We start from the raw sequence: 40,920 nt of genomic DNA, 5'->3' as shown, positions 1-40,920 counted from the left end.
AGGCGAGCATCGCAATACTTGTTCAGAAGGGAGGTCTGCAAGTCCTAACTTTCCAATGCTCAGGCCAGCATAAAGCTGACGGATACCCTCTCTAATGTCTTTGCGATATATCAAACCCGCGTAGCGGTTTCTGAGATCTGGTCCCGTTTTCGATGTTACTGCGAACGCGACTCAGGGACAGGGCGAGGGAGTGAGAGTCGCTCGTTGGCGGCTATGCTGAACGTTTAGGATATGAATTCTCATGAGAGCACGGTCGAAGCGACTAGACGTGCCCGACGAGCCCGCGCAACGTTCAATCGCTCATGCGAGCACACGTCGTTTCGGCATTCGCTGAGGGCCAGTGATTTTTGCGACGAAAACAGGAATTGCAGGTCTCACCGGAAGCAGCTGAGCTTGCCGCAGAGTTTCAAACCGGTTTTTCCAAGCAAAAGCCGATTTGGTTGCTCACAGGGTTCAACGGATGCCTCCCGTCAAAGGCCGGCGTGCCACGGAGGACAAGTTGCTTGCTGGATGAGAGCGAGAGGAGCGCAATAGTACAACGTGACGCGACGTGCGATTCAAGTCCGTCGGCGCAGCCGACGAAAACTCGCTTTGATCTCTAGTATCAAATGCATGAGCCTCAATTCCGCCACGCTGCTTGTCTCATTGCCACAAGCATCATCACGGATGTACTGATGATGTTGGGGCGAACCCGGCGCACTTTCAGCCCCCCGGCCGAGTGCGTCGGGGCGCCTTGGTTCGGCGGCGTCTCGTTCCTGTCTAATGCAGCTCACCAACTCACAACGGTTGTGGACGTTCTGCCGATAGCAAAGCAAATTCTGGCCAGATACATCAGACGTAACACTATTTGGATGGTCTATTCTGACTGACCAGCTGGGTTGTTTTCTTTAGAACATAGCCTTTGCAGCTATCGATCGCTGCTGCAGCTCTCAGTGTCACATAGGCCGCCTGGTCAGGCGTCGACCATCCAGTCACTATGTTCTCGATGCGGCGAGCTCGAGCCGGCTATGCAGGATTTGGGGTGGAGATCCTGCGGGTTTTCATTGCATGAATGCGTTCCCATCCTGGTATTCCAGTCCGGTCACAAGGGATCGAGGAAGTTTGTGGTTCGGTAGACCAACCGAGCCTGCAGATGGTCTTGCGCGAATGCGAGCTGAGCCTATCTAGGCGTCGAGGAGATTGCCGCAACCGCTTGATCAGGCGAAAGTGGGTGCCCCGCCCGACCTCTGTTGTACAGTGCGGTGGCATACCAATGAAAGTTATTAGCAACGGAAATGCAGTACCCCTCGCCAACGCGTAGAGCAGCGAGATGATCGCGAAGAGCGGAGAAGTCATGCGTCAACGATCTTGGCGAAGATCTTCCGCCGTTTTCCACCGAGCCCTTCATAAGTTGTGCATCAGGTGCGGCCTAGTTGTTTTCCGCAAGGGCGCTTAAGTGGGGATGGCGCGGCCGGAGCTGCAGTCAGGTTAAGGTCCTTAGCGAGTGTCGTGTGTATACCGTCCCATAAACTGCCGAACTTGGTACTTGACTGGGCTGGGATAGGGTTGCGCTTTTCGCCCTGAGAGGGCCGGACCGCCGAGGTAAGCTGCATTTCTTGCTGTAAGTCACCCTGTGCCCCGGCTTCGCAGATGGTGCTGTCGCCTTCCCTACCAATGTCATGATTGCCCTTTTTTGTGGGATCAACTCGCGAAAGAACCCCGACCGCGGGCCGGGGTTCCGATTCACGCAACCGCGTGGAGATCTCTATCTAGCAAAGGGCGAGCCAAACTTGTAATTGAGCCGCGCGGTGATGAGATCGACATCCTGGTGGGCGCGATCCGTACCAAGAGCCCCTGGGAAGCTGATATTGCTGCGCTGCATGAAGAAGTGGTTATACTCGACGCCAGCTGACCAGTTCGGCGTGAGGCTGACTTCGGCACCGGCGCCCAGCACGCCACCCCAACGCACATCACTGCTTTTGCCGATCTCGGTACCAGTGGTCACCGAGTTGACCTGATAGGTGTTGCTGGTAACCGCAGCACCACCCTTGCCGTACAGTAGCACGGCATTGAACGCGTAGCCGATATGGCCCGTAAGTAGACCGAATGCATCTGTTGTGGTGCCAACGGTGTTTGCCGGAAAGGCGGTGCTGATATTGGAGCCGTTGAAGTCGGCCCAGTTGCCCTGACCTTCGATGCCGTAGACCATGTTGAAGATGTGCCAACGATAGCCAATCTGGCCGCCAATGGTCCCGCCAGTCGAATTGTGGCAGCCCTCGGGAGTGGCGCCATTGAAATCCCAGCAATTGTGGCTCGTTCCCCAGCCGCCATTTGCACCGATATAGTAGCCGGACCAATCGGTAATCGGGGCCGCGGCCGGCAGCGGTGCCGCTTTGACCTTGACAGGCTGCCCGGCCAAGTCCGTGCCGAAGGAGGGAGTGGCCGCAACGAGTGCGCCGATGCTTGCAGTCAGAATTAGAATGTTTTTCATTCGAGTGTCGTTTCCTTTCGGTGCCCCCCGGCGCCGTGCGTTTATCAATATGAACGCGAATTGCTGTAACTGCCGCACAACATGTCTTGGAAAGAAATGTGTCCAATCGTACGCAGCGTCAGATTGCGGAGCGCGCAAAATGCCGCTGCTCCACAGCCATCGAGACGCTGCGGCCCGGCAGTGGCGCCTCGCGGGGCCCTCTTTGGACGCGCGCCGTTCATGATCGCGTGCGATGCGACTGCAAAGTCGGGAGGTGCTTGGCTCCTTCTGTTGCAAACGGCAAGACGAGGCCGCGCTTACACACTTCGTGCATGCTGACGGATCGGACAGATCGGTAATGAAGGCCTTGATTACGGGCGCGCCGGGCAGAGCATGAGTAGAGGAAAGTCTGCTCGACCACGCTCTGACCCGATTTGTCTATCGCATAGACCCGTTAGATGCGTTTACCAAGCCGGACGCTCCCAGCGGTACGGCTGCAAGCGCTCATTGCTCGGTCGACGGCGCGAGTTCAGCACGCAAGTTGCGTATCGCCTCGTTTGCCAGATTCAGAGTATTCCGTTCGCCTTTTCTTATCGAACACTCAAGGTAAGTGCGCAATCGTCTATGAAGGACGGCTTTGAGATTATGTGCCAGCAAGGGATCCTTCTCGACGAAGCCCCAAGCCTTGTCAAATGCGACGCTCACGACAGCATCTGGCACCTGCACTTGGTCAGAAGAAAACTGATCCATCTAGAACACTCCTCGACATCCTGACACAAGGGAGTACCCTCCCAAAAGCTAACCGAGATTTCGTGACGTGTAGCAAGCAAGACATCAGCGTGCAGCCCCCCGATCGAGCTGCTCTCGGTGCTTTAGGGAAGTTTACAGATCGTTGTTGAAAGTCGGATGACCGAATGTCGTATTGCCAGGCGCAGTCGATAATTCTGAAAGCAGTGAAACGAGCAGGGATTCTAGCCCTCTTCTTTACCGTAGTGGGCAGTTGATTGGCATCGACAATAAATTGTGGATGTTCTTCCTGCGATCGGAAGATCCGCGCCAGGCCAGTCACGACTAACCGGACGTGAGCGGCCCAACCGCAACATTGGGATCTCGGAAAGCTATGTGAGGTTCTCTGATACGGACAGGTGGTGCGCGCCGCGTCTCAGCGCCACCAGTGCGCGGCGGACAATATCGGGGTGCCCCGCGGAAAGATTGCTAACGTGCGGAGTGGCTGATCGCCCTGTTCCGAGCATTAGCTTTGAAGGGTGCCACACATCCAACATGTCGTAGCTGCCTTATTTGGTAGATCTTGATCGAAGCAAGAAGCACCACATGCCCTAGAGCTGCCTTGGGAATCGTATCTGATACATGTAGCGAGTTCGAAGGTCTGCGCAGGCAGCGGTCGGAAGCGGCGATAGCCGTCCGTTGTCTCGAACGTATGTGTGGGGTTGCGCTTCCGCGCTATCAGCTCTTTGGTGGCCACAGGCGACGAGGGACAGCAAGGTCTTGCCAGACCGAACGCAACTGTGTTGTCCGCGGCGCGAGATAAAGCGAGCCTGCTCTCGAACGTCATCGCGAGCAGTTGCGATACAGAAAGCCAGCGGACGCGACCCGCTTATGGACGGGGCGCCCATAAGCCGCATACCCTCGATCTGGTGCGGACGACATTGGCACGAGTGTCAGTCCAGCGATAAACGTTCGGTCGGCGCCGTCGACGTCCAGAAAAAAGCAAAATGAAAGTTCAGTCCGCCGCCGCACGTGAAAAAATCAGCTTGGCGATCGTCATTCGATTGACGGAAGTTCGTAGCGCTGCCGGTAATGCCGCCACAGTCTGATCGAAGAGGCGTCCCAAAAACTGAAGGTCCTCGGGCTGGTAAACGCCACGGTCTCGCAACAGTCGCATTCGTCCGTCACCGGTGCTCGTATCACCACGCTGGCCGAGCTCCAACTCCGCCGTAATCATTTGGCCTATGAGTGCATTGAGCAGTCGGATCGCCTCGAGCTCGTTGCCTTCTTCGCGCATGAGCGCGGCCACGATGTCGAGTTGCAGGTCGATGCGATCCTCGAGATCCTGTATGCGTGAATTGGAAGGGTCAAGTTTCACGGTATTTCTCCAAAGTGGTGAAATGCAAGACAGGCGGAATAAGCCTAGTCGTTTCCCGTTCGCCAGACGCCGGATGCGTCGGCGGACGAATCGCTGTTGCACAGGAGGTGCGCACGATCCCCAAACAGGGCGGCACACATGTCCCGCGACAGGATCGCAAAGGGGAAGTGAGCGCATATGGAAAAGCCGACAAGCGTTGTAGATGGCCCGCAAGTCTATTGGACCGTGATCGAGCCGTCCCGCGGGTCGGATAACTGCAGTGCCTCCAGTCGGGAGCACACGGGTGGTTGTACTGCCTTGCTTGGAGCCGCGGCGACACGGCTGGATTGTTGATGTTATCGGCTCTGGTCAGAGCGAAAAGTCCGGCCCGCACCGGTGCAAAGGACAGTTCACCTGCCCGAGTTCTATGCTGCGGACGCATTTACCTTCGCCGAACAGTGCGCGTGAAAGCTGTCTTCTTGGAGCCGCCAAGTATCATCGCAGAGGCGAGAGACGACAACGTGATAGGCTGCGCGCCCGCCTGCGGTTGCTCATCGCACTGCATTGGTGCCCCGCGTGTTTCGTTGTCAAACATTGCGTGATGCAGCCACGACAGACACGAATTGGGCTACGACCAACCTGCAAGGAATCGTTGTCACGAGACATTCGTGGACTGTTCTTTCCGTAATCCGGCGTCGACTTATGCGGTGTTTGGCTTGAATTAGTAAAATCGAAAGTGTTGATGGGATGCATCCAGTTCGTTGATAGTGCCCGCGAGCAGTCTCACCGCCTTCATCGGAGCCGGCTAATTGGTGCTTCCCGCGGTCTGGGCTCAGAGCCACGTCTAAGGGATGTCGGGCAGGGCTGCTGATCCGTTGATCACCGATCATGATTGACAAAGAAAAAGCCGCAGGGCTGCACGTTTGCGAATAGTTTGAAGTGGACCCCAAGAAGCTCTGGGGTAGTCCCAAGCCGAAGAGACAGACATGCAACGTCGGCGCCTGCGATCCACCAGCTGTGGTTACCCACAGTACCCGACTATAGCCTATGTGGTGGGTCCTGATTGCTTCATGCCGTCCCGCTCTCTCCCTGCGTGGATCCGAGCTTGCGCGATATGATAGGTACAGGCGAATGCGTCAATGGCGATCCGGCTGTCAGTTTGATCGAAGTAGCGAACGCGCCCCCATCTGAGCCATAGCGTGACTATAAACTCGTTAGCTTCTCGTTCCTCCCTCCAGAACCTTCAATCACTTGGCGGCAGAAAGGTCATGCCTTCAGACCCGCCAGAACTGTAGTCGACCGCTCAGCGGTCCTGTGCTGCCGGACGGATCGGGACAACGGGGCTGCTATTTGTCTATCATCGGACGTAGCACCTCTGTCAGCTCGACCCTAGCTAGCTCTGCGAGCGCCGCAGCGAGCGCGAAAAACGTTCCGAAAGCAGCAAGTATAAAAGAGCTAGCGAGTATCGCTGCGATAACGTTCTGAGGGCGTCTCGTCATTCGTGATACATTGCGTTTGGAGCCGGCGGTGCGTGCCAATCAGTACTTCTTGACACGTTCAACACGGCCGTCGCGCCAGCGGTAAACCAAAAATCCAGAAGCCGAGTTGTCTCCCTTTTTGTCGAACCGGACCGGGCCAATCACGGTGTCGACCGGCCGTGAACGAAGTGCGCTGGCGACCCGCGTAGCATGGAACGAGCCGCTCCGGTTCACCGCCTCTGCCCAGGCTTGCACAGCTGCATAGGCGTATAGCGTGTAGCCTTCACCGGACAGGCCGGAAGCTTTGAGTCCGGCGACCACGCCGGCCGCCTTGGCACTCCCGGCGGGATTGGGCATGAAGGTAAACAATGTGCCATTCCCAGCGCTGCCGGTAATCGCCCAGAATTCAGAGGTCATCAGCGGATCGTTTGCCATGACTATGAAGTCTGCTTTTGCATCTGATGCCTGGCGAACAAACAATCCGATTTCGGTATGATAGCCGCCGATATAGGCGACGCGCACTTGATCCTTTTTCATTCTTGAGACCAGCGCTCTGAAGTCCCGTTCACCTGCAACATAGCTTTGCCGACTGACTTGTCGTCCGAATCCATGAAGCTGGGCTTCGACCACGTCGGCAATGCCCTTTCCAGCAGTGCTCTTGTCGTCGATCACCGCGATGTTCTCGTTGGGATGGTTCACGTGAATGTACTCGGCGGCAACGGTTCCCTGTTGGTCGTCGCGGCCGCAGATCCGAAAGACAGTCTTAAGGCCGCGCTCTGTTAGCTGAGGAGTTGACGAGCCTGGTGACACCTGAACGATGCCTGCTTCAGCGTAGATGTCGGAGGCCGGGATCGACGAAGAGGAACAAAAATGGCCAACTACCAACAGGACGCGCTCTGTCGCGAGCTTATTCGCAACTGCGACAGCTTGCCTTGGGTCGCAGGCGTCGTCAGCGACCCTCAATATGACTTTGGCATTATCCGGAAGTAGGCCCGAAGCGTTCAATTCCTCAACCGCCGCAGCTGCACCATCGCGCATTTGCGCGCCGAACGCGGCGCTGCTTCCAGTCATTGGGCCAGCCACGGCGATCTTTACTTCAGAACCGCGCGCAAGCGGGGCGGCGAGAGCGCAGAAGAGAATCGCCGCACTTGCAACAGAAGCGCGCTGCGTATTTGCTATTGTATAGCCTTCAATGCTCACTGAAGTGATCCCAAGTGGTTGTGATCAGACACCCCTGCAGGTCAAGGCTGCTCCAAGCCAAACGTGCGTTGGCTCGACCAGCTTCCAATTTCCGTAGAGTCTACAATTTAACGTTACGTTCGGATCAAGCGCTTTTGAGGGGCGTGGGTGCGTCAGGGGCGCGCATCGGCGGGCTATGACCGTCTGTCCGCTTGAGCTCATAAAGCTTTCAGCCCGCATCAGAGCGCGGCCGATCAACCTAGCATTGTCAGGTGCCTTCAACCGACGTGTGGAAAGGGCCATGAACGGGTCAGTACGGCTAATCCTCCAACCCGCCAAGGGCGAGATCGAGATATTGCATCAGGCAGGGATCCCAACCAGCCAGAGCGCGGGGGGCGCTCAGGCGTGCAAGTACCTTCAGGATCATCGAAGCGCGTGAATCGGCGCCGGCGATTTCGCTGATCAGCAAGCGTGCTGCAACTGCGACAGCCTTTGCGCGCTCACCGCAAGGGGGCTCGCTCCGATCCATGCAATCGCGAAGGTCGTCACGGATTCGCCGCCACCGGTCCTCGCGCTCTGAAGCTGAATTGCAGATGCATGGGGTCGTTTGACTACGCGTCTCGACTCGCGACATGGCATTCAGAGTGGCAGGCAGCTCATCCACACTTACTTGCGCCTCGCCGTCGATTGTCATGTTGCGCAAACGGTCGCGCAACAGAGTTGCTCGAGCGACTTGAAGTTCTATGCGCTCTAAATGTTTGTGCAGCAGGTCCGTGAGCGAAGTCGTGCCCTCCATGGCTTTACGGATCTCGACAAGTGAGAAGCCAAGCTCACGCAGCGCGCGAATCTGCTGAACCCGCTGCAGGCTTTCGCGGTCATACATCCGGTGGCCGCCGTCAGTACGCTCTGTGGCTGCTAGGAGTCCTGTGTGCTCATAATGGTGCAGCGTGCGCACCGTTACTCCGGTCGCCTCTGCAAGTTCGCCAATGCGCCATCGACGCCTTCTTGGTGTAGGTTTGTTCATGTTGTTCAATTTTGAAGCCTACAACCTGACGTCACGTATGATTCAAGCTGCTTTCTAAGCGTCAGCCTGAATCGTCTTCCATTCTCCAGCGCGAGAGTGGTGACTATCCTTAGAATGGCGGCGGATCAACCCTGAGGGGAAAGGGTGATCAACAACTTCGCCAGGCATGCCAGTTGAGCCTCGCCAGCCGCTGTACGCTCCAGGATGAGCTTGGCGATTGCCGTGCGATTTTCTGGACTCCGCATCGATGGGGGTAGCGCGTCGACGGCGCTGTCATAAAGTCGTCCGAGGGCAGAAAGCTCTTCTGGATCGAACACGCTGCTGCATAGCTTCAACCTTCAGCTCCTTGTTTGAATTGCGTCCAGGGCAGCGCACGTCGTCAAGACGTTTGGCTGCGGTAGGGCCAAAAGAAGTCATACCTGCGGCGCAGAGCGACGGAGATGCGGTGTACTGTAGAGTGATGCCATAGGGCCACACGCGAGCGCGGATGCTTGCTTCGACAGCGCGGCAGAACCGGGCGATATGTATGATCGACGCCCTCTATGCTCACGATGCATTTTGTTGCGGCTCCAAAAAGGCCGATCGCCTCCATTCATGGGGAGCAACTACTAACTCGGAGAGTTGACGACAGGAGCCCCGTGCCGGCCTTCACCAAAGACGCGCTTGGCGGCCGCGGTGGCAACGTAAACGCCTGGCCTAAGCGCGAACGTGCTGCTCCGTCCCCGTCTCTAAAGCCAGACACACTGCGGTTGTGATATCGCGCCTAACGCCAACGCGCGAAAGAAATCAAGAACGTCTCACGAACCGCGCGCCCGGAGGGTCTTTATCCCGCGACAAGGAGAGCAAGCCAGGCAGGTGGAATTGTGTGTGTTGAGACAAGTGTTGGAATGTGAAGTTCGTAGACTTCACGAACGTCGTTACGGCAACGGCGAGACGGGTGCGAAGTTTCCGGCACTGCCCGTTCCTTCCGGAGTGCTGGTTACGGGGTGCTCTTATGCAGTTGCCATGCGCGTGGCCTCCTCGAACAATATTTCCCGCATCCACAGGCTTTCCGGGTCATTGTTGTGAATTGCGGGCCATTGGACCGCTTCGGTGAAGACGGGGAATGGATCCGGAAGCTCGACAATCTGAAGAGGCATGGTCTTCTGGAAATGCCTCACCAGCCCTAATGGCATCGTGCCTATGCGGTTCGTCCCAACAAGGAGGGGCGGGACCATGCTGAAGCTCTGCACGAGAATGTCGATGCGCCGAGTAGGACCGAGATCGATTAAGAATGATTGCTCAATTGGCGTGTGGGGCGCACCTCCGTGCTTAACTGCAACGTGACCCATCGACATATATCGATCGAATGTAAGCCCGCGTTGTAATTCCCTGTTCGTGCAGCAACCTACGCAGACGAGTCTCTCCTCGAATAGGGCCGCCCTGGGGTGCGCGCTGGACAGGAGAGAATCTGGCAGGATAACAAAATCGACTTCGCCGCGGCGGAGGAGCTCGTCGTGCTCAACGGTCGGCGCCGCCAGTTCGAAGCTGACGGTGGGGGCTTCTCGCGTGACGCGCTCCACGACATTTCTTAAGAATACAACTGTTATGAAATCAGAAAGGGCGATCCTGAATCGCCGGCTCGATCGAGCTGGATCGAACACGTCACGCGCCATAATTGAGAGTTCAATGTGCACCAGAGCCTGGCGTACCGGAGCTGCGAGCGCTTCCGCGCGCGAGGTCAAGACAAGTTCGCGCCCCCTCATCCCAAACAGTTCATCGCCAAAATATGAGCGCAACCGGGCAACGGCTGCGCTCATGGCCGGCTGACTGAGATTGATCCTGCGTGCCGCTGAGGTGAGATTGCGCTCAGTTATCAGAGCATCCAGCGCGACGAGAAGATTTAGATCCAGACCTTTGAAACGCATCTCTTCTTATCCGGCGCAAACGTCCTTGCTGCGAAAAAGGGTGCGGTGGCGGCTGCGTCTGGAGCAATCGTCCTGGCTCGCCCGAATGGACATCGGCTCAACCCTGCCATCAAGACAAGAAGCTAGCGAAACGACAACAAGAATGGACAGCAAGCGGTAAGCCGATCGGCGGCGGCGGGAAAGCGTCAGGACCCTCCAAGCTGATTCGTCTCGCCGGTTTCGGCCGACCACGTAGCTGGTCCGTTCAGCTCGCCGATCGCAGATCACCCCAGCGTCCGTGAGCGCCCTGAGCACACCAGAGCGCCCCCTCGACGGCTGCGTCGTGCAGCGCTAGTCGCGAGGGTCAACCTACAACCTGACGCAATGTGCGATTCAAGCGATTTTATCCGCCAAGCTAAACATTTGTAATGGAGGCGTGTTTTATCCGCGATAGTGCCAGGGTAGCCCTGAATGCAGCGCAAGCCCATCAAACCACACCTGGGAAGTCACCTCGCTTACAACAGGAAAAGTCTTCGCAACGGATCGCTGCATTGTGAGGTCGTGGCAGTGCCTCCCCAGGAGACGCGGAAGCGAGGAAGGGGACCGAGCACGTCTAAGGGCCTGTAGCGTGCTTGGGATATTCGGAGCGGCAGCTTGCGGTGAGCCTAACAGCGCCTGCGAGTTGGAGGCTTTTGCTCACCAGATGCCATGTTGGATGCCTCCTCAAGCAATATCCTCCGCATCCAGATGCTCGCGGGGTCGGTATTGTGAAACGAGGGCCACTGCACGGCCTCTGTGAATATGGGTAGGGGGAGAGGCGGTTCGATGATCCGCAGTGGCATCCGCTTTTCGAAGTGTCTGGCCAGCCGTAAGGGCATCGTGCCGATACGGCTCGTGTCTAACAATATGGGCGGAATCAGACTAAAGCCCTGCACGACGACCTCAATTCGTCTCCGCAGACCGTGCTCAAGCAAAAACCATTCTTCGAGGTTCGGTCTCAGTGCCCGTCCGAACTTGGCAGTAACGTGCCCCATCGAGATGTATTTCTCGAACGTAAGCGGTCGGGATAGCTGCTTGTTCGTGCGGCATCCCACGCACACGAGGGTCTCGTCGAACAGCGTCGCTTTAGGGTGCGCACTCGACATGAACAGTTCCGGCAGAATGAGAAAGTCGACCTCGCCCCGACGAAGCAGCTCATCGGGTTCATCGGAAAATGGCAGCAATTCGAACCGCACGGCGGGAGCTTCTTGTGCCATCCGGTCCACAATTCTGCGGAAGTAAACGATCGTCATGAAATCTGAAAGAATGACCCTGAAGCGTCGACTCGACTGAGTCGGGTCGAACGCGTCGCGCGATATGATTGAGAGTTGGATGTGCAGCAGGGCCTCGCGAACTGGACCTGAAAGCGCCTCCGCGCCAGGTGTCGGGACGAGCTCGCGACCTCTCATAGTAAATAGTTCATCGCGAAAATAGGCGCGCAGCCGTGCGACCGCGGCGCTCATAGCGGGCTGGCTCAAGTTAAGTTTGCGAGCCGCCGCTGTGAGGTTGCGCTCCGTCATCACGGCATCGAGCGCAACGAGAAGATTTAGATCAAGTCCCTTGAACCGCATGTTGTGAGGCTATCCATCGTGTGGATGTGTTCTATCGAAACAATCGATTTTACCAAATTGCGGGATGTTGGATAGCAAACTGAAGTTTGAAAAAGCGAACCAGGCACACCGCAATGGTTTATGATCGTTCAGGTGAGCTCAAAGAAAAGCTCCTGGACGTACGAGCGCACCGCCGCGTCCGTGTCATGGGCGTCGACAGGCGCAGCGTGCGAGCCGTGTTGCGTCTTCGTGCGATGTGCGCTCGTTTGAGCGCCGAGCGGGGCCCGATAAACCTTCGTATGGGGCTGTCATCCGTTTCCATATTCGAGGTTTACCCGCGTACACTTGAGAGCGATTTCAGCATCAATCTAGTGTCAGGGAATAGCGGCAGGCGCGGATTGCGGATGCCAAACATTTCAGGCGCCATTCCAGACGGCTCGCCTGTCCAGCGTATTTGGGGTCTGTTGAAGATGTATAGGAGCCAGTGTGATCTGATGCCGCTCAGATGCGTCATCGACGACGAATCGCGTGTCGGTGGCGTGCCCGCAGCCGTCAACTCTCCCGACGACGATGCAACGGAGGGCGCACGCGCTACCTGGTGCAGACCGGTTCTGGCTAATCCAATTGCCTCACCGGGGTCTTCCGCATGGGCATGGCACATCAGCAGGATGACGAGCGCAAACCAAGCGATAGCGCGAGCACAGGCGAGGGGCGCGGATGCAGGCCAGCGGTGCGGAGCTCCGACAAAGCGCACAGCGGCGCATTTCAGTATTGATCGGCAGCCCTGCAGGTAGAGATCACGTGACCACCTCCCGTTCAATTCAACAGGCGCAAGGACGCTCGCCATGAACATTGCCGTATCCCCGACTGCGGAACGTGCTTCTGCGCGCGCTCAAGTGCAGTGGAGCCTTCGTTGGGAGAGCGAGCTGCGGCTCGCCGATCATGCCGAGCTCGCGGAGTTCTTCCGCAAGAGTTATGGGCCCACGGGTGCGTTCAATGCGCAGCCTTTTGAGGGGAGCCGAAGCTGGGCCGGCGCAAGACCGGAGCTTCGTGCAATTGGTTCCGACGCGCGCGGGGTCGCGGCTCACATCGGGCTGCTACGTCGCTTCATCAAAGTCAGTGAAGTCGATCTCCTTGTGGCGGAACTGGGGTTGTATGCGGTGCGCCCGGATCTCGAAGGACTCGGAATAAGCCACGCAATGCGCGTGATGTATCCCGTACTGCAGGAGCTTGGTGTTCCATTCGGCTTTGGCACGGTTCGGCCGGCGCTTCAGAAACATATGAAGCGACTGGTCGAAAGGCAGGGACTCGCCAGCCTGATGCATGGCATTCGCGTCCGCTCCACGCAGCCGGATGTCTATCCCAATTTATCGCCGACCCGCCTCGAGGACGCGATAGTGGTGGTGTTTCCGCTGGGACGCTCGATAAGCGAATGGCCGGCCGGGACTGTCATCGATCGGAACGGGCCTGAGTTGTGACAGAGCGCTCCACGCCATCCACTGTCCGCTGCGACTACGCCGACGTGAGCGGAGGTGGAGCTGTCTATTTGACCTTTGATGATGGGCCAAACCCATTTTGTACGCCAGAGGTGCTCGATGTGCTGGCGCAACATCGAGTTCCCGCGACATTCTTCGTCATCGGCGCGTACGCGATCGAGCATCCGGACCTCATCCGACGAGTGATTGCGGAAGGTCATGAGGTTGCGAACCATACGATGACCCATCCTGATCTATCCAGATGCGGACCTGCGGAGCTACAGGCTGAAGTTCTGACCGCGAGCGAGGCGATCCGTCTGGCGTGCCCGAAGGCCGCGCCCAGGCATATGCGAGCGCCTTACGGCATATGGACGCAACAGGTGCTCGCAACGACGGCGAGCGCCGGTCTCACGGCTCTGCACTGGTCGGTCGACCCGAGAGATTGGTCCCGCCCTGGAGTTGATACAATTGTGAACTCGGTGCTGGCGAACGTTCGCCCGGGTGCAATTGTGCTCCTGCACGACGGGTATCCTCCCGATGAGGAGAGACTGTGCACCGATGCAACGCTGCGTGATCAGACCACCAAGGCGCTCGCATATTTGATTCCGGCACTACAACGGCGCGGTTTTGCAATCCGTCCACTTCCTCAACTTCACTGAACAAGAACTGACACCCAATGGACCTGCTCGCGACAACCAGTGCTGCCGCTGTTTCAAGTTATGCGGTACTCTCGACTATCTATAAGAGCGTGCAAGCGCTTTATGCCCGGCCGGCGATCAACTCATCATTACAGGACAGCCTGGAGAAAGCGGAGGTGGTCCTTCCCAGTGTGGACGTCATCGTGCCGTGCTTCAATGAGGATCCAAACACGCTCGCCGATTGTCTGGAATCGATTTGCAGTCAAGACTACGCCGGAAAGATACAGGTCTATGTGGTCGATGACGGATCTGCAAACCGCGACGTGGTCGCGCCTGTACACCAGATATATGACAACGATCCGAGAATCAGTATCATCTTGCTGGCAAACAACGTCGGAAAGCGCAAAGCGCAGATCGCTGCAATACGCAGCTCATCCGGTGATCTGGTCCTCAACGTCGATTCCGACACGATACTTGCTGCCGACGTCGTCACGAAGCTTGTATTGAAGATGCATGACCCGGAAGTCGGTGCGACGATGGGTCAACTGATAGCAAGTAATCGTAACCAGACCTGGTTGACCAGGCTGATCGATATGGAATATTGGCTCGCGTGCAACGAGGAGCGCGCGGCTCAGGCGCGCTTCGGTGCCGTCATGTGTTGTTGCGGCCCTTGTGCCATGTATCGGCGTTCCGCACTGACCTTGCTTCTCGATCAATACGAGGCGCAGTTCTTCCGTGGGAAACCGAGTGATTTCGGCGAGGACCGCCATCTAACGATACTCATGCTCAAGGCGGGGTTTCGAACCGAATACGTCCCGGACGCGATAGCAGCCACAGTCGTCCCGCACCGTCTTGGGCCATATCTGCGTCAGCAGCTTCGTTGGGCGCGCAGTACCTTTCGAGATACGTTTCTTGCATTGCGCCTGCTCCCAGAGCTCGATGGTTATTTGACGCTAGATGTTATCGGGCAAAATCTCGGCCCATTTCTCCTCGCGATTTCAACACTTGCTGCGGTTGCAGAGCTCGTGTTCGGTGGCTCTATACCCTGGTGGACGGGATTGACGATTACTGCAATGACTATGGTCCGGTGCAGTGTGGCAGCTCTTCGCGCTCGCGATTTGCGGTTTATCGGCTTCTCGCTCCACACACCGATCAATATCTTTCTATTACTACCATTGAAGGCCTATGCGCTTTGTACATTGAGCAATAGCGATTGGCTATCGCGAAAAGTCACCAATGTGCCGACGGAAGAGGAGAAGCGGCGTGTGATCCTGCACCCGAATGCCGGACGAGGTGCGTCTAGCGTAGGGGTGGGGCCTAATCCCGCTCATAAGGCGGGGTTAGCACACCGCCCGTCGAGCCTGGCGGCCACGGAGAATGTTTCCGCTCGCGATCGCTCGACTGCCTACAGATAAGTGGTCGGCTCATGACTCCGGACGCAAACCATCGGCTATTAGAGCGAGAGTTGGCTGCCGACGACCCATGGCACCTTGACGGTAGTTCGTTCGAACAGGAGCGATACGCGCAAATGCTCCGGATGTCAGGTGGCAACGGAGTTACTGAGTCTGCGCTCGAAGTAGGATGCGCAGCCGGTGCATTCACGGAGCGGCTAGCGCCGCTCTGCGAGCGACTTACCGTGGTGGATGTCATGCCGCAGGCGATCGAGAGAGCGCGATTGCGGACGAGTAAGTGGTCACATATCACTTGGGTTACGTGCGACATTCAGCGGTTCTCGACCACTGAGCAGTTCGATTTAATTTTCGTGGCCGAGGTTCTTTACTACCTCAAAGACGTGGGCGAGATGCATGCGGCTATCCGCAACCTGGTGAGTATGCTCGCGCCAAGTGGCACTCTGATTTTCGGGTCTGCGCGTGATGAATTATGCCAACGCTGGGGCCATGCTGCTGGTGCCGAAACGGTGATCGCGCTGTTCAACGAGAGTTTATCGGAGGTCGAGCGTCGGCACTGCTGCACCGGGGTGGCGAACGAAGACTGTTTGATCGTCCGGTTTCGGAGGCCAGGCGCCTCGTCAGAACAATCTAACGTCGGTCATTAGGCCAGGAGGACGTATGCGCATCTGCGGAATAAAGCTGACACATGACGGAGCAATCGCGGTCGTCGAGGACGGTCGGCTTCTTTTTTGTGTCGAGCAAGAGAAGCGCGGCAACAGTCCACGGTATCAATCCGTCGACAATCTAGATGCAGTCGTGCTCGCCCTGGCGGAGCATGGCCTGGAGCCACGGGATATCGATCAGTTCGTCATTGACGGCTGGGACGGGGAGAATGAATCACAATTCCAGCTCCTAAGCGGAGTGGTGCCGGTCGTGCTAAACGGCGCGCCCTATGTGGAGCGTCATGCTGAGGGCCTCCTTGATCCCGTCGACGGCCTTGGCCTCCTGCTCGGCGGCAAGCAGTTTCCATATAAGAGCTACCCGCATGTCACGGGCCATGTCGCGTCAGCATATAGCACCAGCCCCTTTGCAGCCGCGGGAAAACCCTCGTTCTGTCTGGTGTGGGATGGCTGTATCTTTCCGCGTCTTTACTATGTCGAAGGTTGCGGCGCTCGGTTCATTGGATCGCTGTTTCCGATGATTGGCCACGCCTATGCTGCCGCGGGCCTTCACTTTGGGCCATACCGGCAGCCGAACCGCTCCAGTTGGGATCTGGGCATCGCCGGAAAGCTGATGGCCTACATCGCGCTTGGCTCCATCGATGAAAGCATCGTGGAAGTGTTTCAGGAGCTTTACGAAACACGCTTGGCGGCCGACACGGAGCAGGCTCGCCGCTATCGCGAAGATATCAACAATGCGGAATCGTCTCTTGCAGCTATGCACGAGTTCTTCGAGGCAAGCGCATTGCGCCTGGCGACCAAGAGAGCGGAGGACGTCCTCGCCTCGTTCCACGTCTTTCTGGAACGTCTTCTTGTTAAGGAAATGGCACTGCTTCTGCTAAGATATTCGTCGCTTCCGGGGGCGCGAAATCTATGTGTCGCCGGAGGTTGCGGTCTCAACATCAAATGGAACAGCGCGCTTCGCGCGACGGGATTGTTCGATGATGTCTGGGTGCCGCCGTTTCCGAATGACAGCGGCTCGGCAATCGGCGCGGCGTGCAGTGCTATGGCAGCGCAGAATGGTTTCGGGCCTTTGGAGTGGTCAGTTTACAGTGGTCCTGCCCTCCAGGAGAGCGAGGTTCCGCCGGACTGGAAGGCCGCTCCTTGCAGTTTGAGTGAACTTGCGTCGCTTCTTGCCGACAACAAGCCCGTCATCTTTCTTTCCGGGTGTGCCGAGCTTGGGCCGCGGGCGTTGGGCGGTAGAAGCATTCTTGCAGCCCCAACGAACCCGGCAATGAAGGATCATCTCAACGACATCAAACGTCGCGAGCACTTCCGACCGGTGGCGCCAATTTGTCTGGAGGATCGGGCACCGGAGATCTTCAGCCCGGGCACGCCAGATCCTTACATGCTGTTCGATCACCAGACCCGGGCGAATTGGCGCTCCAAGGTCCCCGCGGTGGTCCATCTTGACGGCTCGGCGCGGCTGCAGACAATTTCCCGCAACTCTCCTCACAAAATTGCCGCGCTTCTCGTCGAATTTGAGCAGCTCACGGGCATTCCGCTGCTCTGCAACACGAGCGCCAACCTCCACGGACGGGGATTTTTTCCGGACGCTGCGGCAGCTTGTCAATGGGGGCGTGTCGAGCACGTTTGGTGCGAGGGCATGCTCTGGAGCAAAACGGTCGTCGAGAAGCCATCGTCCACGGAACGACTTCTGTCAGCCTAAGATGAACATGTCCACTGTGGCGATCGACCTTGCCGGTGTAAAAAAGTCATTTGGCGACAAGCTTATCGTCAACGATCTGTCGTTCTCGGTTGCACGCGGAGAGTGCTTCGGACTGCTTGGGCCGAATGGAGCTGGCAAGAGTACGATTGCGCGCATGCTCCTCGGCATGATCTCGCCCGACGGAGGCAAGATTACAGTCCTCGATGAGCCTGTGCCTTCCCGCGCTCGTGCGGCGCGTGTACGCGTCGGGGTGGTGCCGCAGTTCGACAACCTTGAGCTCGAGTTCACAGTGCGAGAGAATCTGCTTGTGTTTGGCCGCTATTTCGGCATGAGCGCTCGCAAGATCGCGGCGGTTGCACCGTCGCTGCTTGAGTTTGCGCGCCTTGAAAGCAAAGCGGACGTGCGTGTCTCCGAGTTGTCCGGTGGCATGAAGCGGCGGCTGACGCTGGCGCGTGCCCTGATTAATGATCCACATCTACTCGTTATGGACGAGCCGACCACTGGGCTGGATCCGCATGCACGCCACCTGATTTGGGAACGCCTGCGGGCCCTGCTTGCGCGTGGCAAGACCATCCTCTTGACCACTCACTTCATGGAAGAGGCCGAACGCCTGTGCGATCGGCTGTGCGTGCTTGAGAGTGGATGCAAAATCGCCGAAGGCAAGCCAGACGGCTTGATCGACGAGCATATCGGCTGCGATGTGATTGAGATCTATGGTGGTGATCCCAATCACCTCCGAGAGCTGATCAGGCCTTATGCGCGGCATATCGAAGTCAGTGGAGAGACGCTTTTTTGCTACGCGCGCTATCCGGAGCAAGTTCGCGTGCACCTGCGCGGGCAAGCGAACCTTCGCGTACTGCAGCGCCCCCCGAATCTCGAAGACGTGTTTTTGCGGTTGACCGGGCGCGAGATGGAGAAATGAGCGATGAATGATGGTTATGCGTCGGTGATGCCGGCCAACGCGTACAACTGGATCGCGGTATGGCGACGAAACTTCCTGGCATGGAGGAAAGTCGCGCTTGCATCGCTTCTCGGCAATCTCGCAGATCCCATAACCAATCTGCTGGGCCTCGGCTTTGGCCTCGGACTCATCGTAGGACGGGTTGAGGGGACTTCGTACATTGCGTTTTTGGCGGCCGGTATGGTCGCAATCAGTGCGATGACATCCGCGACCTTTGAAACCCTATATGCGGCCTTTGCTAGAATGGGTGTCAAGCGCACCTGGGAGGGAATTCTGTACACACAGCTCACGCTCGGCGACATCGTTCTAGGTGAGTTGGTGTGGGCGGCCAGTAAGTCCGTTCTAGCGGGGACAGCAATCGGGATTGTCGCTGCAGCTCTGGGTTATGCATCCTGGACGTCCATTCTTTGTGCGATACCAACAGTCGCCCTTACGGGTCTTGTCTTCGCCAGCCTGGCAATGGTCGTCATATCTCTTGCGCCAACTTACGACTACTTCGTGTTTTACCAGTCGCTCGTCCTTACGCCCATGGTGTTTCTGTGTGGCGCGATCTTTCCGACAAGCCAACTGCCCGGCTCATTTCAGCACTTTGCGAGCTTGTTGCCGCTCGCACATTCGGTCGACCTTATTCGTCCGACGATGCTTGAGCGCGGCGCGGACAGTGCCGCCCTGCACGTAGGTGCACTCTGTGTTTACGCGGTCTTGCCCTTTTTCGCGTCGACAGCACTATTTCGGCGTCGCCTGCTGCGCTAACGTGAGTTGAGGGAAACGGAGAAAGGGCAATCGATGCGGTGTTATGATGCGCTCTGCAGTAGCTCGGAACTGACTTACTTGGTCTGCTACAGCAGCCTCTGAAATGGGCGATCGAACCAGCTCTACGGCCGCCTGTCGGTCCATCGGTATCGGACGCTAGCACGCTATTTCTAAGCGCCTTTCGCTAGGCGCCGAGACCTTGCCAAGGTCGTGTTGTGCTGTTTGGCCTGCGGACCGGCGGAGCGCGTTTGTACAGGTTAGTTCGCTGGGACGGCAGTTGGGCCTTCCCGTCATGAGGAATTGGAGAACGGGATGTTGTGCCTGGGACTGAGTGGTGATCTTAATAGAATCCATGAAAGCTCTCCGGAGCTGCCGAACACAGGTCTTCACGGTGGCGCTGCGGCTTCTTGTGCAGGATGGCCGCGTACTTGCTGCCGTCGAAGAGGGGTGCCGCAATCGTGTCAAGTACACCAACAAGCTCCCTAGCAACTCGATCCGATGCTGCCTGTCTACTGCAGGAGCCGAGCTCGGCGAGATCGACGGCGTCGCGTTCTACGCGACTAAGGCCTATTGCAAAATCATGCTCGAGCCGTCTTTTTGTTTCTCAACCCGTTACGTTGCACGCCAAACTGTTTCTGCGGCAGCTGTTGGCACGGGAGTTCGTGCAGAGATCGATCCGTCCCGACTTTCCTTCGTGAATCAGCACGAAGCGCATGCCGCCAGCGAGGTTGCCATGTCCGAGTTCGAGCAAAGTCTCATCCTTGCGGTCGACGGCGGCGGCGAGTGTCTCTCAGGCTCACTGTCGGAAGAATGTGATGCCGGAGTTGCGCGCAACTTGACATCCGTAAGTGATGAGCACGACCAGCCTATGCCTGCATGTGAGGGGGCCAATCCATCCGACGTACAGGAGGCAGTGGACATCGGACTTCGGGCAGGTCGATGCAACACCGCTGAAGAAAGGACAGAAATTGTTGAGAGAACGCGGCCATTACGGATGCTCCTGCCATGAAGTTCTACCGACGCAGCTCGCCGGCACCGCGATTCCAGACCGTGACGCCGGGCGAAAAGATAGGCGAGACGTCTGTATCGTTGCCTTTTGTCCAACCAGGAGCGCGCGAAAAGGCAATCGAGATGGTTAGCGGTTCGATGAATGATCGGTTCGTAGTTTCCAGGAGGCGTACGGGGTTTGGTGACTGTCTGTGGTCACTGGCGGCGGCTTGGCGTTTTGCAAAGCAGACAGGGCGGACGCTCGCCATCGATTGGCGGGGGTCTTGCTATCTTGATGAACCATTCACCAATGCCTTTCCGGTCTTCTTCGAACCCGTTGAAGACATTGCCGGCGTGCGGGTGATTTGCGAGGACGACATCAATAAACGCTCGTTTCCAGGACCATTCTTTCCGGCATGGTGGAATAAGTCAGCTATCGATTGCGTCTATCGCCCGGACGAGCAGATCTTCCGGGAACGCGACCAACTCGACCAACTGTTCCAAAGTCAGGGAGATAGTGACGCTAACACGGTTGTGTGCGATGCCTGCCTAATGTGGCGCTGCGATGAAGAGGCGGAGCGAGAGATCTTTCGGAGTATCAAGCCGCGAGCTGCAATTCAGGCGCGGATTGATGCTATCTACCGCGAGCACTTTGAGCCGTACAGCGTGATCGGCATTCATGTCCGGCATGGTAACGGTGAGGACATTATGGGGCATGCTCCCTACTGGGCGGATGCGGAGCGCGCCTTTCGACAGGTCTGTAATGCCATTGACAAGGCGAGGGGGTTACCACATGCGAAGCCTGTGAGGGCGTTCCTGTGCACGGACAGCGCGCTCATCCTTGAGGAGGTTTCGGCAATATTTTCGGATGTCTTTGCGATTCCAAAGCAGTTCCAGGCGCCTCACGCTGGCCCGTTGCACAACGCTGCCCTTGGAGCCGAGGGTGGCTTTTCTGCCCTCACTGAGATGTATCTTCTCGCGCGCTGCAACACGGTGATCCGCTTCCCCCCCACGAGCGCCTTCACACGCTATGCGCGTCTCTTTGCTCCCCGTGTTATAGAATTCGATTTGAACGATCCGAGCAGGTTGATCTTGGTCGAAGACAACTCGCAAGAGCTCGTGGCTTCATGAAGTTGTAAGCCGCTTGGTCGACGTGATTGCTGCTCCTTGCATCCAAGAGTACTGCCAGTTCTTGTATGGGCAGCAATCGTCTGCCAACGTAATGCTGTTGGCGCGAACTCACGGCGAATGGTTGAACGAAGCGACGGCCCTTTGCCCTCGCTTAAGCCGTGACGTCGATAACAACGGCCCTAGAGTGCTGCGCAGCGTAAGCAGACGGAACACGTCGTCCTCACCTTTCAGACCAGTCCCAAATCGGAGCTAGTCAGTGCTCGGGCGTGGATGAACATATCAGTACGCCAGCGATATCCCAGTTCTGCTTAGAGCGACAAATCAAAATCGACGATTGACGAATCTGACGTGCGAGGCTGGTGCGTCAGTTTTGGAGTTGGTGCGGCAAAATGACTATGGTCGCTCCCGAGCGATCTTTGACTTCGGCGAGCGCCGATCAGCCGCATGTTCATTCCGTTGAGCGATCAAGAAAGCGGGCGCGGCCCGTGCCCCTGTGATGAAGCAGGCGAGTGTGCTAGAGAGCTTACGTAGCTGATTTGCCATCGTTGTCACAAAGCGCACCCACGGCTGTCCGAAATCCGCCAAGTGTTCGGCCTGCGCGACGTTAGGACGCAAAACGGAAGTGATTTACCTGCACCGCGGTGGCGCAAATCCTGCTACGCGTGCGCCGGCTTAACAGTAAGGAGGCGGCCTTGGGTCTCGATCTGCCGAATGACGATCTGATTAGAGAGCCGCGGGCCGAAACACATTTTGGTCGCCTCGTTCACGCCGATAAAGCGCGTGATGGTCGTAGAGAACAGAAGACGGTGTTGCTCACCGGGGCATCACGCGGAATTGGTCATGCCACTGCCAAGCTGTTCTCGGAGGCCGGTTGGCGCGTCATTTCTTGCGCACGCCAACCTTTCGACAGCGAGCGATGCCCCTGGGAGGCAGGGAATGACGATCATTTCCAGATCGACCTCAGCAATCATCGAATGCTGCCGCGTGCGATCACCGAGGTCAAGAAGCGCTTGGCTGGTGCGCCCTTGCACGCGCTGGTGAATAATGCCGGTGTGTCGCCGAAAACGCCCGCTGGGGATCGGATGACGTCATTGACCACGTCAACCGAGACCTGGATGGGGGTATTTCATCTTAATCTGGTGGCTCCGATCCTGCTGGCGCAGGGTTTGTTTGACGAGCTAAGAGCCGCGTCAGGATCAATCGTAAATGTGACTTCGATCGCAGGCTCACGGGTGCATCCGTTCGCCGGTAGCGCCTATGCGACCTCGAAAGCGGCGCTTGCGAGCCTCACACGCGAACTGGCCTATGATTATGCGCCGCATGGCATTCGCGTGAATGCGATCGCGCCCGGCGAAATCAAGACCGACATGCTGTCGCCAGACACGGAAGCCCGTCTCGTGCCAAGTATCCCGCTGCGCAGAGTGGGGACCCCGGATGAAGTGGCCAAGGTTATCTTCTTCCTGTGCTCGGATGCGGCGAGTTACGTCACGGGAGCCGAGGTGCCGATCAATGGTGGGCAGCATTTGTAAAGTCGCCGCTCTGGCGATCCAGCACTTGTCCTGCAGCGGCACGTATGTTCTCCGCTGACGACGCGCACACGATCCGCAAAAAGTGAAACGAGGGCACATGCAAGTGTGGTGTCGTGCCATAATCAGGTGTCACGGTTCTATGTCATCTCGTCAACACTTGAGGCTAGATCGAGAGTGACATGCAGAACGAAGCTCGCCAATCCCAACATGGGTCCAGGAAGGATAATCAAGACAACGGAGACCGGCTCATGCTGCATGTCCCATCCTCGGACCGACCTGCCTCGCAACCGGAGCCGGAGCGTAATCCCTCGGGGCAGCCGTCGTATGAGAGTGCGCTGGCCGGCATCCTCGAAATATCGAAAATAGTCAGCGCTCCTGGTCGGCTCGAAGTCACGTTGGCCAAGGTCCTTGGCCTCCTGCAATCGTTTGTGCAGATGCGACACGGCATCGTCTCACTATTGGACGATGACGGCATCCCGAAAATTACAGTTGGTTCCGGTTGGAGCGAAGGCGGCGACGAACGTTACCGCACGTGCCTGCCGCAGAAAGCAATCGCCCAGATCGTGGCGACAGACAGGCCGATAGTTGTCGAGAACGTAGCCGACGAGCCGGCCTTCAGCGCTGCGGACCGGGAGCTTCTCGGCGCCTCCGACAGCATGCCCTTATCGTTCATTGGGGTTCCTATTCGTATTGATCCGAGGGTGGTCGGTACGCTGACAGTAGACCGTATCAAGGACGATGGTTCCAGTCTTCGGCTCGAGCACGATGCGCGGCTGCTCGTTATGGTCGCCAACTTGGTGGGGCAAACAGTAAAGCTACATCGCTTGTTGGCCTGCGATCGCGAACGATTGTTAGTGGACAAAGACCAGCCACAGAAGATCGTTGAGCTTGGGGTGGCCGCTCGCGAGCGCAAGAAGCTTCCCGCCCACGGGATCATCGGCGACAGCGCCGCGCTGAGCGGGCTGCTCGACAAGATTGCGGTTGTAGCCAAATCGAGCAGCACGGTTCTGCTGCGCGGCGAATCCGGCACCGGCAAGGAGCTCGTAGCCAAGGCCATTCACGAGTCCTCGTCCCGTGCTAAACGACCGTTCGTTAAACTGAATTGCGCGGCGCTCCCTGAGACGGTCCTGGAATCGGAATTGTTTGGCCACGAGAAAGGTGCCTTTACCGGTGCGGTAAGCTCGCGCAAGGGGCGCTTCGAGCTTGCTGACAAAGGGACGCTATTTCTGGATGAGATCGGAGAGATCTCCGCTCCGTTCCAAGCGAAGTTGCTGCGAGTTCTGCAAGAGCAGGAGTTTGAGCGCGTCGGCAGCAATCACACGATTAAGGTCGATGTTCGAGTCATAGCTGCGACCAACAAGAACCTTGAAGAGGCCGTCGCAAGGAGCGAGTTCCGCGCGGACCTCTACTATCGTATTAGCGTAGTTCCCTTGTTATTGCCGCCGCTACGCGAAAGACGCAGCGATATTCCGCTGCTAGCCCGAGAGTTCCTTCGAAAGTTCAACAGCGAGAACGGCCGTACGCTCACCCTGGAGGCCAGCGCGATCGATGTACTGATGAACTGCGGATTTCCGGGAAATATTCGTGAACTCGAAAACTGCATCGAGCGAACAGCGACCCTGTGTACCGGGCCGTCGATTGTGAGAAGTGACTTTGCGTGCTGCCAAGGCCAGTGCCTTTCCATGATGCTCTGGAAAAGCACATCGAACGACAAGACCGACCTGGCGGTACCCATGCAACCCGTGCCTGCAAAGTCCATCACTCCGCTAGCTCAAACGACGCTGCCACCGCCGTCTGTCTACGAACCGGCCCCACCGGCACCCGCCGGCACACTTCTGGTTGGTGGTACCAGCGTGACCGATCGGGAGCGGGTCATTGCGGCCATGGAGAAATCTGGCTGGGTGCAAGCCAAGGCAGCGCGCCTACTCGGACTAACCCCGCGCCAAATTGGCTATGCGCTCCGGAAATACGGAATTGAGATAAAGCGGTTCTGAACGACCACATCCGCCAGAGCCGGTAGTGCCAAACAGATACGTGAAGAATGATCCCGAAGAGGCAATCTCCGCAATAGCAAGGGAAACGGCCGGCCTGAGGCAACGACGTCGCGCGCAACATGGATTGAGCGCCATGAGGTAAACAGCCTCACCTGCTTGCCATACAATCGCGAACCGTCCGTAGCTCGAGCAGGTAACAAGGTATCTCTATTCTGCGGACGAGTGAGTGACGATGCTTAACCGTCGATCAGCCCGATGCCGGCAGAGTTTGCGCGGCGTTCATCTTGCGAGCATTCCTTGGTCTGTCGGCTGGCGTGCCGAGCGGAACGCCGTTGTCGGTGCCCTGACCTGTGTCGGCATTCGTTCGTCAGGAAAGCGGGCTCGAGCGCGTTATCGCCCCGTTTAAGCCTTTGCGACAGCGAGCCGATTCCAGAACGGAGACGGTGGTACAACACTTGCTGTTCTCTTCGCAGCTATCGCAGTTGTTGGAGCATCATCGTGCACAATGTCGTCTGCATCAAACAGGTTCCGGACTCAGCGCAAATTCGTGTTCATCCCGTGACCAATACAATCATGCGTCAGGGAGTGCCGACCATCATCAACCCATATGACCTCTTCGCGCTCGAGGCCGCGCTTGAACTGCGTGATCGGTTCGGCGGCGAAATTACCGTGCTTACCATGGGACCGCCATCGGCAGAAGAGTCCTTGCGAAAGGCGTTGGCTTATGGTGCCGATCGCGCCGTCCTACTCACCGATCGCTGCTTTGCTGGCTCCGATACGCTGGCCACAACGTATGCACTTGCAACCGCCATCCGGAGAATCGGTAAGGACTATGGCTCGACAAATCTGATTTTAACGGGAAAGCAGACCATCGATGGCGATACTGCGCAGGTTGGGCCCGGCATCGCAAAGCGAATGGGCGTAGTGCAGCTAACTTACGTTGCGAAGATCAGATCCTTGGACCTCGCCGCTCAAACTATTGAAGTGGAACGACGCTGCGAAGGTGGTGTGCAGGTGTTGCAAACCAAATTACCGTGCCTCATCACCATGCTTGAGGCGACGAATCAAATCCGGCGCGGCGCGATGGCCGATGTCCTGCGTGCCGCGCGTGCCCAAATCGTGAAATGGAGCGCGCAAGAAGCCGGTGTCGAAGACACTTCCAACTGCGGGCTCAAGGGCTCGCCGACGGTCGTTAAGCGGGTGTTCGCTCCCTCTGCACGGGCCGAGAGGGCGGCGCTGGTTGAGGCCGCCGAGCAACCGGCGCAGGCGTTGATAGACGCAATTTTCTCACGTCAACCGAAGCTCGAAACCGATCTTGCGGCACTTGCTCGTCACGCCCGATCGGGAGAGTCTAGGCCATCATAATAGATACGCCCCAGGAATGTATCATCGCCGGACCGGTGTGTCGAAGAGCGCGCAAGATGTAGCGACGCATCTCGGCCGGCTACCAATACGGTCTGCCTATCTTACCCGTCGAACTCGCGAGCAGCTGGGGCGCATGCTCCGTAGATCACACGATAGATTCTCGGAGTCGCGCGGGATTATCGGGGCGCAGGCAAAGGCGCCTGCGCATGTTCCAGGGGCGCCGTTCGGTCGTGTTCGACGACGTGGAAGGCCATTGCATCTTCCCGTAACGGTCACGAGCGAACACGGAATAGCCAGCGACCGGATCACCGTACTGGCGCTGCCGTCTGCACGCCTAAAGCGCTGTCGCTGGCTCCGGGGCGCAAAGTTAACCTATACGTCACTGTTGAAGCCAATCTCAGCGGTTGAGCAGACCTGTACGCATGTGAGCGGCCGCCGGTTCTTCGCTGTTTGCTTTCTGACAGCGGCGCGTAGCCTCTGACACTCGCAATGAGGAAGCGTCACGGCTTTTTATCAACTTGTTCAGATCTTACGGAGCGAATTCAAGAGTTGGCATGATGATTGCTGTGAGTCACTAAGAAGTTGGAGGTGGTAAGAACCGGCGGGGGTCGCATTGATATGCTTTGTGCCGCCCGGAGCGGTATGACACCAGGGACCAAAGGCCTTAAGAGCACGATACGTACAAACTGGAGTCTACAATGCTGTCCCAGGCTGACGGCGGTTCGGCGAAATGGCGCGAGCGGCAAGCGCGAGGGCTTGATCCGTTCGCTCAAGATCGTGAAAGCTGCACGCGTGCCGAGCGGCAAGGCACGCCACTCGCGCACGCGACATTAGCTTTAAAATGGCGTGGGCGGCGCAGTATCCGTTTTGAGTCTCGGCGCTGATGCTAGTCGTGGCGGGCATTGCGGCGACTGCTGGTGGACAGGAATCCGAGCGGATTCCCGGCGCTCCAATAATGAACGCATTCCTTCGATGCTCATGAGTTGCACTGAGCATGCCGCTGTCTGCGTTCGCGAAGCAAACGACAAATAGTCGCCTAGAAGGCGAACGCGATTATTGGCCCTTCAAAGCCAATGTACCTAGGACGGTTAATAGTTGGCCCGGACACGAAGTTGCTTCGCCAAGGACCGTTCGCTTCTCTTCTGCAGGGGTCAAATGACATCTCAAGCGTCTCGCTTTGCCGCGGATCAGCCTCCGAAGATTTGCTACGAGTACTTGACCGAGCAAGCGCGAGCCTTGTTCGGCACGCATCCGTTCGCCTCGCAGTTGTCCGAAGATCAGGTCGCCAGCCTGCTCCCCGAATACCTGGCGATGTCACAGGCGTTCCCGTACCTGCAGGCGGGCTCCCAAAGGGACCTCATATTCGATGCAATGTATCACAATCGGGATATTGCGAGAGACATTGAACTGACCAGCGTGGTCGCGAACTTTATCTGTTGGGATGAGACCGGTGGTCATGGCCGAATTCTCCAGGGAGGCAAGGCCGCGCTACCGGATATTCTGTTGACAGAAAACTTTCACTCCAACCTGTTGAAGAAAGATGCCTCCCAACTACTCGGCCGAGCAGTACTGCCCAACTATAGCGCTACGACGAAGGAGTATCTGCATTCTCTCTACGCCGGATTGTCATCGAAAGACTCCCTCGTTCGTTGCGCTTACATGGTAGCGTTTGAGCTACATGCTGCGGACATGATCCAGTCTCTGTGGACCGCTCTGGCCAAAACGTTTAAAGCGAAGCCGGAAGATCTGGAGTATTTTCGCAGCCATGTGGGCGGAGAAGATCCCGCTGAGAAGTACCACGGCGAAATGACAGGTCGGCTGATTGGCGAACTTGTGCAGCCTAACCGTAGTGATCGTTTTTTGAATGAATTCCTCCGCGCCTATCGGCTCAGCGTCCAGTGGTGCCGCGATCTCACCGCAATTGCGGCACGCACGGTGGATGATCACTCAGAGATCGAACATCATGGCAGTTGCCATTGTGGCTCTGTTAAGTTCTACGTCATAGCGCCGCGAGAGCTCTCTGGAGTTCGTTGCAATTGTTCGATTTGTCAAATGTCTGGGTTTCTCCACTTGCTCGTAACTGGCGATAAGTTACGCATCGAGCGCGGTGAAGAATTCCTCACGACATATCAGTTCAACAAGAACATTGCTCGGCACACGTTTTGCCGGCTTTGTGGGGTAAAGCCATTCTATAGGCCGAGGTCAAACCCCTCCGGGTTCAGCGTAAATATTCGATGCCTGGATAGACGGACGGTCGCACGCGCAAGAATAACCGAGTTCGATGGCGAGCATTGGGAGCAAGCATTCGTCTCAATGCACAAGGACCCGGAGTCCTGCTTCGAAGATCAAAGGAGTGAGCTCGAATGGCGCGCGCAATGAGCGATAAATCCCGCCAGCTTTCACAAGAAATGCTGACAAAGTACCGCATAGAGCTGTTAGTAAAGGGGACGGCCGTTATCGCCCCCCAGATACTGTTCACTCAAGCCGACTTGACCAAGATCGATCAGCTGCAGGCTGAGATTCCCGAAGAAGAAGTGCGGGAGGGAGATGCCGGCGACTTGCACAGCGTCTTTGTCAAGCGCGTAAGGGTGGATCCACCAGGTCGCGCGCCCAGCAACGTGAGTGGTGCAGCTTCAGGGCAGATTATGGAGCTACTTGAAAGTAAAGACCGTAGCTTCGCGCTAAGACAGATCTTCGGAGCATCCTCAGATTACGTGGTTCGCCGATGCCAAATGCATCGTATGCCGCCTGGGTCCTTTGTGGGCATCCATTTGGATGCGAAGAGTGATCCGGATTTTGAGTACGCGGTGATTGTGCAGCTGGCGCGAGACTTCGAGGGCGGTGAGTTCGTGGTATATCCTACCGGGTACGAACAGCACGTATTCCGACCACCATTTGGCGCTGTGCTTGTCACAACATGTAAGGTACGGCATGAAGTAAAGCCGGTATCGAGCGGGGAACGCCGATCTCTCGTCTACTTCTGTTCAAAAAGGGGCGGCGCCAACCGCCGGATCATCGAAAGTTCCAGCGCTCGGCTATGAGGTGGCGCGCCTGATATGGTTCGCTGAGAATCGAGCGGCAGGCGAGCTCTCCGTGAAAGTTAAAACGCTTTCACATCTTGTGGTCAGTGTTTCTCGTAAAATCTGCGACAGTTCTGGTCCGAAGCCATGGTTAACATTGATCCATGTACAGGCCACCACGTGCCATCCGAGCAAGGGTTGGGGGGTGGTCATCTTTGTGGCTGGGTGAAACCGGGCAGGCGCTTCGGCGCTGCGCGATTCTGTATTCCGGGTAGCGTTGGGTTCCGCAGAACTGTAGTGGCGAGCCTCCCTCAAGGTGTTAGGGTCGGGCACGCAGCAGGCTAGGTCCAAGGAGCGTCGTGCTAAGGATCATGTGGACGGTCTTCTGAGATTGGCTGATGGCTCGACTACAACGAGAAGCTGGGCATAGCCGAGCTTCTTTACAAAACGAGTTAAAATGGCCGGCGAGCGTGGCGTCCTTGCCGGACTCGGTCGTCTTCGCGCCCCGCGCGCTGCGGGCGGAGTCCGCATCTTTCGCAAAGCAAGGCCAATCCCGTCCGCCGCTGAAGCTGAGGTCTTGAGAGTGTACGAGTGGGAGAGCTCAGCTGCCTACAAGTATCCTCTTGCTGTTGGTAGCTTGGATGAGCATCTGCGCAAGCCAGGGATCGCTGCTCAACGTTCCGAATGGTCGCTCGACGATGATCTTTTCACTGTAAGCTCAGCCCTCGTCCTCGCCCGAAGATTGGTGCCGCTTTCGTGCAGTTGCGCAAGTCGCTGGTTGCAAACGCAGCCGCTTGATCATGACTCTAATCTCCGCCGAGAATGTCGGATTGGTGAACGCAATGCGCTTAGCGATGCCGTTGCGCAGGACAGCCTGTTGCAGCGATCGATCAGCTGGGTGAGAATATTCCTCCCGCAAGGTCACGATCATGACCCGACGTTTAGCAGAGGGATAAACCTAGCTTCTCGCCCTGTCCGGCTCTGCAGTGACTGCAGCCAGCCGCAGCGCCGAACCTATTTGCTTAAACTGTGCCCTCTTTTATTTTGGGGCTGGGGAAAACGCTGCTCTTGCGCGGGGCGGTGAATTGAGCGTGTGAAGATGTGTTCGCTAGGACCTCAACAGTTGGTGTTGCTGATCGTGGGCCGCGGCCCTGTCGGCCGCAATCACAACGCACTCCACGGTACCAGCCTGTTCGTCGGCGGCAAGCGGGATCACGCCTGTCTTACGTGTGCGGTCGAATAGCAATCCCTCTTTGAAGAAGCGATCGTGCGCCGCTTGAAAAGATGGTGATCGTACATTTCTTACAGATAAAATAACGTTGCGACTGGAATAGTCGGGGCCTAGTAGCCGAATCGCAATGTTGTGTAACACCGAGCCGCCACCCCAGCGGCCGTTCGCTTCATTGAACAGCAACCGTCCGTCTTTGGCGAAAATAGCGTCGATGTTGATCAGTCCGCGATAGCCGAGGTCTCTCGCTAGCGCCACAAATCGGTAGGCATGCTCCTGGGCAGTCAACCACTGCTCGTTCTCTAGATCGCTGGGAAGCTCAAGCCCTGTCCAGATGAGAGCCCTTTCGGACCGATCTGTGCTTTTATGCAGGCGTATGTTTCCACTATTGATGAAAGCGATTGATGCATCATCCTGGATTGCATACTCGAGATAAAACAAAGATCGGGCCAAGTGGTATGATTCGACGACCAGCGTCTTACACGATGCTGTTGTGATCTCGGAGTAAAGCGCGCCAGGATCAAGCGAACGCCAGGAAATCCACCGAGTATCTCTGGCTCCAGGTAGGGGATCGCTTTTACTGCTCGTCAAGATGACATTTCCGACCCCTCCAGCTCCATTATCCAACTTCACGATGACCCTGCCGGTCTCGGATTTGAGGGAAGTGACCGCTTTTAACAGTCCATTTGGATCTGTCGCGACACATCCATGAGGGAGCGGAAGTGCTACGCTTGTTCCCAACTGACGGAAGTGACTCTTGCGATTCAGTAAATCAGGCCCGCGCTGTAGGGCGAAGTCGTTGCCAATCTTCGGTATGCTTAGTTTGGCCGCCAAGTGTGCGACGCCTTCAGTAAAGTAGCAGGGGTACAATCGCCAGGTGGACTGTTGACGAATATGTCTTTTAATTCGTGTGACAACAGTCTCGGACAGCAACGCGCAATCATCGAGGATGGTCGGTTGGCGGCTCGTTGGTACAAGCAGGCGAAGACTCGATGCATCGAAATCCAGCGTCGCGCCAATGAAGGATAGCAGATCTGCCGGGATCACTACCGGGGAGACGATCAGGTCGCCCTCCTGAGCAAACCACGCTGAACGGAATGCCGAGCTGGCGGCCAGCGAAAGTTGAGCCTTTGTTAGGTGCGCGCCCGACATCTGAGGCGTACCGGCATTCATAATTAGAATTCGCGGCATTCGCGAACCTCCTGGCATCTGGACTTGATCAGGATGGGATGGTCATGGCGACCACGGTCGAAGGGCTTTGCGGCGGTCCCGATTGCGGCGATGGCCATCGGGAATAGGGAGCATGACCAGCGATCGGTCCGCCGATCTGACCGGCTGGGCTGAGGCATCCGAAGTCCTTCACACCCATGTAGGTAACACCCCAAGAGCCTACGATTTAACGTTACGTCAGGTTCAAGCCCCTTTTGCGGGCGGCTCATGCCCGAAGGGGGCCCAGAAGAGCTGGTGTCGCAAGCATCAGCGGCGCCCTGTGGGGCAAGCCTGTGGTTGAGGCCTTTAAGGAGCGAGGCGGGTCCAACGAATGACCCAGTCGCCGAGTTTCGACGAAATCTAGAGTTGGTGTGCGTATGCAGGCCATCACCATCGATGGCCAGTCCGACAAGGCGAGATAAGCGGCCGGAGCAATCGCCATCGGAGCCACCGCTGAACGAGCGAGCAGCTCGAATCCAGGCTTGGGCGCAAGCATTTTGAGCGTCGGCGTAGAGCGCAACGCCGGCCTGCTAGTGTCTCTCCGTGTGGAGACGGCATCCGGACCTAATTTTCTCTCAAGAGAACGCGCCGCTTTGCTTCCAAAAGGTGCCCATCCAGCGTCTCGTGCAGCGCACGCCGCAGTTCCGGCGGGATCGAGCTATCTGTATCGATCAATTCTCGAAACTTCCGAATGATGTGTTCTATCGTTGCGATGGTTCCAAGTGTTTCAATCCTCTGCCACGGCATCTTCGATCGTCTCCTTTGGCGCGTTGCGCACGCTTCGTCGAGGGTCCCCATCTCACAACCGGGCCTCGAACAGCCTCTGGTGCACCAAACGTTGGCTGTCGAGTTGAGTGTTCAGCGCAAGCTCTTTTGACCAGGACTTGCGCGAGCGGCGCTCCCTGAGAAATCGGCAGCAGTAACGCGCATTCTCGGCTGCTACAGTTTTCCAGCGCGTAAGCTACACTATTCGATCGCAAGGATGCGGCATCAACGAGCTCGGCTGTCAGGCGTTCGAAACCGCGATCAACCGCTTCAGTCGAGCGGCTGCAGCGCCCCGATCAAGTGATTCTTGTCCGAGCGCCACGCCTTCCTCTAGGTTCGAGGCCCGCCCGGCCACCACCAGTGCGGCCGCCGCATTCAGAAGGGCGGCATCACGAAATCGACCTGGCACGCCATCGAGCACTTTTTGTATCGCAAACGTATGAGCCTCGACATCACTGCACTCCAGCGCATCGGCGCGGTAGCGGGGAAGCCCGGCTTCTTCCGGCGTGACTTCGAACGTGCGGACTGTACCCGCCTCAACCGCAGCAACAAAGCTCGTGTCGGTGAGGGATAATTCATTGAGCCCGTCCGAGCCATGAACCACCCATACCGAATCGGCACCAAGGTTCTTCAAGACTTGCGCCAGAGGCTGCACCCATTCGGGAGTGGGCACTCCAAGGATGTGCCGCTTGACCCCGGCTGGATTCGACAGAACCTCGATTAGATCGAACATCGTGTGGGTTCCAAGTACGCTCCGGATCTGCCTGATGCGCTGCATCGCCGGAAAGTCGGGTGACGCAAACACGAAGCCAATGTCGGCTTCGTGCACACAACGTGTAATTGACTCTGGCTTGAGATCGACCTTTACGCCGAGGTGCGCCAACACGGCTGCCGTGCTGGAGCGCAAAGATGCAGCACGGTTGATATTCTTGGCGACGGGAACGCCGACGCCGGCGACGATGAACGAAGCGCACGTCGATACGTTGAGCGAACACTTAACGGTATCGCTCGTACCAGCGATATCGATGGGATCACATCGCGTCTCGACCCTTGGCACTATATTTCGCATTGCGGATGCGGCGCCGGTGACTTCTTCGACCGTCTCCCCGCGGACCCTCATCCCAATTAACAAGCCCCCGATTTGCGAGGGAGTTGCGTCGCCGGACATCATGCTGTCGAAGGCTGACGCGGCCTCCTTGCGGGTCAGAGTGGCGCCGGTGGCAACTTTACCGATAATCGATTTAAGCGGTTCCATCGAACTTTACACGTTCCTTCCAAACTAGGGTCCGTCCGTTCCGTCAGGCGTCTTCACAACGGCGTGCGCTGCTGCAGCTGCCGGCCTATCCGCACTCGCTATGCCGCACGATTCCTTGAGGCGGGGCGTCGGATGAACGTGGCGTCTGTGGCGAGGCTACAACCTGACGCTACGTGAGGGTCAAGCTCTCTCCACTTCGATGGGGCTCTCGAGAGGACATCGGCGGCTAGTCAGACCGCTGAGTTGCTTGATGCGAGCATAATAGCTCTGTCTCGCACCCGCTTTCAGTCGATCTTCCGGCTGGATCAAAAGGCGCCGATTTTCCGGTGCCGCCGTGGCGGAGCCGCAGAGCGGCTTCCGCACGTGCTATGAATATATTGATGCCAATTCCAGACTGAGCTTAGCTGCTCTACGAAATGACCCCACGTCGCTATAATGAACCTGCGCATGACAGCCTCCAGGAAGCGATCGACGCGTCCGTTGACCGGCCCCGCATGAACGTGGTGAGCCGTTCGGCGAACCCTCGTATACGTGTTGTACGTCAAGCTGGGACGACTTCTGGAGAGGAGTAGGAGAGACCGACCGCAGCATCTTCACTTCGATCCGCCGCTCTTATTGTCAATGTCCCGCCCGGAGATCACGTAGCGACATTGCTGACTGAGACGGTCTTGCTTGGATCTGAGGCAGGCAGTGATAGCGGTGCGATCTGGTATGTGACTGCTACAAAGACGGAATACGTCTTCCATGCAGGCCTCTTTCTCGTCTGCGGTCGGTGTTCGATCACTCGCCTTGATCGGCGCAAGCATTACAGTTGCCATTGCCAGACCTAGAGCGATATCGCGGTAGTAGAGTCTGAGGTGCGGAGCCAACTGAATTCGTTGTTTTTGCATCATGACATTCCTTCAGTTCGGTGGAGGTAATTATTGTTCTTGCTGCCCGGAACGCATCACGTGCAAAACGAAAAACAGGCGGATCTGCTTGGCTGCCTGCAAGCTCGTTGCTCTACTGTTGCCGTTCTCACCGTGGGGGACTCGTCGTTTGTCCAGGACGACAGGAAGCGACACCATGCACGTCGGCAGAGCCTTACGAAGAGGCGAGGTACTAACATCCGCGCCGACGCACCAGCTGGACGTCTTGGAGTTGCTGATGATTGTGCGGCCAGTGCATGCCTCGATGTCTCGAGGAGTGCCTGAGCCCTGCCAGACATGAGCTGAGGTACTATGGTCAGCCTAATCGCCGGCCGACGAGTGACGGCGGACTCGCCACGATTCCGCTCGAACCGGCCCTGGCCAGCTCTGGCGAAGCATAGAGATCCGAAAGAGCGGATGTGCTTGTGTCGTTCTTGATGATGCGCCCGGCCTTGCAAGAGCGACCATGATGACGGGCTGAGACAATGTTTGGTGTCATCGCGCTTCTATTCCACTTTATCTGAAGAGGTTGGGCGGGGTCATCTGTGAGTGAGGTTGCGTCTTGCGTCGGGTCAGGGAAGGCTGCGGTGCTCGGACCCTGGCCGCGCAGACGTCGTAACCCGCGATTAGTTCAGCAGAAGCAGGAATAGCATTCGAGGACTCGGAGGCAGGTTTGCGCCTGGATGACGTGAGGCTCTCTGTTCGGTCGTCCCCTGCGATTTTAGATGCTTGAGGCATTCCAAATGCTCGTGAACTGTCACTCGACTGATTGTCAGAGGTGATCCCCACTTGTCCAGAACCCTACAATCTAACGCCGCGTGCGATTCAAGTCTTTTGGTGAGAGCAATGGTCTGAAGCTGTCGGTGCCTGTGCGTTCTTCGTATGAGCATCGAGTGCAATGCGCATTCGGCCGTTTCTGAATGGTTGCCGTGGATTGGGGGCTGACTGCTTCGGCAGCCGGCTCCACGAGCGTCGCTCCTACGTGATGATACGGAGTGTCGCTGTCGCAATTCGTTGATCTACGGATTGCATGCTCTCGGCATGAATCCGAAAAGTAAACTGTACCAGCCCGATCACTGGCGAGGCCGCGCGGAAGCAACGCGAAAGAAAGCGGCAGCGCTCATCGACGGAAAAGCCAAAGACAGGCTGCTTAAAATCGCATTGGAGTACGACAAGTTAGCGTGGCGTGCCCACTTCTGGCAGATGCGCAAGAACGAGGACGATACGTGGCCTGAGCGAGAGCTGTAACGTCGCTACCGTCCTTAAGGCCTCAGCCCGTCGATCTCTAGCCGACCCAATGGCTAGGTAGATATCGGTCAGCAAGCAAGTTAACTGCCGCCTGTGCGGAGCATTGAGAGAAGCCAGAACGCAAGGCGCCTGACCGTCCTATGCCACACCCGTGAGGGCACAGCCGGCCGCCTGGCCAACCTTCCCTCAGGTCGCCTTGTTTCGTCGGCTTCTCGAAGGCTAACTGTCACATAAGGAAAATACGGGCACTAGTCCTCACTTACAGTCGATCCGTCGCGCCTCACTTGGAAGCCCGGATGCCACTCGCCGCAAAACGCGTTGAGCTGCTAAACTCAATTTGGCGGTTCCTCACGCTGCAGCGGCGTGTCGCAAATTCGAGACATTCGGGGAAGCCGAAATGTCCTCTGCGTCCGCCGGAGCAGCGCACTCAATATCCAGGTAGCAGCGCGAAGCGCCCTGGCACCAGTTTGTTCGAAGCGGTGGCAGCCCGCGATCGCGAGAGGCGCCAAAAGTACATCGGGGCGTGTGCCATGCGCGAGACTGTTTCAGAAGAACGCCGCGATAACTGAGTAGATCCCAGCCCAAAGCAGCGCCTTTATGAGGAGCGCGGCCACAAGCCATAAGTTCCACCTTTTCTGGGGTCGCGGGGAGGGACGATCGGCACCGACATGCATGATCGTTGGGTTCTTTGTTGCGCGCCAATGTGTCGTTTCATTAGGCTGAGCGCCGGTCAACAGAAATATGCCAAGTGTTGCATGCCTCCTGTCACTCATAAGTTTGCAGTCCTCTTTTCATTCTGCATCAGAACCGATGTTCGTTGCGGCGGCCGTCCGGCCGATTCATTGCTTGTGAGTTTTTCGCTACAGCGAGATCGCGTTCTGTCAGCACAGCAATCGACATGCCACGAGGTAGAACTGTCTGCAGCGCTTTTTATGCGGTCGATTGGTGACACGGAGCGATTGCGCGACGTCGGACTCGCGACATTCATGTCGCAAACTACACCCGCATTAGCGGCAAAACGTGAGCGGTTCGCGAGCTCCATGCCGTGGACAACGCGTTAGGAGCTGCATCTTAGTGGTGCAGGAAAGCGGGCGACATTCGCAGTTGCAGTCGATGAGATCGACTAACCATTGTTCCTGACCGTTAGCTTACGACCAGGTCAGCAGGCGATCCGCCGAATGGTTCAGTTCAAAGAACGGGCATGCCTGCGTCCGCGGCTATGTGCGTGCCGATTTGGACGCCCTAAAACTGGACCATTTTCACATAAATGGCGCATTAGGACTGTTCAGCCTTGGCGAGGAGGCGTCGAGTGATCAAGTACTCCCTCACCAGGCGGCAATGTCACCCCGATCTATCTGGTGCCACTACTGGTGTTGCGAGCATCATGAGATCTAGATGCCCAACCGGGGAGCGTGCCATGATGAAGACCAATTCATTGAAGACGAGGTGACGCGTCAAGAGTCGCTGATTTCGTCTGCTCAAGCGGGATGTGCGCTCTGCCGTGATGAGCAGTCAATACTGCCTGGCATCGATTAGAAATTGGTTCGCCTCGGAGACACTGATGACGGACTTACATGAGTAGCGGGAGGTGCAATCGGCGGTTCAAGTCGCCCAACGCGCAGATAGTGGTACCGCTCATCCTCGGGCAACCGGCGGCCCGAGGCCGCAATACGTCTTAGAGCAATAATCAGGAGAGTGAGTGATGATAGACATCTACGGCTTTGGCGGATGGTGCGCTGTAGATTGGTTTAGGAACGCTGGGCCGAGGACCGAGCAGGTCAACTTGTTACGAGACAGCGTCATCTACGTAGACTTCAGGGCTCTCCGAGAGGCAAAGGAGCGAGCGTGCGAGCGCAGATGATTGACAAGCTGGAGGCCGGCCGCGTGCAACACGGCCGGTTCGCTACTGCTCCAGGGTCAGGCCCTTGCGGTCTGTTCATTGTGCAGGGGCCTTGTGGGTGTGAACTCAAGATAAGTGCATTTGTTCGTCCTGGCTGGGAGCATGTCGCTGTTTCAACCCCGCGGCGTTGTCCGAACTGGGACGAGATGTGCTTTGTGAAAGACCTGTTCTGGGATGAAGAAGAGTGCGTCATGCAACTGCATCCGCCACATTCGAGGTACGTGAATAACAGTCGATATTGCCTTCACTTGTGGAGACCCACTTATCGAGACATTCCGATGCCGTCCCCCAGCTTCGTAGGCGTCGTTGGACTAAGCCCCTCAGATGCGGCAACGTTGTTCGCGCGAATGAGCGCGACAGCATGACGGGCTGAGCTAACAAAATGCGAGCAAAAGGTGAGGTTGAGCAGGTGAACAAGCACCGGTTCGGATGCCCGAAATGACGTGTCACATGCCGGTGTATGTCGGGCTCGCTAGACTCTTGCAGTGTGCAAGCGAGACAAACCTGAAGTGCGGCCGGCAAACAGGAGCGGCTAACGGCACACTGAGTCGGGGGGGGTGTCTGCGCGACTTGTTGTGGAGTGAACAAGATCATACCGTGTGTCCAAGCCGGGGTTTTCGGATCTGTGCTGAAGCTGTGTTAACGGCAACAACAGCATCTCACTGGCCGATGGTCGATCACGCCACGCGAATTGCGCACTCTTGGAGGCGAACTTGTGCCGACCGAGCGGCGCAACACGATAAACGTGAGATTGACCACCAAAGCGACGGTCGCGCTGTCCGGCATTGCCATCATCCTGACTGCATCTGCAATTCCAAGCGCGCCGTCTGTAAGTGTGCAAGAGTAACTAGCTGTTCGGCAACTCCCTCACACCAGCGAACCCGGCTCGTAAGTGGCACTGTCGTGCAACCAATTGGTCGTCGCGGTGATAGCTTCCCCAGGGCTGCTTGGTGGTCAGCTCTTCGTCAGTTTGCTGCGATATCATCCGCAGCGAGATGTAAGCAGCGCGCTACCTCTGAGGACGCGTGCGCCAAAGAAGCAGGTGAGCCAGCATGTATAATCGAGTCGATGGCCAGTACACACGCGCTATTCAAGCTGATGGATCGAGTAGGCCCGCAGACAGTAAGAATTTGCGCAAACACTCAGCGAACTCGCGCGACAGGAGAGCCGGCCGTCCGGCGAATTGTTCGACAGGATGGGGCTCTGCTTCAGCAAGCCACATACCTCAGATGTAATCGTTGATAGTCCAAGCGCCTCCAGCGACAGCATATCCTCTCTGTCCTCCAGCTCGGAGTTATCCTCGACGCCTAGCCCCGCTCGCTCTCTATTCAAATACAGGACTGCTGAACTGTCCGAAGCCAATGTCAGCGGAATCTGTGTTGGATTGGTAGCGGAGTGGCTCCTTGACCTCCCAAGTAGCCCGAAAAACGCGAATGAGGGCTCTGCTCCCGGACACCGAAAAGCACCGCTCAGCAGCACGCCGGCAGGAACAGTACGAAAAGCTCAGGGCTGAATTGAAAAACGAGGGGGCGGATGGAGGCAACCTCCAAGCAAGAAGCGCAACGTTACGCAACGCTGGCCTAGAGCCGTCTGCTGAAGACACGCGATATGGGTTTGATACATCTTCGTGCATTCAGATCGTGAAGGAGATCACCAAGGATGAGTCCATGTATTTGGTCAGGATGGGTTTCGCCGGAGGTCGCTCCCACGTCATTGCGACAGTGACGTCGAATGGAGCAACGACCCTCTTTGATCCTAACTGTGGCGAATTCACTGTTCCGTCGGATGGGCTCGGAGGGGTGTTCATGAGGCTTGCGGAGCGCTACAGGAGCGCCCCGAACAACCTTGAACTATTGACTGTCGCCACACAAAAGATGATGCGAGGACTTTCTAGGTTGCAACGGACCTCGCCGGATGCCACCGCACGGAGCTTCATCGGTCGATGCGCGACAGCCGCGGCGCCTACTGACCTGCCACTGCGTATTTCCTCCAGAAGGAGTTAGAGTCCGGCCCGAAGAAGGACGGACAGATGAAGCGAGCAAGGTTCACGGAAGAGCAGATTATCGCGGTATTGAAGGAGCATGAGGCTGGGGCGAAGACAGCCGACCTGGCTCGCAAGCACGGTGTTTCCGAGGCGACGATCTACTATTGGAAGGCCAAATTCGGCGGCATGGACGTTTCCGAAGCGAAGCGGCTGAGGGCCTTGGAAGAGGAGAACGGGAAGCTGAAGAAGCTTCTGGCCGAGCAGAGGCTCGATGCGGCCGCACTTCGCGAGCTCCTTTCAAAAAAATGGTAGGGCCCGCCGCCAAGCGCGCTGCGATCGCGCATCTGCAGGCCGTCATGAGCCTGTCGGAACGGCGGGCCTGCTCGATTGTGGGTATCCGTCCGGTGAAGGCCGCCTTGCGGAATGAGGCGTGTTGTTGAGAACTGTCCTTATGGACAGTGATAGGCGCAGTGCCCAAGTCGAACGGCTTGAGGTGGTGGACACGCGGCGGCGACGGCGCTGGTCCGAGGATGAGAAGCTCAAGATCGTCCTGGAGAGCTTACAGTCGCCGCGCCAGGTCGCGGCAACAGCGCGGCGGTATGGCGTTTCGCGCTCATTGCTGCTGCGATGGCGACGGTCGTTTCGTACGCGTCCGGTGACGGCCCTGGTTAGGTCATCTTGAACGGATGGCTGACCGCGCTTATGCGGCCTGAGCGACGTTTTGAGGTCGCCAATTCCACGGCATGAGTTCGTGGATGCGCTTGGCGGGATGATCCGGTAGGCGCGCCAGCACGTCGGCGAGCCAAGCCTGTGGATCGATGTCGTTGAGCTTGGCGGTGGCGATAAGGGTGTAGATCGCAGCCGCACGCCGGCCGCCCTCATCGGAGCCGGCGAAGGTCCAATTTCTTCTGCCCACGGCGACCGCTCGTAGCTCGCGCTCGGCAGCATTGTTCGACATGCAAAGCCGTCCGTCATCAAGGAAGCGGCTAAATGATAACGTACAGAGTCTTTCGCACTTTCAGGATTGACGGCTTCTTTTAGAATGAAGGAGCTTTGAATGAACGATGGGAATGCCATGGGTCAGGTGATCCAAATTGATGAGG

Annotated in this window: 29 protein-coding genes and 2 pseudogenes; 20 read left to right on the top strand and 11 right to left on the bottom strand. The window is 57.2% G+C overall.

Annotated features, from left to right (window positions below; translation table 11 throughout):
* Positions 1-1,744: 1,744 nt before the first annotated feature.
* From XI05_RS11450 to nodD1, 7 genes are all read right to left on the bottom strand, one after another.
* A complete protein-coding gene (locus tag XI05_RS11450; RefSeq protein WP_271501560.1) occupies positions 1,745-2,470 on the bottom strand; it encodes an outer membrane protein in 726 nt (241 codons plus the stop codon).
* Positions 2,471-2,953: 483 nt separating this feature from the next.
* Positions 2,954-3,199, bottom strand: a complete 246-nt coding sequence (locus XI05_RS11445) for a hypothetical protein (protein ID WP_036030671.1) — start codon at positions 3,197-3,199, stop codon at positions 2,954-2,956.
* Between the two features lie 991 nt (positions 3,200-4,190).
* Complete coding sequence (locus XI05_RS11440; protein WP_271501558.1) at positions 4,191-4,553, bottom strand: NolY; 363 nt, start codon at positions 4,551-4,553, stop codon at positions 4,191-4,193.
* Positions 4,554-6,070: 1,517 nt separating this feature from the next.
* Complete coding sequence (locus tag XI05_RS11435) at positions 6,071-7,210, bottom strand: branched-chain amino acid ABC transporter substrate-binding protein (RefSeq protein WP_271501556.1); 1,140 nt, start codon at positions 7,208-7,210, stop codon at positions 6,071-6,073.
* 298 nt (positions 7,211-7,508) lie between these two features.
* Complete coding sequence (locus XI05_RS11430) at positions 7,509-8,213, bottom strand: MerR family transcriptional regulator (protein WP_271501567.1); 705 nt, start codon at positions 8,211-8,213, stop codon at positions 7,509-7,511.
* Between the two features lie 992 nt (positions 8,214-9,205).
* Entirely contained in the window at positions 9,206-10,120 is a 915-nt protein-coding gene (gene nodD2, locus XI05_RS11425) for a transcriptional regulator NodD2 (protein WP_271501553.1), read from the bottom strand.
* A 644-nt stretch (positions 10,121-10,764) separates the two neighbouring features.
* Entirely contained in the window at positions 10,765-11,709 is a 945-nt protein-coding gene (gene nodD1 / locus XI05_RS11420; RefSeq protein WP_271501550.1) for a transcriptional regulator NodD1, read from the bottom strand.
* An 824-nt stretch (positions 11,710-12,533) separates the two neighbouring features.
* Between nodD1 and XI05_RS11415 the strand changes: the two genes are divergently transcribed.
* From XI05_RS11415 to XI05_RS11350, 14 genes are all read left to right on the top strand, one after another.
* Complete coding sequence (locus tag XI05_RS11415) at positions 12,534-13,166, top strand: NodA family N-acyltransferase (RefSeq protein WP_271501547.1); 633 nt, start codon at positions 12,534-12,536, stop codon at positions 13,164-13,166.
* On the top strand, positions 13,163-13,822 hold the full coding sequence (gene nodB / locus XI05_RS11410; protein ID WP_442869259.1) for a chitooligosaccharide deacetylase NodB: 660 nt from the start codon (positions 13,163-13,165) through the stop codon (positions 13,820-13,822). Before XI05_RS11415 ends, nodB begins: the two co-directional genes overlap by 4 nt.
* Positions 13,823-13,839: 17 nt before the next feature.
* A complete protein-coding gene (gene nodC, locus XI05_RS11405) occupies positions 13,840-15,216 on the top strand; it encodes a chitooligosaccharide synthase NodC (RefSeq protein ID WP_271501544.1) in 1,377 nt (458 codons plus the stop codon).
* Positions 15,217-15,227: 11 nt separating this feature from the next.
* A complete protein-coding gene (gene nodS, locus XI05_RS11400; protein ID WP_271501542.1) occupies positions 15,228-15,857 on the top strand; it encodes a nodulation methyltransferase NodS in 630 nt (209 codons plus the stop codon).
* Positions 15,858-15,870: 13 nt separating this feature from the next.
* The gene (nodU, locus tag XI05_RS11395; protein ID WP_271501541.1) at positions 15,871-17,580 is read left to right on the top strand and encodes a nodulation protein NodU; all 1,710 of its coding nucleotides are present in this window, start codon (positions 15,871-15,873) and stop codon (positions 17,578-17,580) included.
* 1 nt (position 17,581) lies between these two features.
* Entirely contained in the window at positions 17,582-18,502 is a 921-nt protein-coding gene (gene nodI, locus XI05_RS11390) for a nodulation factor ABC transporter ATP-binding protein NodI (protein ID WP_271501539.1), read from the top strand.
* A gap of 3 nt (positions 18,503-18,505) precedes the next feature.
* Positions 18,506-19,294 carry an ABC transporter permease gene (locus XI05_RS11385; RefSeq protein WP_172789338.1) on the top strand — a complete coding sequence of 263 codons (789 nt, stop codon included), beginning with the start codon at positions 18,506-18,508 and terminating at the stop codon, positions 19,292-19,294.
* A gap of 391 nt (positions 19,295-19,685) precedes the next feature.
* Positions 19,686-20,303, top strand: a complete 618-nt coding sequence (locus XI05_RS11380) for a hypothetical protein (RefSeq protein WP_271501538.1) — start codon at positions 19,686-19,688, stop codon at positions 20,301-20,303.
* On the top strand, positions 20,300-21,412 hold the full coding sequence (locus tag XI05_RS11375; protein ID WP_271501537.1) for a nodulation protein NodZ: 1,113 nt from the start codon (positions 20,300-20,302) through the stop codon (positions 21,410-21,412). Before XI05_RS11380 ends, XI05_RS11375 begins: the two co-directional genes overlap by 4 nt.
* A gap of 692 nt (positions 21,413-22,104) precedes the next feature.
* The gene (locus XI05_RS11370) at positions 22,105-22,941 is read left to right on the top strand and encodes an SDR family NAD(P)-dependent oxidoreductase (RefSeq protein ID WP_271501535.1); all 837 of its coding nucleotides are present in this window, start codon (positions 22,105-22,107) and stop codon (positions 22,939-22,941) included.
* Between the two features lie 248 nt (positions 22,942-23,189).
* Positions 23,190-24,935 (top strand): nif-specific transcriptional activator NifA, encoded by a 1,746-nt coding sequence (gene nifA, locus XI05_RS11365; protein ID WP_442869260.1) that lies wholly within the window; start codon positions 23,190-23,192, stop codon positions 24,933-24,935.
* A gap of 498 nt (positions 24,936-25,433) precedes the next feature.
* Complete coding sequence (locus tag XI05_RS11360) at positions 25,434-26,300, top strand: electron transfer flavoprotein subunit beta/FixA family protein (RefSeq protein WP_271501529.1); 867 nt, start codon at positions 25,434-25,436, stop codon at positions 26,298-26,300.
* 1,155 nt (positions 26,301-27,455) lie between these two features.
* On the top strand, positions 27,456-28,679 hold the full coding sequence (locus XI05_RS11355) for a GFA family protein (protein WP_271501527.1): 1,224 nt from the start codon (positions 27,456-27,458) through the stop codon (positions 28,677-28,679).
* Positions 28,664-29,341 (top strand): 2OG-Fe(II) oxygenase, encoded by a 678-nt coding sequence (locus XI05_RS11350; RefSeq protein WP_271501524.1) that lies wholly within the window; start codon positions 28,664-28,666, stop codon positions 29,339-29,341. Before XI05_RS11355 ends, XI05_RS11350 begins: the two co-directional genes overlap by 16 nt.
* A 1,087-nt stretch (positions 29,342-30,428) precedes the next feature.
* Here XI05_RS11350 and XI05_RS11345 read toward each other — a convergent pair.
* The 3 genes from XI05_RS11345 to trpD all read right to left on the bottom strand — a co-directional run bounded on the left by XI05_RS11345 (position 30,429) and on the right by trpD (position 33,777).
* Positions 30,429-31,739, bottom strand: coding sequence for a peptide ligase PGM1-related protein (locus tag XI05_RS11345; RefSeq protein ID WP_271501522.1), 1,311 nt, complete (start codon positions 31,737-31,739; stop codon positions 30,429-30,431).
* Between the two features lie 582 nt (positions 31,740-32,321).
* On the bottom strand, positions 32,322-32,504 hold the full coding sequence (locus XI05_RS11340) for a hypothetical protein (RefSeq protein ID WP_172789331.1): 183 nt from the start codon (positions 32,502-32,504) through the stop codon (positions 32,322-32,324).
* 259 nt (positions 32,505-32,763) lie between these two features.
* Positions 32,764-33,777, bottom strand: coding sequence for an anthranilate phosphoribosyltransferase (gene trpD / locus XI05_RS11335; RefSeq protein WP_271501519.1), 1,014 nt, complete (start codon positions 33,775-33,777; stop codon positions 32,764-32,766).
* A gap of 1,949 nt (positions 33,778-35,726) precedes the next feature.
* Here trpD and XI05_RS11330 point away from each other — a divergent pair.
* The 6 genes and pseudogenes from XI05_RS11330 to XI05_RS11315 all read left to right on the top strand — a co-directional run bounded on the left by XI05_RS11330 (position 35,727) and on the right by XI05_RS11315 (position 40,499).
* On the top strand, positions 35,727-35,933 hold the full coding sequence (locus XI05_RS11330; protein WP_271501516.1) for a hypothetical protein: 207 nt from the start codon (positions 35,727-35,729) through the stop codon (positions 35,931-35,933).
* A gap of 1,857 nt (positions 35,934-37,790) precedes the next feature.
* A complete protein-coding gene (locus tag XI05_RS39750; protein ID WP_442869258.1) occupies positions 37,791-38,198 on the top strand; it encodes a DUF7694 domain-containing protein in 408 nt (135 codons plus the stop codon).
* Between the two features lie 830 nt (positions 38,199-39,028).
* Positions 39,029-39,346: a YopT-type cysteine protease domain-containing protein gene (locus XI05_RS39520; RefSeq protein ID WP_333939849.1), complete on the top strand. Its 318-nt coding sequence runs from the start codon at positions 39,029-39,031 to the stop codon at positions 39,344-39,346.
* Positions 39,267-39,836, top strand: coding sequence for a YopT-type cysteine protease domain-containing protein (locus XI05_RS11325; RefSeq protein ID WP_271501514.1), 570 nt, complete (start codon positions 39,267-39,269; stop codon positions 39,834-39,836). Before XI05_RS39520 ends, XI05_RS11325 begins: the two co-directional genes overlap by 80 nt.
* A gap of 26 nt (positions 39,837-39,862) precedes the next feature.
* Positions 39,863-40,212: pseudogene (locus tag XI05_RS11320) on the top strand (transposase); the annotation flags it as partial.
* 56 nt (positions 40,213-40,268) lie between these two features.
* The gene (locus XI05_RS11315; RefSeq protein WP_271501512.1) at positions 40,269-40,499 is read left to right on the top strand and encodes a transposase; all 231 of its coding nucleotides are present in this window, start codon (positions 40,269-40,271) and stop codon (positions 40,497-40,499) included.
* An 18-nt stretch (positions 40,500-40,517) separates the two neighbouring features.
* Here XI05_RS11315 and XI05_RS11310 read toward each other — a convergent pair.
* A pseudogene (locus XI05_RS11310) lies at positions 40,518-40,808 on the bottom strand (transposase domain-containing protein); the annotation flags it as partial.
* Positions 40,809-40,920: the final 112 nt, after the last annotated feature.

It is taken from the genome of Bradyrhizobium sp. CCBAU 11357, assembly GCF_028128865.1.
Taxonomy (GTDB): domain Bacteria; phylum Pseudomonadota; class Alphaproteobacteria; order Rhizobiales; family Xanthobacteraceae; genus Bradyrhizobium.
This window is presented reverse-complemented; position numbering and strand designations above follow the sequence as displayed.

Coding starts and splice junctions, on each gene's coding strand:
- XI05_RS11450 (WP_271501560.1), bottom strand. CDS start 2,470: ATGAAAAACATTCTAATTCTGACTGCAAGCATCGGCGCACTCGTTGCG.
- XI05_RS11445 (WP_036030671.1), bottom strand. CDS start 3,199: ATGGATCAGTTTTCTTCTGACCAAGTGCAGGTGCCAGATGCTGTCGTG.
- XI05_RS11430 (WP_271501567.1), bottom strand. CDS start 8,213: ATGAACAAACCTACACCAAGAAGGCGTCGATGGCGCATTGGCGAACTT.
- nodD2 (WP_271501553.1), bottom strand. CDS start 10,120: ATGCGTTTCAAAGGTCTGGATCTAAATCTTCTCGTCGCGCTGGATGCT.
- nodD1 (WP_271501550.1), bottom strand. CDS start 11,709: ATGCGGTTCAAGGGACTTGATCTAAATCTTCTCGTTGCGCTCGATGCC.
- XI05_RS11415 (WP_271501547.1), top strand. CDS start 12,534: ATGAACATTGCCGTATCCCCGACTGCGGAACGTGCTTCTGCGCGCGCT.
- nodC (WP_271501544.1), top strand. CDS start 13,840: ATGGACCTGCTCGCGACAACCAGTGCTGCCGCTGTTTCAAGTTATGCG.
- nodS (WP_271501542.1), top strand. CDS start 15,228: ATGACTCCGGACGCAAACCATCGGCTATTAGAGCGAGAGTTGGCTGCC.
- nodU (WP_271501541.1), top strand. CDS start 15,871: ATGCGCATCTGCGGAATAAAGCTGACACATGACGGAGCAATCGCGGTC.
- nodI (WP_271501539.1), top strand. CDS start 17,582: ATGAACATGTCCACTGTGGCGATCGACCTTGCCGGTGTAAAAAAGTCA.
- XI05_RS11385 (WP_172789338.1), top strand. CDS start 18,506: ATGAATGATGGTTATGCGTCGGTGATGCCGGCCAACGCGTACAACTGG.
- XI05_RS11375 (WP_271501537.1), top strand. CDS start 20,300: ATGAAGTTCTACCGACGCAGCTCGCCGGCACCGCGATTCCAGACCGTG.
- nifA (WP_442869260.1), top strand. CDS start 23,190: ATGCTGCATGTCCCATCCTCGGACCGACCTGCCTCGCAACCGGAGCCG.
- XI05_RS11355 (WP_271501527.1), top strand. CDS start 27,456: ATGACATCTCAAGCGTCTCGCTTTGCCGCGGATCAGCCTCCGAAGATT.
- XI05_RS11350 (WP_271501524.1), top strand. CDS start 28,664: ATGGCGCGCGCAATGAGCGATAAATCCCGCCAGCTTTCACAAGAAATG.
- XI05_RS11345 (WP_271501522.1), bottom strand. CDS start 31,739: ATGCCGCGAATTCTAATTATGAATGCCGGTACGCCTCAGATGTCGGGC.
- XI05_RS11340 (WP_172789331.1), bottom strand. CDS start 32,504: ATGCCGTGGCAGAGGATTGAAACACTTGGAACCATCGCAACGATAGAA.
- trpD (WP_271501519.1), bottom strand. CDS start 33,777: ATGGAACCGCTTAAATCGATTATCGGTAAAGTTGCCACCGGCGCCACT.
- XI05_RS11330 (WP_271501516.1), top strand. CDS start 35,727: ATGAATCCGAAAAGTAAACTGTACCAGCCCGATCACTGGCGAGGCCGC.
- XI05_RS39750 (WP_442869258.1), top strand. CDS start 37,791: ATGATTGACAAGCTGGAGGCCGGCCGCGTGCAACACGGCCGGTTCGCT.
- XI05_RS39520 (WP_333939849.1), top strand. CDS start 39,029: ATGGGGCTCTGCTTCAGCAAGCCACATACCTCAGATGTAATCGTTGAT.
- XI05_RS11325 (WP_271501514.1), top strand. CDS start 39,267: ATGAGGGCTCTGCTCCCGGACACCGAAAAGCACCGCTCAGCAGCACGC.
- XI05_RS11315 (WP_271501512.1), top strand. CDS start 40,269: ATGGACAGTGATAGGCGCAGTGCCCAAGTCGAACGGCTTGAGGTGGTG.